Origin of the sequence: Modestobacter sp. VKM Ac-2977 (assembly GCF_026968045.1) — a bacterium.
In the GTDB taxonomy this organism is placed as follows: Bacteria; Actinomycetota; Actinomycetes; order Mycobacteriales; family Geodermatophilaceae; genus Modestobacter.
Genome location: NZ_JAPVBQ010000002.1, coordinates 728068 through 785392 on the forward strand (window position 1 = coordinate 728068; position 57325 = coordinate 785392).

Genomic DNA, 57325 nt, shown 5'->3' on the forward strand with positions numbered 1-57325 from the left:
ATCCCGACGAGCCGCTGGAGGCCGGGGACGAGCTGCTGTTCGTCGCCCACGGCGACATCGAGGAACAGCTGCAGACGATCATGTGCCCCGACGGGAGCTGTTGAGCGACCCACCCCCGCAGCGGGGGCCGTCAGGTGGTGGGGCGGTCCTCTGGCTCCGCCGGGTCCTCGACGAGCGGCGGCTCGGAGCGGTGTCGGTGCAGCCGGGCCACCACCCACAGGGTCACCACGAGCTGGGCCGCGGTCAGCGGCAGGCCCAGCACGAGCGAGGACGTCGCCAGCAGCTCGACCTCGTCGCGCAGGTAGAAGAACCCCTGCACGGCGGCCCGCAGCAGGAACACCGCCGCCCACAGCACGGTCAGCCAGCTGTAGGCCCGCAGCATCCGCGGGTCCTCGCGCCAGTGCCGCTCCGGCTCGGGGTCCGGAGCCCGGGGGCCGGACGCCACCGGCACGGTGGCGCCGCCCTCCACCGGGACGGGCGTCGCGGCCGGGTCCCGGCGCGCGCGCCCGCGGAGCGACGGCAGCCGGTGGGCGGACATCGCCCCCAGGTGGCTGGGCGCCAGGAACTCGGCGATCACCCCCACCAGCGGACGGCGGAAGAGGATCGAGCCGAGCAGGACCACCGCGATCGCGGCGCCGCGCACGATGCCCAGCACGAAGAAGTCCCGGGCCTGCCCGGAGTACGCGGTGATCGCGACGGCGACGGCGACGGCGAACAGCCCGCTGACGGCCTGCTGGATGCCCTCCCGGCGGACCAACCGCAGCAGGAAGACCAGCACCGCGGCGACCAGGGCAGCCCAGATGCCGACGGTCAGGCCGCCCACGGAGTTGGCCACGATGAACGCGATCGTGGGCAGCGAGGCGTCGAGCATGCCGCGCCAGCCACCCAGCTGGTCGAGCACCAGGTGCCGGTCGAACGTCACTCCCCCGCGGTCGGGCTCGCTCACCGCGGGGTCCCGCCGGGCCGTCCGGTCATGCCCGCACCGACGACCGGGTCACCCGGCGCTCAGCTCGTACCAGGGGTTGTAGATGACCTGCCGGCCCTCGAAGGCCGCGAAGCGCCCGCGTGCGGTGAGCCGGCGACCGGGCTCGATGCCCGGGATCCGGCGGCGGCCCAGCCAGACCAGCGTGACCGACCCGGAACCGTCGAAGAGCTCGGCCTCCAGGGTGGGCACCGTCTCGCGCGGGGTGTAGACGACCGACTTCAGCCGACCGGTGACCGTCACGACCTCGCCCTTGCGGCAGGCGCTGACCGCCGAGCAGCCGGCGGACGCCACCCCGGAGCGGAGCTCCTGGGCGTCCACGGTCCGGTCGTCGGCGGTGAGCTTCTGGAGCTTGCGGGACAGCCAGCCCCGCGCGCCGGGCTCCGTGGAGGCACCGGTCCTGGTCTCGGTCACGATCCCAGGGTAGTGCGGCCGACGGCCGCTGTCCGACGGTCGGCCAGCCAGTCCACGGTGCGTCGCCAGGCCGTACCGGAGACGTCGATCACGGCCATGTGGTCACCGGGGACGACCGCCACCTCGACGGTGTCCCCGACCGCGGCCGCGGCGGCGGCGAACCGCCGGCTCTGGTCCAGCGGCACGGACGTGTCCTCCTCCCCGTGCACGCAGAGGACCGGCACCCCGGTCGGCAGCAGCCGCACCGGGTCGGCCGCGGCGTACCGGTCGGGCAGCTCCGCCGGCGTGCCGCCGAGGAAGGCGACCGTGGCCCCGTCCCCGAGGTCGGCGGCGACCGCCGCACCCAGGTCCAGCACGCCGGCCTGGGCGACGACTGCGCTGACCGGCACCCGCGGGTCCGCCCCCGGCGCCCCGGCGGGCAACCGGCCGCGGCCGGCGGTCCACGCCGCGAGGTGCCCGCCCGCGGAGTGGCCCAGGACGGTGACGTCACCGAGGTCCAGGCGCGCCGCGGACGGCACGTCGGGGAGGGCGTCCACCGCAGCGGCGACGTCCTGGAGCGTGGTGGGCCAGCCGCCACCGGCACCGACCCGGCGGTACTCGACGGCCACCGCGGCCCACCCGCGTGCGGCGAGGTCGGCGGCCAGGGGACGGGCCAGCTCGATGCCGTAGCGGGCCCGCCAGAAGCCGCCGTGCACCACGACCACGACGGGCGCCGGGCCGTCGCCGGCCGGCAGGGAGACCTCCACGAACTGGTCGGGCCCGGGGCCGTAGTCGTGCCGGACGGGCTCGGTCACCCGACGGTCCCCGGCTCGGCGGGCGGCGTGACCGGGGACGCGGCCGGCGGCGGCGTCGGAGGCGCGGTCGGAGGCGCGGCCGGCGGCCCGCTGGGCGGTGCGGCGGGCCGGCGGGCGGGCGGTCGTGCGGCCTGGCCCGCGGCCTGCCGGCGGGCGACCTGCTGGGCTGCCTGCGGGGGCAGCGTCAGGGGGAGCTGTTCGCGCACGGGCATCGGCTCCGGCCCGCGGACGACGACGACGGACCGGAACGCCGCCTCCAGCGGCGCAGCCGTCTCCGGCTCCGCGGCCGCGGAGCCACTGATCATCCCGCGGAGGAACCACCGCGGGCCGTCGACGCCCAGGAAGCGGGTGGGACGGCGCACCGGCTTCGGCGCCCCGGTCTCCCCGGCCTGCGGGGGCGCCGCGACCAGGATCGACCCGACCAGCTCACGGCCGAACGGCCCGTCCACCTCGGTGAGCCGGCCGCCCTGCCCGCTCGCCCCGCGGGCGAGCTCGGCGCGCACGTCGTCCCACAGGCCGCCGGCACGCGGGGCGGCGAAGACCGACAGCTGCAACAGGGAGTCGCCGGCACGGAGGCTGGCTCCGACCACCTTCTGCTGGGCGTTGACGTCCACCCGCAGCTCCATGCCGGGGAGGGCCGGCAGCCGGAGGGACCCGAGGTCGACGCGCGGCCGACCGTCCTCCGGGGCGTCGGCCTCGTCCCACGGCCCGCTGGTCGCTGTCTCCTCCCGCTCCCGCACCTGCGGTTCCGGGGGCACGCCCCGCTCCCGCAGGCTGCGGTCGATCCGGTTGCGTCGACGTCCGAACGGCATCGTCAGGCCCGTCCTTCCAGAGATGAGGGGGTCAGGTCGGCGGCCAGCACAGCTGCGCCGCCGGTGGAGCCGTGCCCGCCGCTGCCGCGCTCGCTGCCGGGCAGCTCGGGGACCGGCACGAAACGGGCCCGCACCACCGGCTGCACCACCAGCTGGGCCACCCGGTCGCCGCGGGAGAGCCGCAGCGTGGTGGTGGGGTCGAGGTTGACCAGGTTGACCTTGATCTCGCCCCGGTAGCCCGCGTCGATCGTGCCCGGCGCGTTCACCAGGCTGAGCCCGAGTCGGTGTGCCAGTCCCGAGCGTGGGTGCACGAAGCCGGCGAACCCCTCGGGGATCGCGACGGAGACCCCCGTGCCCACCAGCGCGCGCTGGTGCGGCGCGAGCACCACGTCCTCGGCCACGCACAGGTCGGCGCCGGCGTCACCGGGCAGGGCGTAGGCCGGGAGAACGGCGGCGGCGCCGAGGACGACGGGCACGTCGACCGCAGCGGCCACGCCGGCCGGGGGCTGCTCGGGCGAGGGAACGGGCACGGCGGCGAGGCTAGCCGCGCCGACCGGTGCCCGTGCGGGCCGACCCGGCGGTCAGGCGCCGGGAGCGGACGGCGGCAGCCCGAGGTCGGCGCGCAGCCGGTCGGCCAGCGCACCCGTCGCCTTGCGGTTGCCGCGGGCGGCCAGGGTCGCACCGACCAGCAGAGGTGCCACCGACGTCGTGCTCCGGGCCAGGCGGCGGGTGATCCGACGCCGCAGCGCAGCCGTCCCGGCCGTGCTCAGCGCGGCGAACAGCCCGCCGGAGGAGGTGCTCCCGACGGCCCGCTGGGTGCTCCAGCTGGCCAGGTAGGCACCGGCCCGGGCCCGGGCGTCGCCCGGCGCCGGCCGGCCGGCCAGCTCGTGCAGCTCCCCGACCAGCACCACCTCGACGGCGGCCACCAGCACGGTCTGCGCACCGAGCTCCAGCGGGACGGCGACCAGGGACGGTGGCGCGAACCACTGCGCCGCCGCCAGACCGCCGGTCGCGGCGCCGACCCCACCGGTGAGCCGGGCCGCCCGGGCGACGAGGGCATCGGCGATCTCCCCGTCGGAGGCGCCGGGATGAGCCCGTCGCAGCCGGGCCCCGTCCCGGATCGGCAGCCGGGGAGCGGCCGCGTCCAGGAGGTCACCCAGCAGGCCGGAGGGGGCCGACCCCCCGCGGGTCGTCCTCCCGCGGGGGGTCCCCCCGCGGTCGTCCGTGCCCGCGGTGCTCTCGCGCCCGGAGCCGGCCCGGGCGTCCCGGGCCGCGGCGGTCACCGCGGAGACGACGTCGGCGAGCACACCGGTCGCCGCCCGCGCTCCCGCGGCCGTCCGGCCCGGTCCGCTGCCGTCCCGCCCGCGGGTGCCCACGCCGGGTTCGTCGCGGCCGAGCAGCCCGGCCACGGCGTCGGCGAGGGCACGCGCAGCTGCACCGAGGCCGTCGGCGCCGACGACCTCCCCCTCCACCGGCGTCCCGCCCACGGGACGCGGCGGCGGGACGTCACGCGGCTGCTGGCTCATCGGTTCCCCCTCGACAGTGACGTGCTCGAACGGCCCCCTCGCCGGGCACCGCCGCGAGCAGGTGACGTGCTGGAACGGCCCCGCTGCAGGGTCCCGCGCCGAGCTTGCGAGGTGTCGGGGCAGCGGGGTCCTTGCTCAGGCCGCGCAGTCCCGGCAGACCGGCTGCCCGTTGCGGGTGGCCGCCAACCGGCTGCGGTGGTGCACCAGGAAGCAGCGCGAGCAGGTGAACTCGTCCTCCTGCTTGGGCAGCACGCGGACAGTGAGCTCCTCGTTCGACAGGTCCGCTCCGGGGAGCTCGAGAGCCTCGTTGAAGTCGGTCTCGTCGACGTCCACCGAGGAGGACTGCGCCTCGGCCCGACGGGCCTTCAGCTCCTCCAGGGAGTCCTCGCCGAGCTCGTCGGCCTCGTTGCGCCGGGGGGCGTCGTAGTCCTGGGCCATGGTGTGCCCCTCACTCTCTCTTCGTCGCGGGCGCACGGCCCGCTCGTCTGCCGTCGGCGGCGGGCGCCGACGGCGGTGGTGCCGGCCGCCAGGAGCGGCCGGGGGTGTCGCGCCGGTCCGGGAGCCACATGGCCCCTGTCCCGGGTCGCTCGGTGGTGCACCCGACTGGTCCGGGTCGACCGGTGGGCGAGCACGCCTCCTGGTCGTCCCGGCGTCCTGCACCCAGCCAGCCGCCCAACGCCGTCCGGCCCCGGTTTGTGCCCGCCTGTCGGAGACCGACACATCGGGACCTCCGGGAGGCCGGCCGAGCCGAGGAGCGGCAGAGGCTACCCTGCCGCCGTGGGGACTCCAGTGGGTGCTGATCCGGGGGTCGTCGGCCCCTATCTGGCGACTGCTCTCGGGCACGAGAAGTGGCGATCGGTCCGGGTCGAGCTGATCGCCGCGGGCATGTCGAACCTCACGTACGTGGTGACGCCGGAGGGCGGCCCGGAGGACGACGCGGTGATCCTGCGCCGGCCGCCGACGGGTGCGGTGCTGGCCACCGCCCACGACATGGTGCGCGAGCACCGGGTCATCTCCGCGCTGGCCGGCACCCCGGTGCCGGTGCCCCGCACGTTGCACCTGGCCACCGACACCTCCGTGCTGGGCGCCCCGTTCTACGTGATGGAACGCGTGGTGGGCGTGCACGTGGCCAGCGAGCTGCCGCCCGGGTACGCCGACGAGCCGGCCCAGCGCGGAGCGGTCGCCGACGGCCTGATGGACACCCTCGCCGCCCTGCACGCCGTCGACCCCACCGCGGTCGGGCTGAGCGACTTCGGCCGGCCCGAGGGCTTCCTGGAGCGACAGGTGCGCCGCTGGACCAAGCAGTGGGACGCCACTCGCGACACCGACCGGCCGGCGCTGGACGCACTGGCCGCCCGGCTGGCCGAGACGGTGCCCGCCACCCGGCGCACGGGCATCACGCACGGCGACTACCGACTGGACAACTGCCTGCTGGACCCCCAGGCACCCGGCCGGGTGCGCGCCGTCCTGGACTGGGAGATGTCCACGCTGGGCGACCCGCTCACCGACCTGGGGATGCTCTTCGTCTACTGGCCGCAGGCCGGCGAGGAGCGGGCCGTCTCGGTCTCGCAGGTCACCACGCTGCCCGGTTTCCCGACCCGGCTGGAGCTGGCCGAGCGGTACGCCGCGAGCAGCGGCGCCGACCTGTCGGACCTGAACTGGTACGTGGGCTTCGCCTACTTCAAGTTCGCCGCGATCGTCGCCGGCATCGTGGCCCGGTCGGCGGCCGGCGCGATGGCCGGCAAGGACACCACCGGCTATGCCGACAAGATCGACCCCTGCGTGGAGCTGGGACGCGCCGCACTCGAGGACGGTGCGCTGTAGCCGCTCCGGACGCCGCTAGGGTCGACCGCGTGTACGTGCCGGCCGCCGTGAGGACCCAGTGACCGAGCTCGCCGACGACACCGCCGAGCGCGGACCCGACGCCCCGCGCCGCAACCGCCGGCCGGTGCCCGCCCTGGTGTTCCTGCTGGTGCTCGCCCTGGCCGCCATGGGCGTGTGGTGGAACGTGCTCAGTGACGAGCGGGCCCGGGAGCAGGCCGAGGAAGCGGTCTGCAGCAGCGCCAGCAACGTGCCGACCGAGCTGGACCCGGCCACGGTGTCGCTCCGGGTCTACAACGCCACGGACACCCCGGGACTGGCCGGTGAGGTCACCACGACCCTGGAGAGCCGCGGGTTCGTCGTCACCGAGACCGCCAACGACCCCAGCACCGCCGACGTGACCGGGGTCGGGGAGCTGCGGTTCGCCGGCCCGGGACGGGACGCCGCCAACTTCGTGCGGCTGTACCTGCCCGGCGCCACCAACCGCGTCGACACCCGCTCCACCGGCGTCGTCGACCTCGTGATCGGGCCGGACTTCGCCGCCTTGGCCAGCGAGGAGGAGGTCGCCGCCGCACTGCTCGAGGCGGCGAGCGCCGAAGCGGACTGCTGACCCGCCGCGGGTCCCCGGTCAGCCGGCGGCGTGCAGCCGGTCCAGCAGCGCGAGCAGGGGCTCGGCGACCGACTCAGCCACCGCGACCGCCATCGGCTCGGCGAACGGGCGGCCACCCGTCCCGGTGACGACCAGCCCCGCCTCCGCGGCGATGAGCGCGCCGGCCGCGTGGTCCCAGGGCTTGAGGTCCAGCTCGTAGTACGCGTCCACCCGGCCTGCCGCTGCCGCGCACAGGTCCAGCGAGGCGCACCCCCAGCGGCGGATGTCCCGCACCTCGGGGAGCAGCTGCGCGACGACCGCACCCTGGGCCCGGCGCTGCTCCACCCGGTACCCGAAGCCGGTCGCCACCAGGGTCTGCTCCAGCGAGGCCGGTGAGCTGCCGTGCAGCTGCATCGCCGCCGCCCCCGGGGCGGTGAGCCAGGCGCCCCGACCGCGGACCGCGGTGAACAGCTCGCCGGTGCCGACGTTGAGCACCACGCCGACCTCCGTGCGGCCGTCGACCTCGCCGGCGATGGAGACGGCGTAGGCGGGCAGGCCGTAGAGGAAGTTCACGGTGCCGTCGATCGGGTCGACCACCCACCGGACGCCGCTGGTGCCCGTACGGGACGCGCCCTCCTCCCCCTGCACCCCGTCGTCCGGCCGGGCCTCGAGCAGCCGGCGGACGATGAGCTCCTCGCTGGCGGTGTCGACGGCGGTCACGACGTCGACCGGGCTGGACTTGGTGTCGACCTGCTCCGCCGCGCGGCTGCGCCCCGCCCCGACGAGGACCGCCGCCTCCTCGGCGGTGGCCCGGGCCAGCTCCAGCAGCTCGGTGGACAGGTCGGGCACGGGGGTGCCGGAGGTCATCACGGAGAGCGATCCTGCCCGACCTGTGCGCCGTCCGCGGCAGGGGTCGCTAGCCTGCCTCCGTGCAGGGCTTCGGAGTGGACATCGGTGGCAGCGGCATCAAGGGCTGTGTGGTCGACCTGGACAGGGGCGAGCTGGTCGGGGATCGGGTGCGCATCCCGACCCCGCAGCCGGCCCTGCCCGACCCGGTCTACGGCGTCGTGGCCGACATCGTCGGGCAGTTCGGGTGGGAGGGACGCATCGGCGTCACCTACCCGGGGGTGATGAAGCACGGGGAGGCCTTCACCGCCGCCAACATGGACAAGAGCTGGATCGGCACCGACATGGCCGCCGGGCTCGAGGCGGTCATCCCCGGCACCGTCCAGACGCTCAACGACGCCGACGCCGCCGGCATCGCGGAGATGGCCTACGGCGCCGGCCGGGGTGAGCGCGGTCTGGTGCTGATGCTCACCTTCGGCACCGGCATCGGCAGCGCGCTGTTCATCGACGGCACCCTCGTGCCCAACACCGAGTTCGGCCACATCGAGGTCGACGGCCAGGACGGCGAGAAGCGTGCGTCGGCGTCGGCCCGGGAGCGCGAGGAGCTCAGCTACCCGCAGTGGGCCAAGCGCGTGGACCGGTACCTCGACACCCTGGAGGCCAGCCTCTGGCCCGACCTGATCATCGTCGGCGGCGGGGTGAGCAAGAAGGCGGAGAAGTGGGTGCCGCTGCTGTCCACCCGCACCCGGGTGGTCGCCGCCGAGCTGCTCAACGACGCCGGGATCGTCGGGGCGGCACTCGCGGCCGAGCAGCACATCGGTCAGTGACGACGGACTGACGTCGGCCGCTCCCCTCTCCGCGCGGGGAGGGGAGGGCGGACCGGTCACCGGGTCGTGTGTACAGAACCTGTGGACCGCCGCGTGCCCGTCGTTACAATGGGAACGCCCCACTGCGACGCTCCCCCAGCCAGCAGGTCATCCCCACTCCCAGCCCGGTCGAAACCCCGCACGGCGTGTGTCTCGTCCGGTCCGTCGGTGGGCCCTGTGACCGTCCGAGCATCGTCCGGGCCGCTGCCCGCGGGCCACCACGGCCCTCCAGGAACGCACTGCAGTAGCACGGGAAGGAACCCGAGTGCCCGCCGACCAGCCAGGACCGGACGCGACCACGGTGAGCAGCCAGAGTCGCAGCAGGACGGTCGCCGCCCGTGCCACCGCCTCGTCGACCACCGCACCGGTGACCGCGGCGGGCAAGAAGGCCCCGGCCAAGAGGGCCCCGGCGAAGAAGGCCGCCTCCCGCAAGCCGACGATCAGCCCCTCGCCGGGCGCCGGTGAGGGCACCGTCCTCACCACCGTCGCCTCCGACGGGTCGGCCGTCGCCGTGGTCGACGCCGGCACCGAGGGCCTCAAGCTCGACGAGACCGTCGTGACCGGCAAGGACGGCGTCGCCGTCGCCGAGACCGAGGAGAAGGACGCCGAGACCAGCGGCGACTTCGAGTGGGACGACGAGGAGGAGTCCGAGGCGCTGCGGCAGGCCCGCAAGGACGCCGAACTCACCGCCTCGGCCGACTCCGTCCGCGCCTACCTCAAGCAGATCGGCAAGGTCGCCCTGCTCACCGCCGAGGAGGAGGTCGACCTCGCCAAGCGGATCGAGGCCGGCCTCTACGGCGCCGAGCGGCTCCGCCAGGTGGAGGAGGACGGCCAGAAGCTGTCCCCGCAGATGCGCCGTGACCTCAACTGGATCGTCCGGGACGGCGAGCGCGCGAAGAACCACCTGCTGGAGGCGAACCTCCGCCTGGTCGTCTCGCTGGCCAAGCGCTACACCGGCCGCGGCATGGCGTTCCTGGACCTGATCCAGGAGGGCAACCTCGGGTTGATCCGCGCGGTGGAGAAGTTCGACTACACCAAGGGCTACAAGTTCTCCACCTACGCCACCTGGTGGATCCGGCAGGCGATCACCCGCGCGATGGCCGACCAGGCCCGCACCATCCGCATCCCGGTGCACATGGTCGAGGTCATCAACAAGCTCGGCCGCATCCAGCGCGAGCTGCTCCAGGACCTGGGCCGCGAGCCCACCCCGGAGGAGCTGGCCAAGGAGATGGACATCACCCCGGAGAAGGTGCTGGAGATCCAGCAGTACGCCCGGGAGCCGATCAGCCTGGACCAGACCATCGGCGACGAGGGCGACAGCCAGCTCGGTGACTTCATCGAGGACTCCGAGGCCGTCGTGGCCGTCGACGCGGTCAGCTTCACCCTGATGCAGGACCAGCTGACCAGCGTGCTGCAGACGCTGTCGGAGCGGGAGGCCGGCGTCGTCCGGCTGCGGTTCGGGCTCACCGACGGCCAGCCGCGCACCCTGGACGAGATCGGCCAGGTCTACGGGGTCACCCGCGAGCGGATCCGGCAGATCGAGTCCAAGACGATGTCCAAGCTGCGCCACCCCAGCCGCTCCCAGGTCCTGCGCGACTACCTGGACTGACGAGGCGCCCCTCCTCCCCACCCTTCGCACGCTCAGGGCGGGCCCCTGGAGGGGGCCGGGCGAAGCCCTCTCGTCCTGCGGGGGCCGTTCCAGCACGTCGGCTGCGGCCGGTGACCCGAGGGGTCACCGGCCGCTGGTGCGTCCGGCGCGCGAGCGGGTCGACCGCTCCCAACGGGTGACGGGACGGTGTACGGCGGCACGCATCGGGTAGACGGCGTAGCGTGGGGGACGTCAGAACAGCAGCGGACCCACACACCGCCAGCCGGTGACAGCACCACCCAGCACGTGCACCATCCGGACCCAGTTCCGAACCAGTGACGTCCCCTGCTGACCCGCTCCACCCGCACCTCGAGTGTCACGGCCGGATCTCATTCGGCGAGTTCGTGCACGACAGGCGCAGGAACGGGAACACGAGGGGCCATCCTGGCGCTGTGCAGGAGGCCGATCCGCAGCCGCGGGTCCGTGCGGTAGAGAGCGAGTGATGAGCCAGATGACCCAGACGCTGACGACGACCCCGCCCACCGAAGAACTCGTCGTTCCCTTCCACTGCGACCGTTGCGGTGCTCTGGCCAAGGTGCGAGTGGTCCTCCCGAGTGGGAGCGACCTCGTCTTCTGTGGACACCACGCACGTGAGTACGAGGACAAGCTCCGCGACATCGCGGCCGACATCATCGAGACCGACGGCGAGGCGCGCCTCTCCAACTGAGTGGGCCAACTATCGTCGCGCCAGCGATGAAGCCCTCACCCGACGAAGCCGCCGACAGCCCGGACCCGCACCGCGGGACCGGGGGGTCGGCGGCTTCGTCGTCGTCGGGACCGGCCACCGGTCCCCCGCGATCCGGAGATCGACCGATGCCGCAGGAATCCCGCGGGGTCTCGGACACCGTGCGCCTGCAGCCCGACGGCACCGTCGGCAGCAGCCGCCCGGCGCCGCCCGCACCGCCGGCCCCGACCAAGGCCGGGCCCGCCGATGCCGGACCCTCGGCTGCGGCCGAGCCACTGGCACCCGCCGACACCGCCGACGGTGCCGACCCCCGACACTCCACGGACGCCGAGCTGCCCGTGGACCCGCCGCGACCCCCGGACCTCGAGCAGCCCGTGGACCCGCAGCGACCCGCAGACACCCAGCGACCCGCGGACAGCGATCAGTCGGACAGCGATCAGTCAGGGGACACCCCGCAGCCCGGGGACACCCAGGTGATCGGCCCTCCCGTCGAGGCAGACGGTTCCGCGCCGCCGGCCGCACCGGACCAGCCCCCGGTCCCCGGGGCACTCACACCAGCGCTCGAGACGACCTCGCCGGCCGACTCCCCCACGGTCGCGGGCGCCCCGGCGGTCGGGTCCGCGGTCGAGGACACCGCCGTGGTCACCCGCGTCGACACCCCGGCCCCCACGCCCGCGGACAACGGCAACGGAAGCGCGGCTCGCCCGATGGCCCCGACCGGCTCCTCGTCCGTCGCCGCTCCGAGCGGGCCTGGCGGGCCGCCGCCGGTGGGCCCCGCCGGTGGCGGGGACGGCAGCGACGACGGCGACGGGGGCAGCGCGCCCGCGTGGCGCCGACGCAGGGTGCTGGTGCCTGCGGCCGTCCTGCTCACCCTGGGCGTCCTCTACGGCGCCGACCTGGCCCTCGCCGGAGGCGACGTGCCCCGCGGGACCGTCGTCGGCGGCGTCGACGTGGGTGGGCTCTCCCCCGCTGCTGCCGCACAGCGGCTGGAGGGCGACCTGGCGCCGAAGGTCGCCGCCGACCACCCGGTGGTGGCCGACGACGTGACGGGCGTGCTGCACCCGGCGACGGCAGGGATCACCCTGGACGTGCCGGCCACCGTGGACGCCGTCGACGACCAGCCCCTCAACCCGTGGACCCGGCTCACCTCGCTGTTCACCGATCGCGACGTCGACGCCGTCCTCACCGCCGACGAGACGGCGCTGGCCGCACAACTCGACCAGCTCGCCGCCACCGTCGACCGTGCACCGGTCGACGCCACCATCACCCTCGACGGCACCGAACCGTCCCTCGTGGAGCCGGTCGACGGCCGCGCCCTGGACCGGGCCGGCGCCGCCGAGGCGATCACCGCCACGCTGGCCGCGGGTGGCGCGGTCGACGACCCGATCGAGCTCCCGGTCGACGTGACCGAGGTGCAGGTGGCGGCCGAGGAGGCAGCCCGGGTGCTGGAGGAGACGGTCGCCCCGGCGCTCTCGGCGCCGGTCACCGTGGTCGGCCCCGAGTCCGAGTCCGTGGAGATCCCGGTCACCGCGATCGCCGCGTCGCTGACCTTCACCCCCCAGGACGACGGGACCCTCGCCGTCGCCGTCGACCCGGCGACGCTGCAGGCGCAGATGGGCGAGGCCTTCGGCGTCTTCGGCTCCCCCGCCCAGGACGCCCGGTTCGAGGTCTCCGGTGACACGATCGCCGTCGTCCCGTCGGTCGACGGCCAGGGCATCAACCCGGCCCAGCTGGCCGACCAACTGCTCCCGGTGCTCACCGAACCCGCTCCGCGCACGGTCACCGGCGAGCTCGGCCCGGTGCCGGCCTCCCTCACGACCGAGCAGGCGCAGGCGCTGGGCATCACCGAGAAGGTCAGCTCCTTCACCACCGAGTTCACCAACCAGGCCAGTGGCACGAACATCCGCGTGGTGGCCGAGGAGGTCGACGGCGCCCTGGTCCGGCCGGGCGAGACCTTCAGCCTCAACGGGTACACCGGCCCACGCGGCACGGCGCAGGGCTACGTCCCGGCGGCGGTGATCAGCGGCGGTGAACTGTCGCAGGCGGTGGGCGGTGGGATCAGCCAGTTCGCGACCACCATGTTCAACGCGGTGTTCTTCGCCGGACTGGAGGACGTCCACCACAAGCCGCACAGCTTCTACATCAGCCGCTACCCGGCGGGACGTGAGGCCACGGTCTACGAGGGTCAGATCGACCTCAAGTGGCGCAACGACACCGACACCGGCATCTACGTGCAGACCGAGTGGACGCCCGGCTCCCTCACGGTCACCTTCTGGGGCACGAAGTACTACGACATCGAGTCGATCAGCAGCGAGCGCCGCAACATCCGGGAACCCGCCGTCCAGGAGAAGGTGGACGAGGGGAACTGCACGCCCCAGTCGGGGTCGCGTGGCTTCGACATCACCGTGACCCGGGTGTTCCGCGACCTCGACAGCCAGGCCGAGCTGCGTCGGGAGGACTTCGACACCCGCTACGCGGCCGAGGCGATCATCCACTGCGTGCCCCCGCCCGAGCCGCCGGTCGACCCGGCTGCCGGGGACCCGGCAGCCGGCGGTACGACGCCGGCTGGCCCACCGGCCACCACGCCGACCACCCAGCCGCCCGCCCCGGCCGGCTGACGGCGGGGGCGGACACCGAGGCACTCCGGGCAGCCCGGCCGTGCACACTGGACCCGTGGCCTCCGTCGTCCCCCGCAGCTCACCGGCGCGCGCCGATGACCTGGACGGCGACACCACCGAGGCCCCGCCGGTGACCGACCAGCCCGCCGAGCAGGCGTCCGGACGCGCCGAGGAGCCACCCCGGCGGGGGCTGGTCGGCCGGCTGCCGACGCCGCTGCGGGTGCCGCTGCAGGTGCTCGGCCGCACGCTGGCCAAGGCCTGGAACGACCGCATCCTGGGGCTGTCCGCGGAGGCGGCCTTCTGGCAGATCCTCTCGGTCCCCCCGCTGCTCATCGGGCTGCTGGGCTCGCTGGGCTACCTCAGCTCGTGGATCGGCAAGGACGCGGTGGACCAGATCCGGGAGGAGCTGATCAGCGCCTCTTCGGAGGCGCTGACCCCCACCGTGGTGAGCGACCTGGTCCAGCCGACGCTGGACGACATCCTCAACTCCGGCCGGCTGGAGATCGTGAGCATCGGCTTCGTGATCTCGCTGTGGGCCGGGTCCTCGGCCACGGCGACGTTCCTCAACACCGTCGTCATCGCCTACGACCAGCGGGACGTACGGGGCCCGATCAGGACCCGGCTCATGGCGCTGTGGCTGTTCATCGTCGGGCTGGTGCTGGCCGTGCTGACGCTGCCACTGCTGGTGCTCGGCCGCGGGACGCTGGTCGAGCTCATGCCCACCGACTGGCAGGGCACCGCCACGCTGCTGGTCAACGCCGTGTACTGGCCGCTGGTGGTCATCGCCCTGGTCCTGGGGCTGACCAGCTTCTACCACGTGATCCTGCCGCGGCGGCTCCCGTGGCACCGGCACCTGTTCGGCGGGCTGTTCGCCGTCGTCTTCTTCATCGGCGCGGCGGTGGTGCTGCGCAGCTACGTGGCCGACATCCTCACCGTGGCCCTGCCCTACGGTGCGCTGGCCGCGCCGATCGCCGCGCTGCTGTTCTGCTTCCTGCTCGGCATGTCCCTGCTCCTGGGCGCCGAGCTGAACGCCACCATCGAGGCGTGGTGGCCGGCCCCGCGCCCCCGGCACGATCGGCGCCGGCAGCGCCGGCGGGCGGCGAAGATCGAGCTCGAGGCGCAGAAGCTCGGCCTGAGGTAGCGGGTCGGTCCGCGCAGCACGGACTGGACCGGCCCCCGTGCAGCGTCCCGGCCCGAGCGGAGCGGGGTCCGGGGCACGGGGGCCTCCTGCTACTTCTTGAGCTGGTTGTAGACCTCCTTGCAGGCCGGGCAGACCGGGCTGCCGGGCTTGGGGGTCTTGGTCACCGGGAAGACCTCGCCGCACAGCGCCTCGACCATCGTCCCCATGACCGCACTCTCGGCGATCTTGTTCTTCTTGACGTAGTGGAAGACCTCGTTGGCGTTGCCGGTGTCGGACTCGCGGACGTCCGGGCGCTCGAGGATGTCGCTGCTGCTCACGGTCTGCTCCCTCGGTTCGGGGTCCGGACCGGGGTCCGGTCCGTACGGGGTGCCCCCATGATGGCAGGGTGCCGTCGACCCCCCGCTCCCCCAGCCCGTCCACCTCCGTGCTCTCCCCGGAGGTCGCCGACGCGCTCGACGAGGGCCGGCCGGTGGTGGCGCTGGAGAGCACGCTGCTCGCGCACGGTCTCCCCCGCCCGGAGAACCGCAGGGCAGCCGACCAGGTCGAGGACGCCGTCCGGGCCGGGGGTGCGGTGCCGGCCACCATCGCCGTCCTGGACGGCGTGCCCCACGTGGGGCTGACCGCGGCGGAGGTCGACCGGGTCTGCGCCGACCCGGAGCTCGCCAAGCTCGGGGTCCGCGACCTGCCGATCGCCGTGGCGCTGGGGCGCAGCGGAGCCACCACGGTCTCCAGCACGGCGCTGCTCGCCGCCCGGGCCGGCATCGGCGTCTTCGCCACCGGCGGGCTGGGCGGGGTGCACCGGCACGCCGCCGACACCTTCGACGAGTCCGCGGACCTGGTGGCGCTGGCGCGCACCTCGCTGGTCGTGGTGTGCGCCGGGGTGAAGTCGATCCTCGACGTCCCGGCCACGCTCGAGCGCCTGGAGTCCCTGTCGGTCAGCGTCGTCGGCTACCGGACGCACCGGTTCCCGGGCTTCTACGTCGCCGACTCGGGTTCCCCGGTCGACTGGTCGGTGGCCTCCGCCGCTGAGGCGGCCCGGGTGTTCGCCGCCCGGCGTGAGCTCGCCCCCGGCGCGGTGGTCGTGGCCAACCCGCTCCCGGTCGACCAGCAGCTGGACCCGGCGCTGCACGACCGGGTCATCGCCGACGCGCTGGCTGCGGCCGATGCCGCCGGGGCGCGCGGCAAGGACGTCACGCCGTTCGTCCTCGGGCACCTGCACGCGGCCAGTGGCGGCGCCAGCCTGGAGGTCAACGTGCGGCTGGTGCTGCGCAACGCCGAGCTGGCCGGGCAGATCGCGGCCGAGCTCGCCGCGCTCCCCCGCTGATCCCGGCCGTGCCCACGCCCCCGGTCGTCGTCGTGGGCGACGTCTGCACCGATGTCGTCGTCCTGCTGGCGGGTGCACCGGCGCCGGGTTCGGACCGGCCGGCGTCGATCACCACGCGGGGCGGCGGCGCCGCGGCCAACGTGGCGGCACACCTGGCGGCGCTCGGCACCCCGGTGCAGCTCGTCGGCTGCGTGGGCGCGGACGTCGCCGGCGAGGCACTGCGCCGTGAGCTCGCGGCCGCGGGGGTGGCCCTGGCGGTGCGCGTGGTCGACTCGGCGTCGACCGGGACGATCGTCAGCCTGGTCGAACCCGGCGGGGAGCGGAGCATGCTGGCCGACCGCGGCGCCAACCTGGCGTTGCGGCCCGCCGACGTACCGTCACCCGTGGCCGGCGGGCACCTGCACCTGTCGGGCTACACACTGCTGGGTGCCGGTCCGCGCGCCGCCGGGCTGGCTGCCCTGGCGGCGGCGCAGCAGGCCGGCTGCACCATCTCGGTCGACCCGGCGTCGACCGGCCCGCTGAGCGACCACGGGATCGACCGGTGGCTCACCGACACCGCGGCGGCGACGCTGCTGTTGCCGAATGCGGAGGAGGCCCGCCTGCTCAGCGGTCGCGCCGACCTGGACTCGGCCGCGCGGGAGCTGGCGGCCCGGCACCCGGTGGTCGTCGTCAGCCTGGGCGCCGACGGCGCGCTGTGGGCGGCCGGCGACGTCCTGGTGCACCGGCCGGCGCACCCGGCCACGGCGGTGGACACCACCGGCGCCGGTGACGCCTTCACCGCGGGGGTCCTGGCGGCGTGGAGGGCGGCGGGCGGGGACCCCGACCCGACGACCGTCCTGGAGGCTGGTCTGGCCCGGGCCGCCACCGTGGTGGGACGGCCCGGCGCCCGCTGACTCACATGTCGATGACGCGGGCCCTGCTGCTGCCGGACTCCAGGATCCGGTCCGGCGCCGGCGGCCGGTAGCGGTTCATGTCGATCTTCTTCCGCGGCGGCCGGTCGTTGGCCATGACGACGGCGACCCACGGCAGCACGGTGCCGAGGACGGCGAAGACCGCCATCAACCAGATGGAGTAGGTGTAGGTCATCGCCGCGAGGACGAGGCTGACGCCACGGATCGCCATGGTGATCGCGTAGCGCTTCTTGCGAGCAGCGTGCTGGTCGACCTGGCTGGGCTCGGCCTCGGTGATGAGGACCGGCTCGGTGCGGCTGCTGGACTGGCTGGAGGCCACGGACGCCCTTCCCTGGACCGGCCGGGGGAAGGGCGGCGGTGGTCGGCTGGATCGCGTCTGGGTCTTGCGACCGGCCCCCGGAGCCCCCGGCTCCTGTGCTCCATGGTGCCACTGGATCGTGCGCGATGCAGCGGTCCGGCGAGGCCGTCCGTGCTGCACCTCAGTCGGTGCCGGCCTTCGTGGCACGGGCCTCCTTGGCCGCCTGCTTGGCGGCCTGCTTGAAGCTGCGCACCTCGGCCAGGGACGCCGGGTCGGTGATGTCGGCGACCGACCGGCGCGCTCCCTCCTGGCCGTAGTCGCCGGCGGCCTCGCGCCAGCCGGGCGGGGTGACGCCGCACTGCTTGCCCAGCAGGGCCAGGAAGATCGCCGCCTTCTGGGCGCCGAACCCGGGCAGCTCCCGCAGCCGGCGGAGCAGCGTGGCGCCGTCCGGGGCGTCGGCCCAGACCGCATCGGCGCGGCCGTCGTACCGCTCGACCAGCGCCCGGGCGAGTTCCTGGGTACGGCCGGCCATCGACCCGGGATAGCGGTGCACCGCCGGCGGCCCGGCGAAGTGCCGCTGCAGCACCTCGGGGTCGCACTCGGCGAGCTGCGCCGCCGCCAACGCCTCCACGCCCAGCCGGTCGGCCAGCAGCCGGGGCCCGGCGAAGGCCCGCTCCATCGGGAACTGCTGGTCCAGCAGCATGCCGATCAGCAGCGCCAGCGGGTCCCGGCTGAGCAGCTCGTCGGCCGCGGGGTCCTGGGCGATGCGGAGGGTCGGCACGCCGGGCAGTGTGCCGCACGGCGGCTCCGCCACGACGATCGATCCGTCGCAGCGCCCGACCGGCAGGGGCGGGGCCGCTCGTCCACCGCCCCTGCGGTCCGCTGCGTCAGTCGTCGTCGTTCTCGACCGCGGTGACGGTGAAGTCCCCGTCGAGGGTGACCTCGACGAACGTCCCGTCGTCCAGTCGGACCTCGACCTCGTAGCCCGTGGCCTCGTCCGCGATCTCCACCTCGGTGGCGGTCCCGCCACCGGCGGCCTCCGTCGCGGCGGCCGCGGCAAGGTCACGGTCCGGTCCGGCGACCTGCTCGTCGGCGTCGTCGGACTCCTCGCCGGCTCCGTCGTCGTCACGCTCGTCGCCGAGCACGGTGAAGTCCTCGTCGAGGTGGACGTCGACCTCGGTGCCGTCCTCGAGGGTGACCTCGACCTCGTACTGGCCCTCCTCGTCGCCGACCTCGGTGTCGGTGACCTGCCCCCCGTCGAGGTGGGCGAGCGCGGCCTCGCTGGCCTGCTCGAGGACGTCGCCGGTGAGGGCGACGTCGGGGCGGTCGTCCCCGTTGTCGGCGTTGACGGCCAGGGCCACGCCGCCGCCGCCGGCCAGCAGTGCGACGGTCGCGCCGCCACCGATGATCCACCGGGTGCTGTTCTTCATGAGTCCTCCTGGGATCGTGGCAACCCCCTGGTCGGGGGCATGTCCCGAGTGTCGGCCGGACCACCTGAGGCGATGCTGAGAGCGGACGGGCGCTTCTCAGCTCGTTCTCAGCCGCGACCTGGCAGACACGGACCTGGCAGACACGGACCTGGCGACGGAGGAGGTGGGCATGCGGGTACTGGTGGTCGAGGACGAGGCGAACCTCGCAGCTGCGGTGGCCCGGGGACTCCGAGCCGAGGGGTTCGACGTCGACGTCGCCGGCGACGGGGTGACCGGCCTGCAGCGGGCGCTGAGCGGCGGCCACGCCGCGATCGTCCTGGACATCATGCTGCCGGGACGTTCCGGGTACGACGTGTTGCGCGAGCTGCGGGCACGCGAGGTCTGGACACCGGTGCTGATGCTCACGGCGAAGGACGGCGAGTACGACATCGCCGACGCGCTCGACCTGGGCGCCGACGACTACCTGACCAAGCCCTTCCCGTTCGTCGTGCTGGTCGCCCGGTTGCGCGCGTTGGCCCGTCGTGGCGCCCCGGAGCGCCCGGCGCGGTTGACCGTGGCCGACCTGGTCCTCGACCCCGCGGCCCACAAGGCCTGGCGGGGGGACACCGAGGTTGCGTTGACCGCCCGCGAGTTCGCGCTGCTGGCGCACCTGATGCAGCGGGCCGGCGACGCCGTGCCGAAGTCCGAGCTGCTCACCAACGTCTGGGACGAGAACTTCGCCGGGGACCCGAACATCGTCGAGGTCTACATCGGCTACCTCCGGCGCAAGATCGACGTCCCCTTCGGGCGCAAGAGCATCGAGACCGTGCGCGGCGTCGGCTACCGCATCGACGCCGCCGGCGGGTGAGCGCCCACCGACCACGCGGCCTGGCCGGGTGGGTGCACCGCCGTTCCCTGCGCGCACGGCTGACCGCAGCCGCGGTCGCGGGCATCGCCGCCGCGATCTCGCTGTCGGCCGTGCTGCTCGTCGTCCGACTGGAGTCGGCGTTGGTGACCGGGGTCGACGAGGCCGCGCTCGACCGGGCCGAACGCGTCGCCGCGGCGATCAGCTCCGGCCGGTCGGCGGAGTCGTCGCTCACCGTCACCGACGACGACGAGGTGGTCCAGGTCCTGGACGAGGACCGGACCGTGCTCGCCTCGTCCGCCGGGCTGCCGGGCGGCCGGCCGCTGCTGCCGGCACCGCGGGGCGCCGGCCCGGAGGTGGTCACCCAGGACGGGCTCCTCGTCCCCGGCGAGCAGGACGAGGCCTACCGCGTGGCCAGCCTCCCGATCCGTGCACCGGACGGGCAGCGGGTCCTCGTCCAGGTCGCGCTGCCGCTGGACGACGCCGAGGAGAGCGTGGAGGAGCTGACCTCCGCCCTCGCCGTCGGTGCACCGGCGGTGGTCGTCGTCCTCGCCGTCCTGACCTGGCTGCTGGCGGGCCGGGCGCTGCGCCCGGTCGAGGCACTGCGCCGGCAGGCCGCGGACATCCCCGGCGATGCCCTCGACCGGCGGCTCGCGGTGCCCGACAGCGGCGACGAGCTCGCCCGGCTGGCCGTCACCTTCAACGCGCTGCTCGGCCGGGCGGAGGGCGCCACCCGACGGCAGCGGGAGTTCGTCGCCGACGCCGCCCACGAGATCCGCAGCCCGCTGGCCTCCCTGCGCACCCAACTGGAGGTCGCCGCACTCCACGACGACCCGTCGTGGCGCGACCAGCTCCCCGCGTTGACCGAGGACGCCCAGCGGCTGTCCCGGCTGGTCGACGACCTCCTCCGGCTGGCCAGGATCGACGCCCGGGTGCCCATCGCCCGGGAGGAGGTCGACCTCGACGACATCGTGCTGGAGACGGCGGGCCGCGTCCGCCGACACACCGCGCTGCACGTCGACACCTCCGCGGTGTCCGCTGCCCGGGTCACCGGGGACCGGGACGCGTTCGCGCGTGTCGTGCAGAACCTGCTCGACAACGCGCTGCGGCATGCCCGCACGACCGTGGCCGTCGGGCTGAGCGCCACCGACCGGGCGGTGCTCACCGTCACCGACGACGGCCCGGGCATCCCTCCGGACCAGCGGGAGCGGGTGTTCGACCGCTTCACCCGACTCGACGACGCCCGCAGCCGCGACGCCGGCGGGACCGGACTGGGGCTGGCGATCGTCCGCGACGTCGTCCGGCAGCACGGCGGTGAGGTCGGCGTCGAGGACGCCGATCCGGGTGCCCGGTTCGTCATCCGACTCCCGCTCGCCGACTGACCACAACGGCCAGATGTCCGGGCCGGCCTCTTTCTTGACTGCTTCAAGGGAGCGGGCCACGATGACCCCGTGCCCGACCCGGCGGAGCTGGAGCGCGACCTGCGGACCGCGGGCCTGCGCGTCACGCGCCCCCGCCTGGCGGTCCTGGACGCCGTCCACACGCATCCGCACCTCGACACCGAGGCCCTCATCGGCGCCGCCCGCACCCGCCTGGCCTCGATCTCCCACCAGGCCGTCTACGACGTCCTGCGGGTGCTCACCGACACCGGTCTCGTCCGGCGCATCCAGCCGCAGGGCTCGGTCGCCCGGTACGAGGCGCGGGTCGGCGACAACCACCACCACCTGGTCTGCCGCGGCTGCGGCGCCATCGTCGACGTCGACTGCACCGTCGGGGCGGCCTCCTGCCTGACCCCCTCCGACGACGTCGGCTTCGCCGTCGACGAGGCCGAGGTCGTCTTCTGGGGCCGCTGCCCGAACTGCGCGGCCGACCACCCCACCGCCACTCCCCCGTCCCCGCCCGACGTCCAGAGAGGTCGACCGTGACCGACGAGTCCGACAAGATCAACACCGAGAGCACCAGCGAGAGCGAGAACCCGGCGATCTCCTCGCCGACCGCCAAGACCGACCAGCGGCCGCACACCAACCAGGACTGGTGGCCGAACCAGGTCGACCTGTCGGTGCTGAACAAGCCGTCGAGGGACTCCGACCCGCTCGGTGCGGAGTTCGACTACAGGACGGAGTTCGCCAAGCTGGACGTCGAGGAGCTCAAGCGCGACGTCGTCCAGGTGATGCGCACCTCGCAGGACTGGTGGCCGGCGGACTGGGGTCACTACGGCCCGCTGTTCATCCGCATGTCCTGGCACGCGGCCGGCACCTACCGCAGCGCCGACGGCCGCGGGGGCGGCGGCAGCGGCGAGCAGCGCTTCGCCCCGCTGAACAGCTGGCCGGACAACGCCAACCTGGACAAGGCGCGGCGCCTGCTGCTGCCGATCAAGCAGAAGTACGGCCGCAAGCTCTCCTGGGCCGACCTGCTCGTCCTCGCCGGCAACGTCGCGCACGACGACATGGGCCTGAAGACCTTCGGGTTCGGCTTCGGCCGGGAGGACGTCTGGCAGCCCGAGGAGGTCTTCTGGGGTCCGGAGGACACCTGGCTCGGCGACGAGCGCTACGGCGGCGACGACCCGCTCGACCTCGAGGAGGGCCCGCTCGCCAACGTCACCATGGGCCTCATCTACGTCAACCCCGAGGGGCCGCAGGGCCGGCCCGACCCGGTCGCGTCCGCGCACGACATCCGGGTGACGTTCAGCCGCATGGGGATGACCGATGAGGAGACCGTCGCCCTGATCGCCGGCGGCCACACGTTCGGCAAGACGCACGGCGCCGGTAACCCCGAGCTGGTCGGCACGGAGCCGGAGGGGTGCCCGGTGCACGGCAACGGCCTCGGCTGGATCAGCCAACACGGCACCGGCAAGGGCGCCGACACCATCACCAGTGGTCTGGAGGGCGCCTGGACCCCGACGCCCACGACGTGGGACAACACGTACTACGAGATGCTGTTCAGCTACGAGTGGGAGCTCACCGAGAGCCCCGCCGGCGCCAAGCAGTGGAAGCCGAAGGACGCCGAGGCGCAGGAGCTCGTCCCCGACGCCCACATCGAGGGCAAGAAGAACGCGCCGATGATGGCGACCACCGACATGGCCCTGATCATGGACCCCGGTTTCCGCGAGATCTCCGAGCGCTTCTACGCCGATCCGGAGCACTTCGCCGACTCCTACGCCCGGGCCTGGTTCAAGCTGCTGCACCGCGACATGGGCCCGAAGGCCCGCTACCTCGGGCCGGACGTGCCGACCGAGGAGCTGGTCTGGCAGGACCCGGTCCCCGCGGTCGACCACGAACTGGTCGACGAGCCCCAGGTCGCCGACCTGAAGCAGCGCCTGCTCTCCTCCGGGCTGACCGTCCCCCAGCTCGTGCACACCGCCTGGTCGGCGGCCGCGTCCTACCGCGGCACCGACAAGCGCGGGGGTGCCAACGGCGCCCGGCTCCGGCTGGAGCCGCAGATCAGCTGGGCGGTCAACGAGGGCGTCCGCGACGTGCTGCCGGTGCTGGAGCGGGTGAAGGCCGAGTTCGAGTCGCAGAGCGGCGCGAAGGTCTCCCTCGCCGACCTCATCGTCCTCGGCGGCGGCGCCGCGGTGGAGAAGGCCGCGGCCGACGCCGGTGTCCAGGTGACCGTGCCGTTCACCCCCGGCCGCACCGACGCCTCGCAGGAGCAGACGGACGTCGACAACTTCCGCTGGCTCGAGCTGCGGGCCGACGGCTTCCGCAACTGGCTCAAGCCGGGCAGCAAGCTGGGGCCGGAGACGCTGCTCGTCGACCGGGCCTACATGCTGGAGCTGACGCCCAAGGAGATGACCCTGCTGGTCGGTGGGCTGCGCGTGCTGGGCGCGACCACCGGCGGGGTGCAGCACGGGGTGTTCACCGACCGGCCGGGCGTGCTGTCGCAGGACTTCTTCCGCAACCTGCTCGACCTCGGCATCTCCTGGCGCACCTCGGTCGACACCGACGGCGTCTACGAGGGCCTGGACGCCGAGGGCACCGTCGTGCGGACGGCCACCGCAGCCGACCTCGTGTTCAACTCGAACTCGATCCTGCGCGGCATCGTCGAGGTCTACTCGGCCGACGACGCCCACGAGCAGTTCGCGCGCGACTTCGTCGCGGCCTGGGTCAAGGTGATGGAGCTCGACCGGTACGACGTGCGGTAGGCGTCTCCTGCCGGGCGCCCCGGGCCTGCCTCGTGCGGGCCGGGGCGCCCGGGCGCCCCACCCCCGCACGGTGAGCCGACAGGGCACCTCCCGCGTCGTTTATCCGCACGACCGTACGGGAATGCGGCTCGGGAGTGGGTCGACGCAGCGTCGCCACGACGCGGCCGTCTGACGGTGCGGCCGACGTCCGTGGACCCCCTCCACCGACGACGACAGAACGGAGATCCGGACATGGCGACGAAGAAGGACGTCGAGGGCACCGAGCAGGAGCACGGCGGGCAGGAGCACGGCGGACAGGAGCACGGCGAGCAGGAGCACGGCGGCGGGATGTCGCACCAGACGAAGATGTACCTGCGCTTCGCGGCCATGATCCTGACGGCCATGGTCGTCATGTACTGGACCATGTTCGCCAGCACGTGGGAGTGGAGCCACGTCCAGTTCAGCGAGAGCCGGGTGCTCATGGCGCTCACCATGGGCGGCACCATGGGGCTGATCATGCTCGCCTGGATGCTCAACATGTACAAGGACCTGAAGGGCAACATCGCCATCGTGGTGGCGAGCCTGCTGCTGCTGGGCGGCGGCATCGCCCTCGACCGCAGCCAGGTCACCGTGGACGACCGCAACTGGATGAGCGCGATGATCCCGCACCACTCCCTGGCCATCACCCGCTCCGAGCGCGCCGACATCGACGACATCCGCGTGTGCCAGCTCGCCGTCGACATCATCGTCGCCCAGGAGAAGGAGATCGCCGAGATGGAGTGGCTGATCGAGGACATCGAGGAGAACGGCGAGGCCGAGACGCTGGAGGAGGCGCTGGCCCGGCCCGTCCCGGAGTTCGACGGCTCCGCCCTGCGCGACTGCCCCGACCTCCCCACGTCGGGGTCCGACCAGCCCTGATCGAGCCCCGGAGTCCGACCCGGGATCGGGCTAGAGGGCCAGCAGCAAGGCCGTGAAGGCGATGCACGCGCCGCCGAGCACGGGGAGGTGCGCGCGTCCCGACCCGGGCAGCTGCTGCTTCAGGCTGGTGAGGACGATCGAGCCGACCAGCAGCGCGGAGAAGACGCGCACGGCTGCGTCGCCGAGGTCCACCGCGGCGCCGATCCCCCAGCCGACGAGGACAGCCGCGGCCAGGACCCACCGCCCCAACCGGTCGTAGGTGCGCGGGTCCTGGTCGCGCAGCGCGATCTCGCCGACGAGGTACCGGGCGGACAGGGCGACCGTGTAGAGAGCCAGCTCGGTCGGCCCCGGGCGCACCTGGTGCACGAGCAGGTAGCCGACGAAGAGGTTGAACACCAGGTACAGCGCGCCGCTCGCCCAGAACGGCCACGGGGTCGGGACGCCGCCTCGCTGCTGCTCCTCCCGGGCATCTCGGTCCTGGGCCCAGTCGAGCACCGCGTAGTACAGCAGCAGGCCGGCCAGCGCGACGAGGAACGGGCGTTCCGCCAGCAGCCCGAGCAGCCCCTGGACCGGACCGACCGGAGCCGCGGAGACGGGCTGCCCCAGGTCGGGGAGCAGGCGGACGAAGACGTAGGCGATCGCCAGTCCGCCGGCGAGCGACTGGAACCGAGCGGACCGGGGCGACACCTCCTGGCACAGCCTCGGCACGAGCACCTGCACGAACATCAACGCGCCGGCGGCCGCGAGGGCGCCGAGCGGCACGCCGCTCGCGCTCACCTGGGCAGCAGTCAGCATCGGGTGCGGCTCGCTCCGACGTGAGGACGGGCCCCGACCGGTAGGGACGCCGGGACGGATGAAGCCGGGACGGCACGGGGCTCTGGCATCCCGGCAGTCTCCCGCACGAGCACGCGTGCGGATCGTCCTGCCCGGCGACGGCCGGCCGCCGCCGGGTCCGAGGGCTGGCTCAGCCGGCGGGGATCGTCAGCTGCTGACCGACCTGGATGAGATCCGGGTTCGGGCCGATGGTGGCGCGGTTGGCCTGGTAGATCTCCCGCCACGTCGCGCTGTACCCCGATGCGATCGAGCCCAGGGTGTCCCCCGACTGCACGACGTAGGTCGTCGTCCCGCCGTCGGGCGGCGCCGGCGTACCGCCACCGCCGCCGGAGCTGCCGCCGGCACCGGGGATGGTCAGCCGCTGACCGACCTGGATGAGATCCGGGTTCGGGCCGATGGTGGCGCGGTTGGCCTGGTAGATCTCCCGCCACGTCGCGCTGTACCCCGACGCGATCGAGCCCAGGGTGTCACCCGACTGCACGACGTAGGTCGTCGTCCCGCCGTCGGGCGGCGCCGGCGTACCGCCACCGCCGCCGCCACCGCCACCGGAGCTGCCGCCGGCACCGGGGATGGTCAGCCGCTGACCGACCTGGATGAGATCCGGGTTCGGGCCGATGGTGGCGCGGTTGGCCTGGTAGATCTCCCGCCACGTCGCGCTGTACCCCGACGCGATCGAGCCCAGGGTGTCACCGGGCTGCACCACGTAGGTGCCGCCCTGGCCCGACCCCGACGGGAACGCGCGGCCCGCCGGATCGGTGAAGGTGTAGCCGCGGGAGGCGTAGTAGGAGATGACGTCGTCCAGCGCGGCCACGGTGTTCTGCCGGTATCCGCCGCCGTCGTGCATGAGCACGATCGGGTGCGCGCTGCGCGGCGACGTGGCGCGGTCGATGATCTGCTGCTGGAACGACGAGCTCCAGCTCGCCGGGGTCGACCAGTCCCGGGTGTCCAGCGACCAGTCGACGACGGTCATCCCCCGGTCCCAGGCCAGGCCGGCGATCGCGGGATCGCGGTGGATGCCGAACGGGCCGCGGAAGAAGCACGGGGTCGTTCCGCTGGCGTTCTCGATCGTCTGCGTCGCCCGCTCGATCTGGGCCACCCGGGCCGCCGGGGCGAGTTGGCTGAGGTCGGGGTGCGACCAGGTGTGGTTCCCGATGGCGTGCCCCTCGGCGACGATCCGCTGCACCAGGTCCGGGTGGGCGGCGGCCTGGTCCCCGCGCACGAAGAACGTGGCCTTGACGCCGGCGGACCGCAGCACGTCCAGCACATCCGGGGTGTTCTGCGGCAGCGGGCCGTCGTCGAACGTCAGTGCGACGGTGCGGTCGGCCGTGGCCGGCGTGGTGTCCAGCACGGTGCGGATCGGTGCCGGGCACTCGGCCGCCTGCGCGGCGTGGCCGCCGAGCACCTGCCCGGTGCAGAGCAGGGCCGCTGCGGCGACCACCCCCGCCAGCCGGGCTCCCCGTCGCCGTCCGTCGGTCCTCGTCGCCCCCATGGCGTCCACGTCGTCGTCCCCCTCGTGATCAACGTCCTCCCAGGCTCGCACGGACGTCTCACAGGTCAAGGGCAGCGGATCGACACCGGACGGATCGTCACGAGACCGTCATCGCGCCAGGTCGCCGGACGCCGGACGCCGCCGGCCCACCGGTGCAGGCGGGCACCCGCTAGTGCGTCCCGCGCTCGCTCGCCGACTCTGCCTTCCGGCGGTGCAGCGTGAGGGTCAGGACGGCCACCACCACGGCCCCGACGGCGAGCCCGAGGACGGCGCTGCCGAGGGTGTTGACCAGCCACCCCACGACCGACCCGAGGGCCCCGGTCGCCTCCGCGGCGGCCTCCTCCAGGTGGTGCACGACGTCGTAGAGGAAGGTCAGACCCAGCTCGTCGGTGCCGACGAGCAGGATGTGCCCACCCACCCACAGCATCGCGGCGGTCCCGACCACGGTGAGCGCGCTGAGCAGCTTCGGCATCCCCTTGACCAGCCCGCGACCGAACCGGGCGACGCCCTTGCCGGGACGCTGGGAGAGGTGCAGGCCGACGTCGTCCATCTTCACGATGAGGCCGACGACGCCGTACACCAGCACGGTGATCCCCACGGCGACGACGGCGAGGATGACCGCGCGGGACCAGAAGCCCTGGTCGACCACCTCGTTCAGCGAGATGACCATGATCTCGGCCGACAGGATGAAGTCGGTGCGCACGGCCCCGGACACGATGGTCTTCTCGTCCGGCAGCGCGTCCTCCACCGTGGCGTGGGTCTCCTCGTGCGGCCGCAGCCGGTGCCAGATCTTCTCCGCCCCCTCGTAGCAGAGGTAGGCGCCGCCGACCATGAGGATCGGGGTGAGGAGGAAGGGCAGGAACTCGCTGAGTAGCAGCACCGCGGGCAGGATGATCAGCAGCTTGTTGCGCAGCGACCCGAGGGCGATCTTCCGGATGATCGGCAGCTCGCGCTCGGCGTTCAGCCCGTGCACGTACTGCGGCGTCACCGCGGTGTCGTCGACGACGACACCGGCGGCCTTCATGCTCGCCCGCCCGGCCGCCGCCCCGATGTCGTCGATCGAGGCCGCGGCGGCACGCGCCAGCACGGCCACGTCGTCGAGGAGAGCTACGAGTCCACCCGCCACGGGAGGTCCTTCCGGTCGGTCGGCACGCGCGTGCCGTCTGGGTGGTCATGGTGACTGGTGCGGCCGGACGGCGCACCACGCGACGTCCCGCGCCGAGAGCAGTGTGGAGCACCCGCTCGGCCCAGCGGGCGCACCCGGCCGCGACCGGCGCGGACCGTCGGTCGAGGATCATGCCGTGCGTGCGGTGGTGAGCCGGGTCAGCCGGGCATCGGTGACGGTGGCCGACGAGGTGGTCGGCAGGATCGGCCCGGGCCTGCTGGCCCTGGTGGGGGTCGGCCGGGACGACGACGCCGACCGGGCACGCGCCATGGCCCGGAAGCTGCACGAACTCCGGGTGTTCCCCACCGACGACGGTGCCCGCTCGGTCGGCGACCTCGGGCTGCCGGTGCTCGTGGTCAGCCAGTTCACCCTCTACGCCGACACCCGCAAGGGTCGCCGCCCGTCCTGGGCGGACGCCGCCCCGGGCGAGCTGGCCGAGCCGCTGGTCGAGGAGGTGGTGGCCGACCTCCGCCGACGCGGCACCGAGGTCGCCACCCGGCGGTTCGGGGCGCGGATGGCGGTCGCCTCGGTGAACGAGGGCCCGATGACCTTGCAGTTGGAGGTCTAGCCCCGGCGTCGCCGGGTACCCCTCCGTCGTCCCCCGCGTGCTCGGCACCCGCCCGCGGAGCGCCACACCTGGACGTTCCCTGTGAGTTGAGCCGCTCCGGAACACCGACCCACCCGGGTCCGTTGCACACGATGTACCACACGGACAGAAACGGCTGGAGAGCCACCCGGTGACGCCGGGCCGACGCTCTGACCTCCACCGGGGTGTACCGCACATCGACGACGCGGCGCATCCGGACCCCGAAGCAAGGACGAAGACTCATCGTGACCGTGCTGCAGTCCTCCCCCACCGACACCCTCGAGGTGCGCTCCCCGCGCCGTGCCCCGGACACCAGTGGCCTGGTGTCGACGGACCTGGTGCGCGTCTACCTCAACACCATCGGCAAGACCGCGCTGCTGACCGCCGAGCAGGAGGTCGAGCTGGCCAAGCGGATCGAGGCCGGGCTCTACGCCGACCGCCTGCTGGGCGAGCGGCAGCTGACCCCCGCCGTGAAGCGGGACTACAAGCTGCTGGCCGCTGACGGCAAGGCGGCCAAGGCCCACCTGCTGGAGGCCAACCTGCGCCTGGTCGTCTCGGTGGCCAAGCGCTACACCGGCCACGGCATGACGTTCCTGGACCTGATCCAGGAGGGCAACGTCGGGCTGATCCGGGCCGTCGAGAAGTTCGACTACACCAAGGGCTTCAAGTTCTCGACCTACGCGACGTGGTGGATCCGTCAGGCCATCACCCGCGCCATGGCCGACTCCGGCCGGACGATCCGGCTGCCCGTCCACCTGGCCGAGCAGGTCAACAAGGTGGTGCGCACCCGCCGCCGGATCCACCAGGAGCTGGAGCGCGAGCCCACCGCCGAGGAGCTGGGTCTCGAGCTCGACCTGACGCCCGAGCGGATCACCGAGCTGCTGGAGTACTCCCGCGACCTGGTCTCCCTCGACCAGACCGTCGGTGCCGACGAGGAGTCCCGGCTCGGTGACTTCATCGAGGACGCCGACGCCGCGGTCGCCGAGGACGCCGTCGCGTTCCAGATGATGAAGGGCGACGTGCGCAACGTCCTGAAGACCCTGGAGGACCGCGAGCGGGACGTCGTCATCATGCGGTTCGGCCTGGACGGCGAGCAGCCGCGGACGCTCGAGCAGATCGGCAAGCGCTTCGGGCTCTCCCGCGAGCGGGTGCGCCAGATCGAGCGCGAGACGATGACCAAGCTGCGGGCCCCGCAGCGCGCCGACGCCCTCCGGGACTACCTGGGCTGAGCAGTGCGCAGCGTCGTCGCCCCGCGATGACACCGACGCGGAGAGCCGGGTCGCCTCACGGCGGCCCGGCTCTCCGCGTCTCGACGGTCGGGTGGCCGGAGGATCACGGGGTGGCCGGGCGGAACATCCGGCGTGGGCCGGTGTCCACCCGCGCCGTCGGCTGGCCGATCCGGACGGTCGCACCGGCGACCACGAGCGACCGGCCACCGTGCCAGGCGTCCGCGGGGCCGACGATCACCGGCTCCAGGGTGAGCGACAGCACCTCGGGCAGGTCGTCGCCGAGCCGGGCGACCCGCAGCAGCAGCTCCTCCAACGCGGCGGTGTCGACCGGCGTGCTCCCGCGGTAGCCGTTCAGCAGCGGCCAGGCCCGCGGCTCGCGGACCAGCTCGGCGGCGTCCAGGTCGGTCAGCGGCAGCGTGCGGTAGGCCCGGTCGCCGAGCAGGTCGGTGGCGACCCCGCCCACCCCGAAGCTCACCAGCGCACCGAAGGACGGGTCGTCGACGATGTCGACGACGGTGGCCACCCCCGGAGCCGACTGCTCCTGCACGATGACCGGGTCACCGGCTGGGATGGCGGCGAACGCACTGCGCACGTCCTCGGCATCGGCCAGGTCGAACCGCATGCCGCCGAGGTCGCGGCGGTCCCGCAGCCACGGCGCCGTCGACTTCAGCACCACCGGGTAGCCGATCTCCTCGGCGGCCGCGACGGCCGCCTCGACGTCCTCGACCCGGCGCGTGCCCAGCATCGGCACCCCGTAGGCACCCAGCAGCGCCATCGTCTCCTCGTCGGAGAGAGCGCGGCCCTCCGGTGCCGCGCCGAGCGCGGACTCGACCACCTCCCGGGCGGCTGCCTCGTCGATGCCCCCGAGCTCGGGGACGACGCCGAGGGGGCGCCGACGCCAGCGGGCGTACTCGCTGATCTTCGCCAGCGCCATGACGGCCCGCTCGGGAGTGGAGAACGACGGCACCGAGCCACGGCCCGGCATGCCGTGCTCGTCCCGGACGACCAGCTCGGCGGGGATGCCCTCGGTGGACAGGAAGTTGGCCACCAGCGGCTTCTCCGCCGTGCGGGAGACCTCGCGGAGGACCCGGCCGAAGGGCTGCTCGCCCTGCAGCAGCGGCGGCAGGAAGACCGCCACCACCGAGTCGACGCCCTCGTCGTCCAGCGCGGCCTGCAGTGCGGCCCGGAAGTCCTCCGGCGCGGCCTGGGTGCCGATGTCGACGGGCCGCTCGTGGGCCAGCTCCAGCCCCTGCTCCAGGACGGCGTCGGCGACGAGCACCCCCATGGCGGTGGAGTTGCCGACGATGGCGACCCGGTCGCCGGCCGGCAGCGGCTGATGGGCCAGCAGCGTGCCCACGTCGAAGAGCTGGGCGAGCGTCTCGACCCGGATGACGCCGGCGGAGGCGAACAGCGCGGCCACCGACTGCTCGGGAACGGCGACGCTGGTGCCGGCCAGCCCGGCGGTCATGCCCACGTGCCGGCCGCTCTTGACCGCCACCACCGGCTTGGTGCGGCCGACCCCGCGCGCGAGCCGGGCGAACTTGCGCGGGTTGCCGAAGCTCTCCAGGTGCAGCAGCACGACCTCGGTGCCGGGGTCGCTCGCCCAGTACTGGAGCATGTCGTTGCCGCTGACGTCGGCCCGGTTGCCCGCGGAGACGAAGCTGGACAGCCCGATCCCCCGGGCGCGGGCGCGCTCCAGCAGCGCGACGCCCAGCGCACCGGACTGGGCGAAGAAGCCCACCCGCCCGCGGCCGGGCACGTCGGGGGCCAGGCTGGCGTTCAGCCGGACGTCCGGGTCGGTGTTCACGATCCCCAGGCAGTTGGGGCCGACCACCCGCATCCCGGACGCCCGGGCCGAGGCGACCAGGGCGCGCTCGGCAGCCCGGCCCTCGGGCCCGGTCTCCCCGAAGCCACCGGAGATGACCACCAGCCCGTGCACGTTCTTGCGCCGGCAGGCCTCGACCACCGCGGCCACCTCGTCGGCCGGCACGGCCAGGACGGCGAGGTCCACGTCGTCGGGGATGGCCTCGATGGACGCGTGCGCGGGCACCCCGCGGACGTGCCGCACCGCCGGGTTCACCGGGTAGATCGGCCCGGCGAACCCGTACTCGAGCAGGTTGTGCAGCACCGCGTGGCCGACCTTGGCCGGGTCGTTGCTGGCGCCCACGACGGCCACGGAGCCGGGGTTTAGCAGCCGGCCGATGGAGCGGGACTCGCTGCGCTGCTCGCGTTCGTGCGCCACCGCGAGGGACTGCTCGGTGGGGGCGATCGGGAAGGTCAGGTGCACCACGCCGTCCTCGTAGGACCGCTTGGCCGAGTACCCGGCGTCGAGGAAGACCCGCACCATCTGGCTGTTCTGGCTGAGCACCTCGGCGACGAACCGCTTGATCCCCCGCTCCCGGGCGGCCGCGGCCAGGTGTTCCAGCAGCACCGACCCGAGCCCGCGCCGCTGGTGGGTGTCCTCGATCAGGAAGGCGACCTCGGCGTCGTCGGTGCCCGGGTAGCGGTCGTACCGGCCGACGCCGACCAGCCGGTCGCCCAGCAGCACCACGAACGCCACCCGGGCGTCGTGGTCGACGTGGGTGAAGCGGTGCAGGTCCTTGTCCGACAGCCGCCGCATCGGCCCGAAGAACCGGTAGTAGCGGGTCTGGTCGGAGCTGCGGTCCATCAGCCCGACGATCCCGTCGGCGTCGTCGGGGGTGATCGGGCGCAGGTGCACGGTGCCACCGTCGGCGGCCACCACGTCGGCCTCCCAGTGCGGAGGCGGAGGAGGCGGCGGCGGCGCGGTCAGTTCCTCAGTCACGGGGGTCATCCGGGTCGAGTCCGAAGTAGGGGAAGGAGGCGGTGCGGGTGCGCAGGACGGCGCGGTCGACCCGGTTCTCGGTGAACGGGTCCCAGCGGTGGAAGCCGACGTAGCCGCCCTCGGTCATCGAGCCCGGCGGCGGGGTGCGCAGACCCCGGCGCCGGACGTCGTCCTGCCAGCTCTGCGGGATCTCGGTGTCCGGCGCCAACCGGTCACCGCCGGCCTCGGCGAGGAGGTGGGTCCAGGCCCGCGGCACGCAGCGGACCAGGCCGTAGCCGCCGCCGCCCAGGGCGATCCACCGGCCGTCGCACACCTCGTGCGCCAGGTCGTGCACGGCGCGGTAGGAGGCCCGCTGCCCGTCGACGGTCAGCCCGAGGTCGGCCAGCGGGTCCTCGTGGTGGGCGTCGCAGCCGCACTGGGTGATGAGGATCTGCGGGTCGAACGCGCGCACCACGCTGGGCACCACGGCGGTGAACGCCCGCAGCCAGCCGGAGTCGTCGGTGCCGTTGGGCAGCGCCAGGTTGACCGCGCTGCCCAGCGCCTTCCCCGGGCCGCCGGTCTCCTCGGGGAAGCCGGTGCCGGGGAAGATGGTGAGCGGGGTCTGGTGGATGCTGACGGTGAGCACCCGGGGGTCGTCGTAGAACGCGGCCTGGACGCCGTCGCCGTGGTGCACGTCGAGGTCGACGTAGGCGATCCGCTCCCAGCCCTGACCCAGCAGCCAGGCGATGGCCACCGCGGCGTCGTTGAAGACGCAGAAGCCCGAGGCCTGGTCGCGCATGGCGTGGTGGAGACCCCCGGCGATGTTGACCGCGTGCTGGGCCCGACCGCTGGAGACCAGCTCGGCGGCGAGCACGCTGCCCCCGGTGATCAGGGCCGCCGCCTCGTACATGCCCGGGAACACCGGGTTGTCCGGGGTGCCCAGGCCGTGGCCGACGCCGTACGGGTCGTCCGGGGCGCGGCGCACGGCCTCCAGGTAGGCCGGGTCGTGCGCGAGCGTGAGCAGCTCCGGGCCCGCCGGCTCGGGCGTGACCACCTCGATCCGCGAGGAGTCCAGGACGCCGAGGGAGTCGGCCAGCCGCATGGTCAGGTCCAACCGCACCGGGTGCATGGGGTGGTCACCGCCCATGGTGTAGCCGAGCAGGGCGTCGTCCCAGACCACGGTCACGGCGTCGCTCACGGGCGCTCCCCTCGCCGGGGCGGGCCGGGGCGCGGCGCTGCGGTGCTCCTCGTCGAGCGGGCGAGCTCCATCACCTGCCCGACGCTACCGCTGCGGCCCTGGCAGCGCGCCCGCCGACCCGAACGCATGAGATCCGCCCGTCCAGTGGCCCGACCCTCGTAGGATCGGGGCGAACCTGACGGAGGAGTGTGGACGTGAACGACCTCATCGACACCACGGAGATGTACCTCCGGACCATCTTCGAGCTCGAGGAAGAGGGGATCGTCCCGCTGCGGGCCCGGATCGCCGAGCGCCTGCACCAGAGCGGCCCGACCGTGAGCCAGACGGTGGCCCGGATGGAGCGGGACGGCCTGCTCTCGGTCCAGGGCGACCGGCACCTCCAGCTCTCCGACGAGGGCCGCGAGCTCGCCACGGCCGTGATGCGCAAGCACCGGCTGGCCGAGTGCCTGCTGGTCGACGTCATCGGGCTCGACTACGCCGACGTGCACGAAGAGGCCTGCCGCTGGGAGCACGTGATGAGCGAGGCGGTGGAGCGCAAGCTGCTCAGCCTGCTCGGCAACCCGACGGTCTCGCCGTTCGGCAACCCGATCCCCGGCCTGGACGCCCTGGGCGGCGACACCTCGGCGGTGCTCGACGCGCTGACCCTGCTGTCAGCGACCGCGACCCCCGAGGGCCGGCAGGTCGTCGTCCGGCGGATCAGCGAGCAGCTGCAGGAGGACGCCCCGCTGCTGCGCTCGCTGGCCGACCACGGCGTGCGGCCGGGCTCGACGGTCACCGCCACGCTGACCGACGGTGCGGTGCTGGTCGACGGCGTCGCCCTGCAGCCCGGGGTCGCCCAGCACGTCTTCGTCAGCGCGGTCGACGAGGAGCTGTCCCCGGTCGAGGCGGCCGAGGCGACCGCCGGGGTCGGCTGACCGCAGGGAGGTCGTTCGCTGGGCTCACGACCTCGCGCCCTTCTCACTAGGCTCCGGTGCGACCTGTCCGGACGCGCAGAGAGAAGGCCCCGGTGAGCGACACCGCAGCTCCGCTCGAGCAGAGCGACGACACCCCGCCCAGCCCGTTCCACCGGATCGCGGACTTCGTCGCTCTCCCCCGGCTCGGCGGCCTGGCCCTCTCTCCCGACGGCAGCCGGCTGGTCACCTCGGTGGCCACGCTGGACGCCGAGAGCAAGAAGTGGCAGTCCGCGCTCTGGGAGGTCGACCCGGCCGGGCAGCGGGACGCCCGGCGGCTGACCCGCGGGGCGAGCGGTGAGTCCTCGCCGGTGTTCGCCCCCGCCGGCGACCTGCTGTTCACCTCGACCCGGCCCGATCCCACCGCGGCCAAGGACGGCGGCGACCCGAAGCCGGCCCTGTGGGCGCTGCCTGCCGACGGCGGTGAGGCCCGGCTGGTGCTGCAGCGGAGCGCCGGCGTGACCGGTGTCGCGGTCGCCGCCGACACCGGTGACGTGGTCGTCGTCGCCAGCACGATGCCCGGCGCCCCGGATGCCGAGGCCGACGAGGAGCTCCGCACCCGGCGCAAGGACGCGGGCGTCAGCGCACTGCTGCACGAGAGCTACCCGGTGCGCTACTGGGACCACGACCTGGGCCCTGCGGTGCCGCACGTGTACTGGATCGGCCAGCTGCCGGCGGAGACCGTCCCGGGCACGCCGGCGGCCACGCCGCAGTGGCGGGACCTGACCCCGGAGGCGGGCCCGCCGCTGGGCTCGGGCACCGACCTGGCCGTCTCGCCCGACGGCCGGTGGGTGGCGCGCAGCGAGGAGCTGCCCGACGGCCCGGCCGGACGACGATCCCGGCTGGTGCTCATCGAGGTGGCGACCGGGGAGACCCGGGTCCTCGTCGACGACCCGCTGGCCGACATCTCCGCCGCCCACTTCTCCCCCGACTCCCGGCGGGTGGTGTGCGACCGGGAGTCCGCCTCCACCTACGCCGAGCCGCCGGACCACACGCTGCTGCTGGTCGACGTCACCACCGCCGAGACCCGGGAGCTGACCCCCGGGTTCGACCGCTGGCCCAGCGCGCCGCAGTTCTCCGCCGACGGCACGGCCGTGTACTTCCTGGCCGACGACGACGGCCGGCACGCGGTCTTCCGGGCCGCGCTGGACGGCAGCCCACCGGTGCGGCTGAGCGACCAGGGCGCCTACAGCGACCTGCAGGTCGCCCGGGACGGCAGTGCGCTCTACGCCCTGCGTTCCGGCTACGACACCCCGCCGGTGCCGGTGCGGCTGGACCCGCACGCCCCGGGGCAGGACCCGGCCGCGCTGCCGAACCCGGGCACGATCAGCAGCTTCCCCGGGACGCTGCGCGAGCTGGACGCCACCGCGGCCGACGGCACCCGGGTCCAGTCGTGGCTGGTGCTCCCCGAGGGCGCCGACGCGACCAACCCGGCGCCGCTGGTGCTGTGGGTGCACGGCGGCCCGCTGATGAGCTGGAACTCCTGGTCCTGGCGCTGGACGCCGTGGGTGCTCGCCGCCCGGGGGTACGCCGTGCTGCTGCCCAACCCGGCGCTGTCGCAGGGGTTCGGTCAGGACTTCGTGCGTCGCGGCTGGGGTGAGTGGGGCGACGCGCCGTACACCGACCTGATGGCGGCGGTGGACGCCGCGGAGGCGCTCCCGGAGATCGACCAGACCCGGACAGCGGCCATGGGCGGCTCGTTCGGCGGGTACATGGCCAACTGGATCGCCACCCAGACCGACCGCTTCCGGGCGATCGTCACCCACGCCAGCCTGTGGCACCTGGACGGGTTCATCGGGGCGACCGACGCTGCGTACTACTGGGAGAAGGAGTTCGGCGACCCGCTGACCGAGCCGAAGCGGTACGAGCAGAACTCCCCGCACCGCTACGCCGACGCGATCCGGACGCCGATGCTGGTCATCCACGGCGACAAGGACTACCGCGTGCCGATCGGCGAGGGCCTGCGGCTCTGGTACGACCTGCAGAAGCGTGGGGTGCCGTCGAAGTTCCTGTACTTCCCGGACGAGAACCACTGGGTGCTCACCCCGGGGAACGCGGCGGTCTGGTACGAGACCGTGCTGGCCTTCCTCGCCGAGCACGTGCTCGGCGAGGAGTGGCGGCGTCCGGAGCTGCTCTGAGGGCACCGTGGCCGCTCACCACCGGGTGTCGAGCGGCGCGCTGGCCTGCCGGATGAGCCGGCGCATCTCGGCCGGGGCGAGGCAGGCGTCCAGCGCCGAACGCAGCAACCCGGCGAAGGTGTAGCTGGGCTCGCTGCGCAGGGCTCGCTCCAGCGCGACGTTGGCCAGCGCCCCGCCGCCGCGCACCCATGCGCTGACCGCCAGCAGGGTCGCCGGCGCCGCGTCCAGCGGCGCCGGCGACCGACGGGTCAGCTCGGTCCACAGCGCCTCGGCGGCCGCCGCGGACTCCCCCAGCGCGAGGGTGAGGGCCCGGTCCCGCAGGTCGTGGTCACGCAGTCCCCAGGCCAGCCGGGCCACCTCGTGGTCCGACAGCCGCGCGCCCGCACCCCCGTGCTCGCCGGGGCCGGCTGCCTCGACCGCCGCCAGCACGGCCGCCCAGCCCTCCTCCACGAGGACGTCCCAGCCCAGCTCGGCCGTCCGCTGCGCCAGCGCGTCGCCCACCTCGTCGCAGGCCCGGGCCATCGCCTCCGCCGCCAGGAAGCCGACCGGTGCGATCCGCCGGACCAGCGCTGCCCGCTCCTCCTCCACCACCTGCCCGTCGACCACGCTGGCCACGGCGAGCTCGCTGGTGCCGGTGGGCAGCGGGGTGCCCGCCTCCGGCGCGCAGCACGCCGCCGGGCAGTCGTAGGACCACCAGCGCTCCCGCCGGACCAGGAGGGCCTGACGGAGCGGGACGCCCACGGCGTCCAGCGCCAGCACGACCTCGTGGACGAGCTCCCGGTGCGCGAGGTCCTCGGCCGGGGCCGGCTGGAGGGCGTCAGGCCAGCCGCCCGGGGTCGCCGGCTCGTCGGCGGCCTCGGAGACGACCACCAGGAGCGCTGCCGTCGGCCCGTCGGTGAGCAGCGAGCGCACCAGGCCGGAGACGACCTGGCTGCGGTGCTCGGGCGGCGGCAGGTCGACCCGGGCGGTGAGCCCCACCCGCTGGCCCGGCGACTCGCGCAGGCTCAACAGCACCAGCGACTCGCGCGGCCGGAAGCCGAGCAGGTGCGGCAGCGCCGAGACCACCTCCCCGGGGTCGGAGAGACGGATGGTCAGGGGCTCCTGCGGATCGGTCATGGGCTCGACCCTGGTTCGCCCGGTGCCGATCCGGGCCCGCCGGAGCGACGTTGTGGACAGCGGCGCCGGCTGTGGACGGCGGCCGGCAGAGCGGTCACCGCCTGGCGCACCCTCCCGGCGTGCACCCCACCCGAGTGGCCGGTCTCCCGGCCTCAGACCTCGTACTGGACCGCCGACCGGCTCGCCAGGTGCGGCTTCACGTGCTCGGCGATCACCGCCAGGTGCCGGGGGTCGGCGGCGTAGGCACGGAACGCCTCGACGTCGGGGAAGTCGGCCACCAGTGCGGTGTGCGCGTTCCCGTCCACGAGCCCGGCGTCGGGACCGACCGCGAAGGAGGTCATCCCACCGACCTCCTCGGGCAGCCGGCCGAGCGCGGCGACCGTGGCCTCGCGCGTCTGCGGGGAGGTGTCCTCGGTCCAGGTGAACAGCACGACGTGGCGCAGCATGAGCGCACCCTGCCAGGCCGGTCCGGGCACCGGCCAACCGGAGCGCCCTCGTTACAGTCCGGTCATGGGACGGTCGTTGCGGGTCGCACTGCTGTCCTACCGCAGCAAGCCGCACAGTGGCGGGCAGGGCGTGTACGTCCGGGCGCTGTCACGGGAGCTGCGCGAGCTCGGGCACCGGGTCGAGGTGTTCAGCGGCCAGCCCTACCCGGAGCTGGCCGACGGCGTGCCGCTCACCCGGGTGCCCAGCCTGGACCTGTACCGCGAGCCCGACCCGTTCCGCACTCCTCGGCCCAGCGAGTTCACCAGCCCGATCGACGTGGCCGAGTGGCTGGCCATGTGCACGGCCGGCTTCCCCGAGCCGATGACCTTCAGCCTGCGTGCCGCCCGGCTCCTGGGCCGCCGCACCGCGGACTTCGACCTGGTGCACGACAACCAGTCGCTGGGCTACGGGTTGCTGCAGCTGCGTCGCCGAGGGCTGCCCACCGTCGCCACGGTGCACCACCCGGTCGCCATCGACCGCGACCTCGACCTCGCCGCGGCGCCCGGCCTGCGCCGGCGGCTGACGCTGCACCGCTGGTACGGCTTCACCACCATGCAGGGCCGGGTGGCCCAGCGGCTCAACGGCCTCACCACCGTCTCGGAGAGCTCCCGCCGGGACATCACCCGGCACATGGGCGTCCCGGCCGCCGACGTCGAGGTCATCCCCGTGGGCATCGACCCCGACGTGTTCCGGCCCCCGGCCGAGCCCGCCGTCCGGGAGGCCGCCCGGATCGTGGTGACCACCAGCGCCGACGTCCCGCTCAAGGGCCTGGTCCACCTGCTGGAGGCACTGGCCAAGCTGCGCACCGAGCAGGACGTGCGGCTCACCGTGGTCGGCACTGCCCGGCCCGGCGGGCCCGCGGCCGCCGCGCTGGACCGGCTGTGCCTGACCGATGCGGTCCACTTCACCGGGTCGATCCCGACCGAGGAGCTGGTACGGCTGTTGCAGACCGCCACCGTGGTGGCCATCCCGTCGCTGTACGAGGGCTTCTCCCTCCCGGCGATCGAGGCGATGGCCTGCGGCACGCCACTGGTGACGACCGACGCAGGTGCCCTCCCGGAGGTCGTCGGGTCGCACGCCGGGGTGCAGGTGCCGGCGGGTGACGTCGGCCGGCTCGCCGAGGCGTTGCGGCTGGTCCTGGACCACCCGTCGCTGTGCGACCAGCTGGGCCGCGCGGGGCGGTCCCGGGTGCTGAGCTCCTACACCTGGCGGCGTACCGCCGAGCGCACGGCCGAGTGGTACGGCGAGGTGCTCGACCGCCGGGCGGTCTCGACCACCCGGGGAGGCCGTCCGTGCTGACCGTCGACTACGACCTGCTCGACGTCCGGCCGGGCATGCGGGTGCTGGACCTTGGCTGCGGCGAGGGCCGGCACGCGTTCGAGGCCTACCGGCGCGGGGCGAGCGTCCTCGCCGTCGACTGGGGGCAGCAGGAGGTGGCCACCACCGCGGAGTGGCTGGGTGCGATCGCCGCCGCCGGCGAGGCCCCGGCGGGCGCGTCCGCGGGGGTGGCGCGCGGCGACCTCCGCTGCCTGCCGGTCCCCGACGCCAGCGTCGACCGGGTGATCGCCTCCGAGGTGCTCGAGCACATCGTCGACGACCGCACGGCCCTGGCCGAGATCGCCCGGGTGCTCAGGCCCGGTGGCCGGGTCGCGGTGAGCGTGCCCCGGTACGGCCCCGAGCGGATCTGTTGGGCACTGTCGGACGGCTATCACGCCAACGAGGGCGGGCACATCCGCATCTACCGGGGCGACCAGCTGTGGGAACGGCTCGCCGGGGCCGGGCTGCGGCCGACCGACACCCACCACGCCCACGCGCTGCACGCCCCGTACTGGTGGCTCAAGTGCGCGGTCGGGGTCGACCGGGACACCGCACTCGTCCGCGGCTACCACCGCCTGCTGGTCTGGGACCTGGTGCGCCGCCCCTGGCTGACGCGGACCGCCGAACGGCTCCTGGACCCGCTGATCGGCAAGAGCCTCGTCCTCTACGCCGACAAGCCGGCAGTCGCCGCAGCGAGGCCGACCGCGGGAGAGGCCGCCGCCACCGGCGAGGCCCTCGCGAGTGCCTGAGGGCACGCCGGCGCTGCCCGAGGTCCCCGGCGTGCTCACCGCCGACCAGGTGCGCCGGACCGTGGCGGCGATCGCCGCCGAGCAGTCCGCCGACGGCGCCCTGCCGTGGTTCCGCGGTGGGCAGCTGGACGCCTGGGACTCCGTCGAGGCGGCGATGGCGCTCGACGTCGGCGGGGAGCACGACCGGGCACGCGCCGCCTACGACTGGCTGGCCGGGCGGCAGCGCGCCGACGGCTCCTGGGCCGCCGAGTACCGGGACGGCGCCGTCGTCGCCCCGGCGATGGAGAGCAACCACGCGGGCTACCTCGCCGTCGGGGCGTGGCACTCCTGGCTGTGCACCGGCGACGCCGAGGTGGTCGACCGGTTGTGGCCCACCGTGCGCCGGGCGCTGGACCTCGTCACGACGATGCAGCTGGCCACCGGGGCGATCAGCTGGGCGCTGCGCCCGGACGGGACGCCGGACGACACGGCCCTGCTCACCGGGAACGCGAGCCTGTTCCAGGCGCTGCGCGCCGGGATCGCCCTGGCCGACCTGGTCGGCGCGGCCCGGCCGGACTGGGAGCTGGCCGCCGCCGACCTCGGCCGGGCACTGCGGCACCAGCCCGCTGCGTTCGCCGACCGGTCGCGGTACTCGATGGACTGGTACTACCCGGTGCTGGCCGGCGCGCTCACCGGTCCGGCGGCCGAGGCGCGGCTGTCCGCCGGGTGGGACACCTTCGTCGTCCCCGGGCTCGGCGTGCGGTGCGTCGCCGACCGGCCCTGGGTGACCGGCGCAGAGACCTGCGAGCTGGCGCTGGCGCTCGCCGCCGCCGGCCGGCCGGCCGACGCGACGGAGCAGCTGGCCGCGATGCAGCACCTGCGGGCCGAGGACGGCTCGTACTGGACCGGCCTGGTCTACGCCGACGACGCCCGCTGGCCGGTCGAGCGCACCACCTGGACGGCGGCCGCCGTGGTGCTGGCCGCGGACGCCATCGCCGGCACCGGCCCGGCCGCCGCACTGTTCGCCGACCCGACTGCGCTGGACGGCGCCGCGGTGACGGAGGTCCTGGGTTGACGCTCCGACCGGTCGGGCACGATCACCCGGTGCGCACAGAGCCCAGGACCTCGGCGGTGACCTGCGTGGTGGCCAGCCGCAACCGCCGCGACGACCTCCTGGCCAGCCTGCCCCGGCACGAGGCCCCGGTGGTGCTGGTCGACAACGCCTCGACCGACGACACGGTGGCCGCGGTGCGGGCCGCGCACCCGGAGGTGACCGTCGTCCCGCTGGACCGCAACACCGGCGCCGTCGCCCGCACGCTCGGCGTCGCCCGCGCCGGTACGCCCTTCGTCGCCTTCACCGACGACGACTCCTGGTGGGCGCCCGGCGACCTGGCGCGCGGGGTGGAGATCATGCGCGCGCACCCGCGCCTGGGGTTGCTGGCCGCCCGGATCCTGGTGGGCGACGCCGAGGAGCTCGACCCGGTCTGCACCGAGATGGCCGACAGTCCGCTGGGCAGCGAGCCCGACCTGCCCGGCCCGTCGCTGCTCGGCTTCGTCGCCTGCGCCGCGCTGGTGCGGACCGAGGCGTTCACCGCGGTCGGCGGGTTCGACCGGGTCGTCCGCTTCCCCGGCGAGGAGGAGCGGCTGGCGCTGGACCTCGCAGCGGCCGGCTGGGGCCTGGCCTACGTCGACGAGGTCACCGTGCACCACCACCCCTCCACCCACCGGGAGACCAGCACCGCCCGGCAGGCGGGCATCTGGCGCAGCCGCGTGCTCACCGCACTCATGCGCTACCCGCTGCGCGACGTCGCCGGCCAGCTGGTCCGGACCGCGCGCGCCGGCCGTCCGGGCTGGCGGGGACTCGCCGGGGCGGTCCCCCGGGTCCCGGCCGCCCTGCGCAACCGGCGGGTGCTCCCCCGGCACGTGATGGCCGGGGTCCGGGAGCTCGCGGCATGATGAGCGAGCCGACCGGACCGGTGGCCGCGGACAGCGGCCGGGACCTCCGCGTCGCCGTCGTCGTCATCACCCACGACCGCCGGGACGAGCTGTTGCTGGCGCTGTCCCGGCTGCACGAACTGCCCGAGCAGCCGCACGTGGTCGTCGTGGACAACGGCTCGACCGACGGCACCGCCGACGCGGTGCGCACCCAGCACGCCTGGGTCGAGCTGATCGCCAGCCCGGAGAACCTGGGTGCGGTCGGCCGCAACCTGGGCGTGGCCCGGCTGGACACCCCGTACGTCGCCTTCTGCGACGACGACACGTGGTGGGACCCGGGCTCGCTGCGCACCGCGGCCGACGCGCTGGACGCCCACCCGCGGCTGGCCGTGGTCACCGCCCGGATCCTGGTCGAGCCTGGCGGTGTCGAGGACCCGATCGTCGCCGAGCTGCGCGACTCCCCCGTGGTCGGCGCCGACTGGCTGCCCGGACCTGCGTTGGGCAGTTTCCTGGCCGGTGCCAGCGTGCTGCGCCGGGAGGCCTTCACCGAGGTCGGCGGCTTCTCCGAGCGCCTGTGGCTCGGGGGTGAGGAGGAGCTGATGGCCGGGGACCTGGCCGCGGCCGGCTGGGAGCTCTGCTACCTGTCCACGATCGCGATCCACCACCAGGCCAGCACCGCCCGCGACCCGCACAAACGGCGGCAGGACGGCATCCGCAACACGCTGTGGACGACGTGGCTGCGCCGCCCGTTCCGGCCCGCACTGCGACGGACCGTGCACCTGCTGCGCACCGTCCCCCGCGACCGGGTCACCGCCCGGGGGCTGCTCGCTGCGGCCCGCGGCCTGCCCTGGGTGTTGCGCGAGCGGCGGGTGCTGCCCCCGCACGCGGAGGCCCGGTTCGCTGCCCTGGAACACGCCCAGCGCGGTTCCTCCGCCCGCCGTTACGTGAGCTGAGCCCGGCCGGGGTCGCCACTCAGCCCTGCTGCGCTCGGGCGGGACCGGACTCCCGGTTCGCCGGGGAGCTGCGACGGGAGACGAGGTAGAGCGCGGTCAGCACGCCGGTCAGGACGACCACGACCACCGCCGTCCTCGCCCCCGACCACGACGGCATGGCCGGGTCGACGACGTCGGTGGACTGCAGCCCGTCGGCCAGCGCCACCACCGCGCCGGACCAGTCCTCGTCCACGACGGCGGGCTCGACGTCCTCGTCGATCAGGGCCTCGACGGCGCCCGGCTGCAGGGTGGACTCGTCCCCGATCCACCACTCGTACGCGGCCTCGTCCGTCGCGACGGTCAGCAGGACCTCCTCGGGGCCGAGCTCGGACCGCATCGCGGTCAGCTCGGCCCAGTCGGCGTCGTCGGTCTCGCCGTCGAAGGAGGGCACGAAGACCGCGGACAGGGCGATGCCGGCTTCGCGGCGGAGCTCGGCCACGGCGCGTTCGGCTGCTCCCACATCCGCGCCGAGCACGCCGGCCTCGTCCGTGATCGCTGCGTCGATCACCATCGGCTGCTCGGCCATCGCGATCCCTGCGGGCAACGACCCGGTGATCAGGACGACCAACAACGCGATACGCGTGCGCACACACACTTCCTCTGGATCGATGGAACGGACAACCGGGTGGACGACGGCTCTCTGGTGACTGCGGCCGGAGTGGTCGTTCTCCTGTCGGCGAGCATGATCGACTGCGGAGTGCCCCGCAGCGAATGGTCGTCCATTCCGCGAACACGCGGAGGGTCCCGACAATTGCGTCAGTGATCGGTGACGACCAGTGAGCGAGAAGTTCCGGGAATGTGTTCGCGCTCACTCAGCGCCGGATTGACCCTTTCCGGTTCACCGCGGCCAGATCGGTGGATGAACGGACCACGGGGACGCCCGCCCCCGCGACGGCCACCAACGCCCGTCGCGCCGGGTCGCACCAGTCGACCAGGCGCAGGCCGTGGTACCGACTCACCGACCGTCCGGCCCGGTCGTGGCGCTCGACCACCCGGGAGAGGTCGATCCGGTGCGCCCCGTCCAGCGTCGCCGCTCCGGCCTTCACCAGACACTCCTTGCGGACCCAGTGGCGGAGGGCCAGCAGGGACGGGTCCGCCGCAGACCGCAACTGCCACTGCTCGGCCGGGGCGAGCCCGGGGAACCCGCCGGCCCCGGACCCGTTCGGCGGCAGCGTCTCGACGTCCACCCCGACCGGGTGCCACGACGCAGCCGCGACGACGGCACCACGACTGTGCGCCCAGCTGACGTGGACGTCCGGGGAGCCCGCGATCGAGGGGCGCCCGTGCCCCACCGCCCCACAGTCGGCGCACCACTGGTGCACGGCCAGGTCGGCCACCGGCCGTCCGCTGAGCGCAGCAGCGCACCGGCGGACCAGCAGGTGCGCGGCGACGTAGGCAGCCCGGTCCGCCGGGTCTCGCAGGGACGCGCTGCGCTGTCGTTCGGTGGCGCCGAGCAGGCCGACGTCGGTGTCGGCGAGGACCTCGGCGGGGGTGGCCACCGCGACCAGGGGTCGCCGGGCAGGCGCCCAGCGCATGCGTGCGAACACCGGGCCCTCCTTCCGGCACCTCGTCGACGCGACGGCGCGTGCGGTGACTGTCCGAACACGATCCATTGCAGAAAGAATTGATCATTGAGTTAGTGTTTGGCGCATGTGAACGCTCGGAAATTAACTGCGCACAGTGAGTCATGAACGCCAAAACAAATGTGAGTTCACCCGGAATTAGTGGCAGGACCCTGTGCTTCTCCCTAGCGTCGGACAAGATCCTTGATTGTCAACTTTGAGAGCGAGTCGATGGCGACGGAGAGCGACAGCCGGGAGTTCATCCCAGGCTTCACCACCCCCGGGGACCCCGGACTCGACACCGCGGACCGACGATTCTCCTTCTCGGAGAACGTCGCCGGGGCTCCGTCCCGACCGCAGCACGACACGACCCGGCTGTCGCAGTACTTCGAGCGGACCTCCGACGAGCGGCCCTCGGCGACCGCGCTGGAGTGCGACGGCGAGCGCCTGAGCTACACCGATCTCGACCAGCGGGCCAACCGGCTGGCGAACCACCTGCTCGGCCTCGGTGTCCGGTCCGGCGTCCGGGTCGGCATCCTGCTGGACCGCTCGGTCAACACCTACGTCGCCCTGCTCGCGGTGACGAAGACCGAGGCGACGTTCGTCCCGATCGACCCGGCGGCGCCGGCGGACCGGGTGCAGTTCATCGCCGAGGACTCCGACCTCGGCCTGGTGGTCACGACCTCCTCCTTCACCGCGACCTGCAGCGGGCTGCCCTGCCCGCCGTTGTTCCTGGACGAGCTGGGCGGCGACCTCGCGGCCGCCCCGAGCTGGCGCCCCGAACTGGAGACCGGCGGCGACCCGGTCGCCTACATCATCTACACCTCGGGCTCCAGCGGCCGCCCCAAGGGCGTCGAGATCGCCCAGTCGAGCATCTGCAACTTCATCGGCATCGTGCCGGTCCTGTACGGCGTCGAGCCGACCGACCGGGTCTACCAGGGCATGACGATCGCGTTCGACTTCTCCATCGAGGAGATCTGGCCGACCTGGGCGGTGGGCGCGACCCTGGTCGCCGGGCCCACCGACGGGCGCCGGGTGGGCTCGGGGCTGGCCGACTTCCTGGCCGAGCAGGAGATCACGATGATCTACTGCGTCCCCACCGTGCTGGCCACCCTCGACCGCACCCTCCCGCTGATCCGCACGGTGAACGTCGGCGGCGAGGCCTGCCCGCGGGAGCTCGTCGACCGCTGGGGTCCGGGCCGCCGCATCCTGAACACCTACGGCCCGACGGAGACCACGGTCACCTGCACGATGGCCGAGCTGTACCCCGGCAAGCCGGTGACGATCGGGCGCCCGCTGCCGACCTACCGCGTCACCCTGCTGGACGACGAGCGCCGGCCGGTGGCCAACGGCGAGGTCGGCGAGATCTGCGTCGGCGGCCCCGGGGTGGCCCTCGGGTACGTCAACCGTCCCGACCTGACCGCCGACCGCTTCCTCCCCGACCCGAACGGCTTCCCCGGTGAGCGGCTGTACCGCACCGGCGACCTGGGGCGTTTCCTGCCCGACGGCGAGCTGGAGTACCTCGGCCGCGCCGACAGCGAGGTCAAGGTCCGTGGCCACCGCGTCGACCTCCAGGAGATCGAGGGGATGCTGCTGCAGCACGACCGGGTCACCGCCGCGGTCGTCACGCTGCTGGAGGCGCCGGAGACCGGCGGAGAGCTCGCCGCCTACGTGATCCCCCGCCCTGGGGACGATGCCGAGGGCCTCGTCGTCGAGCTGCACGACCTGGTCCTGGAGCAGCTGCCGCCCTACATGGTCCCGGCGTTCCTCGACGTCGTCTCGACCATCCCGATGCTGCCGAGCGGCAAGGCCGACCGGAAGGCGCTGCCGGAGCCGCAGGGCCCGCGCCTGATGCGGGACACCGGGGCCCACGTGCCCCCGGACTCCCCCACCGAGGCGTGGGTGGCCGGGATCTGGGAAGAAGCGTTCGGTCTGCCTGGCGGATCGGTGTCGGTGGAGGCCAACTTCTTCGACGCGCTCGGTGGCCACTCGCTGCTCGCCGCGCGGATCATCTCCACGATGCGCTCCAGCGACCTGGGCGCCGGGCTGTCCATCCTCGAGCTCTACCGGCACCCGACGGTCCGTTCGCTCGCCGCGCACCTGGAGGAGGACGCCCGGGCCGGTGAGGCCATCGCCGAGCCGCACCTGCGCCGCCCCGTGCAGTCCTCCCGCCGCCGGGTCGCCGCCTTCGGCTCGGCCCAGCTCGCCACCTTCTACGCCATCGTCCTGCTCTTCCTGTTCCCGGCTGCGGTGGTCTACGCGCTGAACGACGGCGAGCCCTCGGTCACCCTCGTCCTCCAGCTGGCCCTCGCGCTGCCGGCGTTCTTCCTCGTCGTCCGCTGGGTGCTGCCGGTCGTCGGCTCCCGGCTGCTGTCCCGGGGCCTGCAACCCGGTGACCACCCGCTGTGGAGCTGGACCCACCTGCGGGTCTGGACGATCCAGAAGCTGATGGTGATCTCCCCGCTCACGGTCCTGAGCGGATCACCGTGGGCAGCCACCTACCTGCGCCTCGCCGGAGCACGGATCGACGACGACTGCCACATCGGGACGTCGGAGATCAGCCTCCCCGCGATGCTGGACGTGGGCCCCGGGGCGACCCTCGGCTACGGCACCCAGTTGCACGGCCACCGCATCGCCGACGGCGTCCTCTCCCTCGGGGTCGTCTCCGTGGGTGCCGGTGCGACCCTCGGCTCGCAGTCCCTGCTGGAGGCCGGCTCGGCGGTCGAGGACCGCGGCGTGCTGCGTGAGCAGTCGCTGCTGCCCGCCGGCCAGGTCGTCCCCGCCGGGGCTACCTGGGCCGGGTCACCGGCCCAGGCCTCGACCGAGCCGACCGACCCGGTGCTCGCGCTGATGACCGGCTGCACCGCGGCACCGACCACCTGGTCGCGTCAGCTGCGGACCGGTTTCGCCGCCGGCATCGGGCTCCTGGAGCTGCTGCCCTTCCTCGTGCTGCTGCCGGTGGTGGCGCTGGTCTGGTGGGTGCTGCTCACCTTCGGCCTCGGCGCCGCCGTCCTCGCCACCGCGCTGTCGGGGCCGGTCTTCGTGGCAGCCTCCTGCGCGCTCATCCTGGGCTCCCGTCGGCTCGCCCTGACGGAGACGCCGCCGGGGGTGCACCACGTGCGCTCCAAGCTCGGGCTGGAGAAGTGGCTGGGCGACAAGCTCCTCGAGATGAGCCTGATGCTCAACAACAGCATGTACGCGACGCTGTACACCTCCATCTGGCTGCGGGCCATGGGCACCAAGGTCGGTCGTGGCGCCGAGGTCTCCACGATCGCCAACATCGACCCCGACCTGCTCACCCTCGGCGAGGGCAGCTTCGTCGCCGACATGGCCAGCGTCGGCAGCGCCACCTACGCCAACGGGCACGTGGCCTTCCAGGTCACCGAGGTCGGCGCGCGCGCCTTCGTCGGCAACGCCGCCTTCATCCCCTCCGGTTCACACCTGGGCGAGGGCTCGCTGATCGGCGTGCGCAGCGTGCCGCCGACCACCGGCGTCGAGGCGAACAGCTCCTGGCTGGGCTCCCCGCCGATCAACCTGCCGCGCCGGGAGATGTTCGAGGAGTACACCGAGGCGGAGACCTTCACGCCCAGCCGCCGCCGGGTCCGCGCTCGGTACGCCATCGAGTTCCTGCGGATCGTGCTGCCCAGCTCGATCCTCGCGTTGGCGATGTTCGCCACGCTGTACGGGGTCTCCCTGCTCGCGGCGAACCAGAACGCGTTCGTCACCGTGGTGGTGGCACCGCTGATCGCGCTGCTGTCCAGCCTCACCGTCGTGGTGGCGGTGGCCCTGCTCAAGTGGGCCATGGTCGGCCGGTACAAGCCGCGGGTCCGTCCCCTGTGGAGCGGGTTCGTGCGCCGCACCGAGTTCGTCACCGGCATCTACGAGGCGGCCGCCGTCCCGGCGCTGCTGACCTGGCTGACCGGCACCCCGTTGCTCGGCCCGCTGCTGCGGCTCTACGGGGCGAAGATCGGCCGGCGGACGCTGATCGACACCACCTACCTCACCGAGTTCGACCTGGTGACACTGGGCGACGACGTCTCCGTGGGCACCAACGCCTCGCTGCAGACCCACCTGTTCGAGGACCGGGTGATGAAGATGGACCACGTCATCATCCGGGACCGGGCCAGCGTCGGGGACAAGTCCGTGGTCCTCTACGGCTCCACCGTCGAGGAGGACGCCACGATCGCCGACCTCTCCCTGGTGATGAAGGGCGAGGTGCTGCCCGCCGGCACCGCGTGGAGCGGCATCCCCGCCCAGAAGGTCGGCCGCGCGCCGGCCAGCACGCTGCCGGTGCGGGACGACCCGTCCCTCGACAGCCCGGCGGTCGACAACCCGACCACCGAGAGCCGTCAGCTCAGCACCGCGTCGAACAGCCGGGAGGTGTGACCGTGTCGCAGACCAGCGCGCACCAGAACATCGTGGCCCCGCTGCCGCCGGAGCTCCCGACCGCGACGGCAGCGGCCCTGCCGCACAGCTGTGCCCCCACGCAGCCGGGTGACGTCGCCGGCACCCCGGCCGAGGGCACCCCCGCGGGTCCGTCGGCCGCGGCGCCCCGGCGCCCGAAGGCGCGCCTGGTCGGGATCGACGCCGCCCGCGGCGTCGCCCTGGTGGGCATGATGTCGGTCCACCTGATCCCCGCGGCCACCACCGACGGGGACGTGTCGTGGGCCTGGCTGCTGTCCAACGGCAAGGCCTCGGCGTTGTTCGCCCTGCTCGCCGGCGTCGGCATCGCCTTCTCCACCGGTGGGCGCCGGCCGCCGAGTGGCCTGGCCTGGCGGGCCGGCGCACTGTCGCTGCTGACCCGGGCCGTGATCATCGCGGCGATCGGCCTCGCCCTCGGCTACGTCGTCGGCACCGGCGACGCCGCGGTGATCCTCACCTACTACGGCGTGCTGTTCGCCCTGGCCATCCCGTTCCTGCGGCTGTCCACCCGCGGCCTGGTGGTGGCGGCCTCCGTTGCGGCGCTCGTCATGCCGCTGGTCAGCTACGGGCTGCGCAGTGAGATGGCGCCAGTCGCCTGGGCCAACCCGACGCTGACCGACCTGGTCACCGACCCGCTGGGGCTGCTGTCGCGGCTGACCCTCACCGGGGTGTTCCCCGCCCTGGTCTGGATCGCCTACCTGCTGGCCGGCATGGCAGTGGGTCGGGCGGTGCTCGCCTCGCGGCGGGTCGTCGGCCAGCTCACCCTGATCGGACTGGGACTCGCGCTGGCGGCCAGCCTGCTGTCCATGCTGCTGCTGACCGTCGGCGGTCTGGGCAGCCGCCTGCGCGTGGACGCGCTGCAGACCATGGAGTTCGAGCTCTACCAGGACACCCTGACCTGGGGGCCTTCCGGGGCGACGCCGACCAACAGCCCGTGGTGGCTGGCGGCCATGGCACCGCACAGCGGCAGCCCGCTCGACCTGGCCTTCACCATCGGGGTGGCGCTGGCGGTGCTGGGCGCCTGCCTGCTGCTCGGCCGGGGTCTGCAGCCGCTGCTGCGCCCGTTGGCCGCCGCCGGCAGCATGACGCTGACCCTCTACAGCGTCCACCTGCTGCTGGTCGCCGCGCCGCTGCCCCGCGGCGTCCTCAACCTGGTCGTGCAGGTCGTCGTGCTGGTGGCCTTCGCCCTGGTCTGGAACCGGAGCCACCTGCGCGGGCCGCTGGAGGAGCTCGTCTGGCAGGTCACCGACGCCGTGCGACGGAAGGTGCTGGGGTCCTCGGGCGCCCACCGGGCGCCGGTCGCCACGACCGGCAGCTGATCGTGTTCGGGCGGGGCACGTTCGGGCGGGGCGGTGACCGGCGCCTGGCGCTGGTCTACCGGGGCCCGGCCTCCACGGCTGGGTGCCCCGAGGCGGTGGCCGGTGCGCTGGCGAGGAGCCGGTGGGACCTCGACGTCCGGTTCGTCGGGCCCAAGGAGCGCCTCGCGGTGGAGCCGGCGGTGCTCGCCTCCGCCGTCCTGTACGCCCAGCCCGGCGGCGGCGAGCTCGACAAGGCCTGGCGCAAACTCCGCCGCCAGGCCCCGGCGGTCCGTGACTACGTCGCCGGCGGGGGCCGCTACCTGGGCTTCTGCCTGGGCGGTTACCTCGCCGGGGAGACCCCCGGTTTCGGGCTCCTGCCCGGGGACACCGACCAGTTCATCACCTCCCCGGGGGCGTGGCCGACGCACACCGACGACACGGTGGCGACCGTGATCTGGGACGGCCGCCGCCGAGAGGTGTTCTTCCAGGACGGCGCCTGGTTCGACCTCGACCCCACCCGGGGGCCGGCCGAGGTGCTGGCCACCTACGAGAACGGGCTGCCCGCCGCGGTGGTCGCGCCCTTCGGAGCCGGTGCGGTCGGCGTCGTGGGGCCGCATCCGGAGGCGACGCCGGACTGGTTCACCGACTGCGGCCTGCCCGTACCGGCGGACCTGCGGGCCGACCTCACCCAGGACCTCGTCGACCGGGTGATGCAGCTCGGTCAGGTCGCCCCGGCTCACTGAGCACGCCCAGCACAGCACACAGGCCACCGCGGGGAGCCCGAGCTCCCTGCGGTGGCCTGTGTCGTGCGGCGTGGCCGGAGCTGCCGGCTCAGCCCTCGTCGAGGAAGGCGGCCACGATGGCGCCGAACTGCCCGTTCCGGCTGTGGCCGACCCCGGCGGGGGCGACCAGTCGGGTGTCGAGGCCCTGGGCCGCGTACCACCGCTCCCCGGCCTGCGCACCGTAGGGACCGGAGAGCGCGTTGAACCCGCCGTTGCCCCCGGTGTCGTTGGCCCCGGTGTCCCAGCGCAGGACGACCTTGCCCTTCACGTCGGCAGGGATGCTGACGCGACCCGCCGGTGCGCCACCGCCACCGATCGCGATGACACCACCGCCGCCGGACCACAGGCCCGGGTGGGCGGGGAAGACGAAGCGGGTCGCCGCCTGCGCACCCGAGGAGTAGCCAGAGAACCACAGCTCACCGGCGCCGTACTGGGCCTTCGTCTCGGCGATCAGCGCTGCGAGGTACTTCGCGTACCCGGCGGCGTCCCCCCGCTCCCAGCACTTGCAGGAGCGGTTCGGGCTGAACGGCGCCACGAGCACCATGTTGCGCGCCTTGGCCACGGCAGCCAGCCCGTTCGGCCCGCCGATCGCGTAGGACTGGGTCGGGTTCTCGACGCCGTACTCGCCGGTGCCGTCGGCGTACACCAGCAGGCCGATCGGCTTCGCCGGATTGATGCCCTCGGCGAAGACCCGGTAGTCGGCGGTGTACCCCGCGGCACTGAAGGACGTCGTCCGGTTGGTCAACGGCACGGTGGGAGCCGTGTTCGTCGGGGCGGTGACGGCCGGTGCCGGGGCGGGTGCCGGGGCGGGTGCCGGAGCGGGGGCGGGAGCCGGGGCGGGGGCGGGAGCCGGGGCCGGAGCCGGGGCCGGAGCCGGGGCCGGCGCCGGAGCCGGGGCGGGAGCCGGAGCCGGAGCCGGAGCGGTTGCCGTGGGCGCCGGCTTCTGGGTGCCCCGACGGGCCCGCTCGCTGTGCCGCGCGAGCTTCTCGGCCCGGGCGGCCTCGAGCTGGACCGCGGTCTCCGCCTGCGGCTGGACGTTGCTCACCGGTGACGCGACGGGCGAGGTGTCAGCGACGCTGGTGGCGCCGAACGTGGCGGTCACGCAGAGGAAGGCAGCGGCGATGCCCGTCCGCGCACGCCGGCCGCGGCGGGTGGAGAGGGCGGACAGGAAGCGGCGGCCATGGCCACTCCGGGTGTGACGTCTGGACAAGAAGAGACCCCTCCGAGCGTCCGTCACCGGGGTGCGGACGGTGTGCGGTGATTACGGAACTGATCGTTACACGCACTTTCTGCATCCGTAAGGTCACGCTCGGTCCACAGTTGACTCGTTCGTCACAGCAGTAACAGCCGCCTCGCGAGTGTGGTTTCCCGGCCCGCCGGGACTGCCGAGGACTCGTGGGTGGCCCGAGTTGCACACAACCGAGACAATGGGAGGCGACGGGACGATCCCGTCGTCCATCTCGAAGGGCAGTGATGCGCGCGGGTCGTCGTCGGGCCGCGGCCGCCGCGCTCACCGGAGCCGTGCTGCTCGGTGGCTGTTCCACGAGCGACTCCCCCGACCCCGCGCCCCAGCCCACGTCCGCCCCGGAGGCCGCAGGCTGGCCCGGACCCCGGGCCGACCGGCCGGTGGTCGACCTGCGCTTCGACGTCGCCGAGGACCTGGAGACGATCGCCGGTGCGGAACGGGTGGTCTTCACCCCTGACCTCGACACCTGCGTGCTGGTCTTCCGGTCCTGGCCCAACAAGCCGGCCACCGCACGGGCGGGCAGCGGGCTGACCGTGTCCGAGGTCCGGGTCGACGGCGAACCGGCCGAGGTGCGCGACGTGCCGGCCGGAGCCCCGGAGAGCGCGCCCGCCGGCACGCTGCAGGAGGTGCCGTTGACCACGTGCGCGGAGGCCGGCGAGGAGATCATCGTCGACCTCGAGTTCGAGGTCGAGCTCGGCCCCGACGTCAACGAGCGGGTGGGCACCGCCGACGACGTCGACGTCGCCTGGTTCGCCACCGCCTTCCCGTTGCTCGCCTGGGAGCGCGGGCGGGGGTGGGACCGCAGCCCCGCCGTCGCCGTCGCCGGCGAGATGACGGTGAGCGAGGACTTCGAGCTGGCCTCGCTGGAAGTGGTCGCGGACTCCCGGTACGAGGTGCTCGGCACCGGCCAGGCGGTCGGCACCTCCGACGGGCCCGGCGACACCACGGTCCACGAGTTCACCGCCCCGTCCGTCCGGGACGTCGCGGTGACCGTCGGGGAGCTCGACGTGCAGTCGGCGGAGGTCGGCGGCGTCCGGGTGCACGTGGGCCTGGACGAGGGCGTGGACAAGGCCACCCCGCAGGAGTGGCTGGCCCAGCTCGAGGAGTCGATGGACGCCCTCGTCGCGTTGCTCGGTCCCTTCCCCTATGACGACCTCTGGGTCTCGGTGCTGTCCAGCCAGACGAGCGGCATCGAGTTCCCCGGGGCGATCCAGTTCGGCGACGCCGACCCCGACTTCCGCCGGGCGCTGGTGACCCACGAACTGGCGCACATGTGGTTCTACGGCCTGGTCGGCAACAACCAGGCCGTGCACCCCTGGCTCGACGAGTCGTTCGCGACCTTCGTGCAGATGGTCGTCCACGGAGAGGGCTCGGCCAGCATGGCCGACCTGCCGGGGTCCCGCCGGCACGGCGTGGGCGAGCCGATCCAGTACTGGGAGCAGTTCCGCCGGCCGAGCGCCACGTACTACGACACCGTCTACACCGTCGGCGGGGCGACCCTGGTCGCCGCCCGGAACCGGGTGGGCGCCGAGGCATTCGACGCCGCGCTGCAGGACTACCTCCGCGCGAACGCCTGGTCGATCGCCACCCCGGACGACGTCCAGGAGGCCTTCGCCGAGCTGCCCGAGGTGCTCACCGAGCTGGAACGGGTCGGCGCGCTCCCCTGACCGGCGCCGTGGCTCAGTGGGCGCAGGCGATGCAGGTGCGGGCCTGCGGGCGGGCAGCCAGCCGCTCCGGGGCGATCGGCTGCCCGCAGTCGGCGCACCGGCCGTAGTCCCCGGTCTCCGCGCGGGCCAGGGCGTCGTCGACGTCGGCCAGCCGGCGGCGGGCCTGGTCCAGCAGCGCCGCGACCTGCTGGCGCTCGAAGGCGATGGTCGCACCCTCCGGGTCGTGCTCGTCGTCGGCATTGGACGACCGGGACGCGGCGACCACCTCGTCGAACTCCCGGGTCAGCGCGTCGATCTGCGCGAGCGTCTCGGCCCGGGCGCGGGTCAACTCGTCGGTCACCGTCATCGCGCCATCGTCGCGCACCGTGGCCCGTCGGGACGCGGCCCCGTCAGGACGACGTGCGCTGGAGCAGCCGCAGCGAGCCGGTGCCGGGCAGCTCGGTGAACTCCCCCGACCCCAGCACCCGCTGATAGACCCCGAACGGCGCCTGCCCGCCCTCGGCCGGGTCGGGGAAGACGTCGTGGATGGCCAGCGTGCCGCCGACGGCGAGCTTCGCCACCCAGGCGTCCTGGTCGCGGCGCGCGGACTCCTCGGTGTGGCTGCCGTCCAGGAACAGCAGGGCCAGCGGGGTCGACCACAGCGGTGCCAGCACCTCCGACCGGGTGACGACGGCGACCACGACGTCCTCTGCACCGGCGGCAGCGACGGTGCGCCGGAAGCCCGGGAGGGTGTCGATCCGCCCGACCAGCGGGTCGACCAGCGACGGGTCGTGGTACTCCCAGCCGGGCTGGTGCTCCTCGGAGCCGCGGTGGTGGTCGACGGTGACCACCTGCCGGCCGGTCTCCCGGGCGGCGGCGGCCAGGTACAGCGCCGACTTGCCCAGCCAGCTGCCGATCTCCAGCAGCGGCCCGGGCACCTGCACCGCCTGCGCCGCGGCGTAGAGCGCCCGGCCCTCCTCCGGTGGCATGAAGCCGGGTGCGGCGGCCGCGGCGGCCAGCAGGTCGGAGGTCATCGGGCGGCTCCCTCGGTGCGGTCGGCCGGCAGCTCGGCGGGTGCGGGGGTCGCCGACGTCGCCGCGGCCGCCACCAGTGCGCCGATCAGCGTGGTCACCGGGACGGCGAGCACGAGCGCGATCCCACCGACCAGCGTGCGGACGACCTCCTCGCCCACCACCGAGCCGGTCAGCGTCGTCCAGAACGGACGCTCGTAGATGTCGAAGAGCAGCAGCAGCGGCAGCGCGGCGCCGGCGTAGGCGAAGACGATCGTGTAGATCGTGGAGGCGATGTGGTCGCGCCCGATCGCCATGCCGCGCTGGAACAGCTGCACCCAGCCCATCTCCGGTGACACCTCGTGCAGCTGCCAGACCGCGGACGCCTGGGTGATGGTGACGTCGTTGAGGATGCCCAGCCCGGCGACGACGAGGGCGGCCAGCACCAGGCCGGAGAAGTCCAGGGTCGGGTCGAACTGGAGCAGTTGCACGGCCTCCTCGTTGGCCAGGCCGGTGAGGTGCGCGGCGGCGACGGCGATCGTCCCGAGCACCGCGCTGAGCGCGAGCCCGAACAGGGTGCCCAGCAGCGCCGTCGTCGTCCGGGCGTTGAAGCCGTGCGCCAGGTACAGGACGACGTACATGATCGCCGACGAGCCGACCAGGCTGACCCATATCGGCGAGGACCCGGCCAGCAGGCCGGGCAGCATGAACTGCAGCAGGACGAAGAACGCGAACACCAGGCCGAGCAGCGCGAGCAGCCCGCGCAGCCGGGCCACCGCGCCCACCACCAGCGTGAACGCGAGCGCGAGGGTGATGATCGGGGTGCTGCGCGGGAAGTCCTGGAACGAGTACGTGACCTGCCCGGTGTCGATGCCGGGGTCGCGGTTGAGCACCAGCTCGTCGCCCACCTCGATGCCCTCGGCCACCACCTCCGAGGACAGCTCGACCTGCACGTAGTCCCCGGAGCTGTCGCCCTCGGCGACGACCAGGACCGCCCGGGCACAGACCTGCGCGGGCGCATTGCCGGTCGCCGCGGCGCACTCGTAGGTCTCCAGCGAGACGATGGTCGCCTCCGGGTAGGTCGTGCCCGGCGGCTGGAACGACTCCGCCGCCCGCTGCGCCGCGGTCTGCTCGCTGCTGGGCCACAGCACCAGCAGGCCGACCAGCGTGGCGATGCCCACCGGCACCAGCACGAGCAGCATCAGCCGGACGGCGGTGCGGCGACGTGCGACCGCGGCCGGGTCGGGTGGGCGGACCTCGCCCTCGGGTCCGTGGACGTGGGAGTGGGCCGACACCCGGACAGGCTAGGTGGCCGGACGGCCGATCCACGGCCGGACGGCCGGACGGCGTCGCACCCGCCCCTCGCCTCCCGGGCGTCCCCCGCGGCGCCGCAGGTCAGCCGAGCCGGTAGGCCCGCTCGGCGTTGCCGGCGCCGATGAGACCGGCGATCCGGACGGCGTCGGCCGTCGTCCAGGCGTCCTCGGCGACCCCCTCGGTCAGGTACCGGCCCAGCCCACGGCGGAACAGCAGCGTGCCCAGCAGGTAGAGCTCGGCCAGGCCGAAGGCGTCGGAGGAGAACAGCACCTTCCCGAACGGCGCCAGCTCGAGCAGCTCGCGCAGCACCGCCCCCGACCGGTGCCCGACGTTGTGGGTGGCCAGCCCGACGTCGACGAAGACGTGGCCGAAGACCTGGGCGAGGAAGCCGGCGTGCCGGTGGAACGGGTAGTTGTGCAGCAGCATCACCGGCACCCCGGCTGGCTCGGTGGCCCGCAGCAGGTCGGTGAGCAGCAGCGGGTCGCAGCGGTGCAGGTCGACGTCGGCGTCGCC

General features: G+C 73.9%; 54 protein-coding genes (2 of these 54 running past the window's edge). 28 read left to right on the plus strand and 26 right to left on the minus strand.

Annotated elements, in window-relative coordinates; all coding sequences use genetic code 11:
• Positions 1 to 104, plus strand: partial view of a potassium channel family protein gene (locus O2V63_RS11115; RefSeq protein ID WP_036338825.1) — the 3' end only. The gene continues 565 nt to the left of window position 1, outside the view; 104 of the gene's 669 nt are visible here — the last part of the coding sequence; the start codon falls outside the window, past its left edge; the stop codon is at positions 102 to 104.
• A 26-nt stretch (positions 105 to 130) separates the two neighbouring features.
• On the opposite strand, the gene O2V63_RS11120 is transcribed toward O2V63_RS11115, so the two are convergent.
• The 7 genes from O2V63_RS11120 to O2V63_RS11150 all read right to left on the minus strand — a co-directional run bounded on the left by O2V63_RS11120 (position 131) and on the right by O2V63_RS11150 (position 4966).
• Complete coding sequence (locus tag O2V63_RS11120; RefSeq protein ID WP_269167586.1) at positions 131 to 946, minus strand: DUF3159 domain-containing protein; 816 nt, start codon at positions 944 to 946, stop codon at positions 131 to 133.
• A 48-nt stretch (positions 947 to 994) separates the two neighbouring features.
• Positions 995 to 1396, minus strand: coding sequence for an OB-fold nucleic acid binding domain-containing protein (locus O2V63_RS11125; RefSeq protein WP_052091504.1), 402 nt, complete (start codon positions 1394 to 1396; stop codon positions 995 to 997).
• Positions 1393 to 2190: an alpha/beta hydrolase family protein gene (locus tag O2V63_RS11130; protein WP_269167587.1), complete on the minus strand. Its 798-nt coding sequence runs from the start codon at positions 2188 to 2190 to the stop codon at positions 1393 to 1395. Before O2V63_RS11130 ends, O2V63_RS11125 begins: the two co-directional genes overlap by 4 nt.
• On the minus strand, positions 2187 to 3002 hold the full coding sequence (locus tag O2V63_RS11135; protein WP_269167588.1) for a DUF3710 domain-containing protein: 816 nt from the start codon (positions 3000 to 3002) through the stop codon (positions 2187 to 2189). Before O2V63_RS11135 ends, O2V63_RS11130 begins: the two co-directional genes overlap by 4 nt.
• A 2-nt stretch (positions 3003 to 3004) precedes the next feature.
• Entirely contained in the window at positions 3005 to 3532 is a 528-nt protein-coding gene (gene dut, locus O2V63_RS11140) for a dUTP diphosphatase (RefSeq protein ID WP_269167589.1), read from the minus strand.
• A gap of 51 nt (positions 3533 to 3583) precedes the next feature.
• Positions 3584 to 4528 carry a hypothetical protein gene (locus tag O2V63_RS11145; protein ID WP_269167590.1) on the minus strand — a complete coding sequence of 315 codons (945 nt, stop codon included), beginning with the start codon at positions 4526 to 4528 and terminating at the stop codon, positions 3584 to 3586.
• A 135-nt stretch (positions 4529 to 4663) separates the two neighbouring features.
• Complete coding sequence (locus tag O2V63_RS11150; RefSeq protein ID WP_036336978.1) at positions 4664 to 4966, minus strand: DUF4193 domain-containing protein; 303 nt, start codon at positions 4964 to 4966, stop codon at positions 4664 to 4666.
• A gap of 339 nt (positions 4967 to 5305) precedes the next feature.
• Between O2V63_RS11150 and O2V63_RS11155 the strand changes: the two genes are divergently transcribed.
• The gene (locus O2V63_RS11155; RefSeq protein ID WP_269167591.1) at positions 5306 to 6352 is read left to right on the plus strand and encodes a phosphotransferase family protein; all 1047 of its coding nucleotides are present in this window, start codon (positions 5306 to 5308) and stop codon (positions 6350 to 6352) included.
• A 58-nt stretch (positions 6353 to 6410) separates the two neighbouring features.
• On the plus strand, positions 6411 to 6959 hold the full coding sequence (locus tag O2V63_RS11160) for a LytR C-terminal domain-containing protein (RefSeq protein WP_269167592.1): 549 nt from the start codon (positions 6411 to 6413) through the stop codon (positions 6957 to 6959).
• 18 nt (positions 6960 to 6977) lie between these two features.
• On the opposite strand, the gene O2V63_RS11165 is transcribed toward O2V63_RS11160, so the two are convergent.
• Positions 6978 to 7805, minus strand: a complete 828-nt coding sequence (locus tag O2V63_RS11165) for an inositol monophosphatase family protein (protein ID WP_269167593.1) — start codon at positions 7803 to 7805, stop codon at positions 6978 to 6980.
• 62 nt (positions 7806 to 7867) lie between these two features.
• Between O2V63_RS11165 and ppgK the strand changes: the two genes are divergently transcribed.
• The 5 genes from ppgK (at position 7868) to O2V63_RS11190 (ending at position 14742) form a co-directional block, all read left to right on the plus strand.
• Entirely contained in the window at positions 7868 to 8611 is a 744-nt protein-coding gene (gene ppgK, locus O2V63_RS11170) for a polyphosphate--glucose phosphotransferase (protein WP_269167594.1), read from the plus strand.
• A gap of 304 nt (positions 8612 to 8915) precedes the next feature.
• Positions 8916 to 10259: an RNA polymerase sigma factor gene (locus O2V63_RS11175; protein WP_269167595.1), complete on the plus strand. Its 1344-nt coding sequence runs from the start codon at positions 8916 to 8918 to the stop codon at positions 10257 to 10259.
• A gap of 481 nt (positions 10260 to 10740) precedes the next feature.
• The gene (locus O2V63_RS11180) at positions 10741 to 10965 is read left to right on the plus strand and encodes a DUF7455 domain-containing protein (protein ID WP_231558401.1); all 225 of its coding nucleotides are present in this window, start codon (positions 10741 to 10743) and stop codon (positions 10963 to 10965) included.
• An 866-nt stretch (positions 10966 to 11831) separates the two neighbouring features.
• Complete coding sequence (locus O2V63_RS11185) at positions 11832 to 13601, plus strand: VanW family protein (RefSeq protein WP_269167596.1); 1770 nt, start codon at positions 11832 to 11834, stop codon at positions 13599 to 13601.
• Between the two features lie 55 nt (positions 13602 to 13656).
• Entirely contained in the window at positions 13657 to 14742 is a 1086-nt protein-coding gene (locus O2V63_RS11190) for a YihY/virulence factor BrkB family protein (RefSeq protein WP_269167597.1), read from the plus strand.
• An 89-nt stretch (positions 14743 to 14831) separates the two neighbouring features.
• Here the strand turns inward: O2V63_RS11190 and O2V63_RS11195 are convergent, their stop codons facing one another.
• Positions 14832 to 15059, minus strand: a complete 228-nt coding sequence (locus tag O2V63_RS11195) for a DUF3039 domain-containing protein (protein WP_036336993.1) — start codon at positions 15057 to 15059, stop codon at positions 14832 to 14834.
• 68 nt (positions 15060 to 15127) lie between these two features.
• On the opposite strand from O2V63_RS11195, the gene O2V63_RS11200 reads away from it, so the two are divergent.
• Positions 15128 to 16066 carry a pseudouridine-5'-phosphate glycosidase gene (locus O2V63_RS11200; protein WP_269167598.1) on the plus strand — a complete coding sequence of 313 codons (939 nt, stop codon included), beginning with the start codon at positions 15128 to 15130 and terminating at the stop codon, positions 16064 to 16066.
• Between the two features lie 8 nt (positions 16067 to 16074).
• Positions 16075 to 16959 carry a carbohydrate kinase family protein gene (locus O2V63_RS11205; RefSeq protein WP_269167599.1) on the plus strand — a complete coding sequence of 295 codons (885 nt, stop codon included), beginning with the start codon at positions 16075 to 16077 and terminating at the stop codon, positions 16957 to 16959.
• 1 nt (position 16960) lies between these two features.
• Here O2V63_RS11205 and O2V63_RS11210 read toward each other — a convergent pair whose 3' ends face one another.
• The 3 genes from O2V63_RS11210 to O2V63_RS11220 all read right to left on the minus strand — a co-directional run bounded on the left by O2V63_RS11210 (position 16961) and on the right by O2V63_RS11220 (position 18705).
• Positions 16961 to 17296, minus strand: coding sequence for a DUF3099 domain-containing protein (locus tag O2V63_RS11210; RefSeq protein WP_269167600.1), 336 nt, complete (start codon positions 17294 to 17296; stop codon positions 16961 to 16963).
• A gap of 160 nt (positions 17297 to 17456) precedes the next feature.
• Positions 17457 to 18056, minus strand: a complete 600-nt coding sequence (locus tag O2V63_RS11215) for an HhH-GPD-type base excision DNA repair protein (RefSeq protein ID WP_269167601.1) — start codon at positions 18054 to 18056, stop codon at positions 17457 to 17459.
• A gap of 106 nt (positions 18057 to 18162) precedes the next feature.
• On the minus strand, positions 18163 to 18705 hold the full coding sequence (locus tag O2V63_RS11220; RefSeq protein WP_269167603.1) for a PepSY domain-containing protein: 543 nt from the start codon (positions 18703 to 18705) through the stop codon (positions 18163 to 18165).
• Between the two features lie 169 nt (positions 18706 to 18874).
• Here O2V63_RS11220 and O2V63_RS11225 point away from each other — a divergent pair, with 169 nt between their 5' ends.
• The 5 genes from O2V63_RS11225 to O2V63_RS11245 all read left to right on the plus strand — a co-directional run bounded on the left by O2V63_RS11225 (position 18875) and on the right by O2V63_RS11245 (position 24587).
• Positions 18875 to 19552, plus strand: a complete 678-nt coding sequence (locus tag O2V63_RS11225) for a response regulator transcription factor (protein ID WP_269167604.1) — start codon at positions 18875 to 18877, stop codon at positions 19550 to 19552.
• Positions 19549 to 20931 (plus strand): sensor histidine kinase, encoded by a 1383-nt coding sequence (locus tag O2V63_RS11230; protein WP_269167605.1) that lies wholly within the window; start codon positions 19549 to 19551, stop codon positions 20929 to 20931. The genes O2V63_RS11225 and O2V63_RS11230 overlap by 4 nt, the downstream gene beginning before the upstream one ends.
• Positions 20932 to 21000: 69 nt before the next feature.
• Positions 21001 to 21474 (plus strand): Fur family transcriptional regulator, encoded by a 474-nt coding sequence (locus O2V63_RS11235; RefSeq protein ID WP_269167606.1) that lies wholly within the window; start codon positions 21001 to 21003, stop codon positions 21472 to 21474.
• Positions 21471 to 23690: a catalase/peroxidase HPI gene (gene katG, locus O2V63_RS11240; RefSeq protein WP_269167607.1), complete on the plus strand. Its 2220-nt coding sequence runs from the start codon at positions 21471 to 21473 to the stop codon at positions 23688 to 23690. Before O2V63_RS11235 ends, katG begins: the two co-directional genes overlap by 4 nt.
• A 231-nt stretch (positions 23691 to 23921) precedes the next feature.
• Entirely contained in the window at positions 23922 to 24587 is a 666-nt protein-coding gene (locus O2V63_RS11245; RefSeq protein WP_269167608.1) for a DUF305 domain-containing protein, read from the plus strand.
• 30 nt (positions 24588 to 24617) lie between these two features.
• On the opposite strand, the gene O2V63_RS11250 is transcribed toward O2V63_RS11245, so the two are convergent.
• From O2V63_RS11250 to O2V63_RS11260, 3 genes are all read right to left on the minus strand, one after another.
• Positions 24618 to 25382, minus strand: a complete 765-nt coding sequence (locus O2V63_RS11250) for a hypothetical protein (RefSeq protein WP_269167609.1) — start codon at positions 25380 to 25382, stop codon at positions 24618 to 24620.
• Positions 25383 to 25551: 169 nt separating this feature from the next.
• The gene (locus O2V63_RS11255) at positions 25552 to 26910 is read right to left on the minus strand and encodes a polysaccharide deacetylase family protein (protein WP_269167907.1); all 1359 of its coding nucleotides are present in this window, start codon (positions 26908 to 26910) and stop codon (positions 25552 to 25554) included.
• Between the two features lie 169 nt (positions 26911 to 27079).
• A complete protein-coding gene (locus O2V63_RS11260) occupies positions 27080 to 28036 on the minus strand; it encodes a DUF808 domain-containing protein (protein WP_269167610.1) in 957 nt (318 codons plus the stop codon).
• 175 nt (positions 28037 to 28211) lie between these two features.
• Between O2V63_RS11260 and dtd the strand changes: the two genes are divergently transcribed.
• Complete coding sequence (gene dtd, locus O2V63_RS11265) at positions 28212 to 28643, plus strand: D-aminoacyl-tRNA deacylase (RefSeq protein ID WP_269167612.1); 432 nt, start codon at positions 28212 to 28214, stop codon at positions 28641 to 28643.
• 263 nt (positions 28644 to 28906) lie between these two features.
• Positions 28907 to 29890 (plus strand): RNA polymerase sigma factor SigB, encoded by a 984-nt coding sequence (sigB, locus tag O2V63_RS11270; RefSeq protein WP_206330605.1) that lies wholly within the window; start codon positions 28907 to 28909, stop codon positions 29888 to 29890.
• 103 nt (positions 29891 to 29993) lie between these two features.
• On the opposite strand, the gene O2V63_RS11275 is transcribed toward sigB, so the two are convergent.
• A complete protein-coding gene (locus O2V63_RS11275) occupies positions 29994 to 32702 on the minus strand; it encodes a bifunctional acetate--CoA ligase family protein/GNAT family N-acetyltransferase (protein WP_442929018.1) in 2709 nt (902 codons plus the stop codon).
• Complete coding sequence (locus tag O2V63_RS11280; protein WP_269167614.1) at positions 32686 to 33870, minus strand: acetoin utilization protein AcuC; 1185 nt, start codon at positions 33868 to 33870, stop codon at positions 32686 to 32688. The genes O2V63_RS11275 and O2V63_RS11280 overlap by 17 nt, the downstream gene beginning before the upstream one ends.
• Before the next feature lie 194 nt (positions 33871 to 34064).
• Here O2V63_RS11280 and O2V63_RS11285 point away from each other — a divergent pair, with 194 nt between their 5' ends.
• The gene (locus O2V63_RS11285) at positions 34065 to 34784 is read left to right on the plus strand and encodes a metal-dependent transcriptional regulator (RefSeq protein ID WP_269167615.1); all 720 of its coding nucleotides are present in this window, start codon (positions 34065 to 34067) and stop codon (positions 34782 to 34784) included.
• Between the two features lie 92 nt (positions 34785 to 34876).
• Positions 34877 to 36958 (plus strand): S9 family peptidase, encoded by a 2082-nt coding sequence (locus O2V63_RS11290; RefSeq protein WP_269167616.1) that lies wholly within the window; start codon positions 34877 to 34879, stop codon positions 36956 to 36958.
• A gap of 15 nt (positions 36959 to 36973) precedes the next feature.
• On the opposite strand, the gene O2V63_RS11295 is transcribed toward O2V63_RS11290, so the two are convergent.
• Together O2V63_RS11295 and O2V63_RS11300 are read right to left on the minus strand one after the other, a co-directional pair.
• A complete protein-coding gene (locus O2V63_RS11295) occupies positions 36974 to 38074 on the minus strand; it encodes a DUF4192 domain-containing protein (protein ID WP_269167617.1) in 1101 nt (366 codons plus the stop codon).
• A 152-nt stretch (positions 38075 to 38226) separates the two neighbouring features.
• Positions 38227 to 38520, minus strand: coding sequence for a Dabb family protein (locus tag O2V63_RS11300; RefSeq protein WP_269163856.1), 294 nt, complete (start codon positions 38518 to 38520; stop codon positions 38227 to 38229).
• A 64-nt stretch (positions 38521 to 38584) separates the two neighbouring features.
• Between O2V63_RS11300 and O2V63_RS11305 the strand changes: the two genes are divergently transcribed.
• From O2V63_RS11305 to O2V63_RS11325, 5 genes are read left to right on the plus strand one after another with little or no spacing between them, the layout of a single operon-like run.
• Entirely contained in the window at positions 38585 to 39859 is a 1275-nt protein-coding gene (locus O2V63_RS11305; RefSeq protein ID WP_269167618.1) for a glycosyltransferase family 4 protein, read from the plus strand.
• Entirely contained in the window at positions 39853 to 40626 is a 774-nt protein-coding gene (locus O2V63_RS11310) for a class I SAM-dependent methyltransferase (RefSeq protein WP_269167619.1), read from the plus strand. The genes O2V63_RS11305 and O2V63_RS11310 overlap by 7 nt, the downstream gene beginning before the upstream one ends.
• The gene (locus O2V63_RS11315; protein WP_269167620.1) at positions 40619 to 41680 is read left to right on the plus strand and encodes a prenyltransferase; all 1062 of its coding nucleotides are present in this window, start codon (positions 40619 to 40621) and stop codon (positions 41678 to 41680) included. The genes O2V63_RS11310 and O2V63_RS11315 overlap by 8 nt, the downstream gene beginning before the upstream one ends.
• A gap of 29 nt (positions 41681 to 41709) precedes the next feature.
• Positions 41710 to 42561: a glycosyltransferase family 2 protein gene (locus tag O2V63_RS11320; protein WP_269167621.1), complete on the plus strand. Its 852-nt coding sequence runs from the start codon at positions 41710 to 41712 to the stop codon at positions 42559 to 42561.
• Entirely contained in the window at positions 42561 to 43493 is a 933-nt protein-coding gene (locus O2V63_RS11325; protein ID WP_269167622.1) for a glycosyltransferase family 2 protein, read from the plus strand. The genes O2V63_RS11320 and O2V63_RS11325 overlap by 1 nt, the downstream gene beginning before the upstream one ends.
• 19 nt (positions 43494 to 43512) lie before the next feature.
• Here the strand turns inward: O2V63_RS11325 and O2V63_RS11330 are convergent, their stop codons facing one another.
• Positions 43513 to 44121 (minus strand): TPM domain-containing protein, encoded by a 609-nt coding sequence (locus O2V63_RS11330; RefSeq protein WP_269167623.1) that lies wholly within the window; start codon positions 44119 to 44121, stop codon positions 43513 to 43515.
• A 223-nt stretch (positions 44122 to 44344) separates the two neighbouring features.
• Entirely contained in the window at positions 44345 to 45079 is a 735-nt protein-coding gene (locus O2V63_RS11335; RefSeq protein ID WP_269167624.1) for a 4'-phosphopantetheinyl transferase family protein, read from the minus strand.
• Positions 45080 to 45325: 246 nt separating this feature from the next.
• Between O2V63_RS11335 and O2V63_RS11340 the strand changes: the two genes are divergently transcribed.
• From O2V63_RS11340 to O2V63_RS11350, 3 genes are read left to right on the plus strand one after another with little or no spacing between them, the layout of a single operon-like run.
• Positions 45326 to 49480: a Pls/PosA family non-ribosomal peptide synthetase gene (locus O2V63_RS11340; protein WP_269167625.1), complete on the plus strand. Its 4155-nt coding sequence runs from the start codon at positions 45326 to 45328 to the stop codon at positions 49478 to 49480.
• Between the two features lie 2 nt (positions 49481 to 49482).
• On the plus strand, positions 49483 to 50835 hold the full coding sequence (locus tag O2V63_RS11345; protein ID WP_269167626.1) for a heparan-alpha-glucosaminide N-acetyltransferase domain-containing protein: 1353 nt from the start codon (positions 49483 to 49485) through the stop codon (positions 50833 to 50835).
• A gap of 2 nt (positions 50836 to 50837) precedes the next feature.
• On the plus strand, positions 50838 to 51557 hold the full coding sequence (locus tag O2V63_RS11350) for a BPL-N domain-containing protein (RefSeq protein WP_269167627.1): 720 nt from the start codon (positions 50838 to 50840) through the stop codon (positions 51555 to 51557).
• Positions 51558 to 51645: 88 nt separating this feature from the next.
• Here the strand turns inward: O2V63_RS11350 and O2V63_RS11355 are convergent, their stop codons facing one another.
• Positions 51646 to 52698 carry a hypothetical protein gene (locus O2V63_RS11355; protein ID WP_269167628.1) on the minus strand — a complete coding sequence of 351 codons (1053 nt, stop codon included), beginning with the start codon at positions 52696 to 52698 and terminating at the stop codon, positions 51646 to 51648.
• A gap of 371 nt (positions 52699 to 53069) precedes the next feature.
• Here O2V63_RS11355 and O2V63_RS11360 point away from each other — a divergent pair, with 371 nt between their 5' ends.
• Positions 53070 to 54509 carry a M1 family aminopeptidase gene (locus O2V63_RS11360; protein WP_269167629.1) on the plus strand — a complete coding sequence of 480 codons (1440 nt, stop codon included), beginning with the start codon at positions 53070 to 53072 and terminating at the stop codon, positions 54507 to 54509.
• Between the two features lie 13 nt (positions 54510 to 54522).
• Here the strand turns inward: O2V63_RS11360 and O2V63_RS11365 are convergent, their stop codons facing one another.
• The 4 genes from O2V63_RS11365 to O2V63_RS11380 all read right to left on the minus strand — a co-directional run.
• Positions 54523 to 54855, minus strand: a complete 333-nt coding sequence (locus O2V63_RS11365; protein ID WP_269167630.1) for a TraR/DksA family transcriptional regulator — start codon at positions 54853 to 54855, stop codon at positions 54523 to 54525.
• Positions 54856 to 54898: 43 nt separating this feature from the next.
• Complete coding sequence (locus tag O2V63_RS11370) at positions 54899 to 55522, minus strand: class I SAM-dependent methyltransferase (protein WP_269167631.1); 624 nt, start codon at positions 55520 to 55522, stop codon at positions 54899 to 54901.
• A complete protein-coding gene (locus O2V63_RS11375; protein ID WP_269167632.1) occupies positions 55519 to 56793 on the minus strand; it encodes a YibE/F family protein in 1275 nt (424 codons plus the stop codon). The genes O2V63_RS11370 and O2V63_RS11375 overlap by 4 nt, the downstream gene beginning before the upstream one ends.
• Before the next feature lie 100 nt (positions 56794 to 56893).
• Positions 56894 to 57325: the 3' portion of an amidohydrolase gene (locus tag O2V63_RS11380; protein WP_269167633.1), read on the minus strand. Its footprint extends 693 nt past the window's final position; 432 of the gene's 1125 nt are visible here — the last part of the coding sequence; its start codon lies beyond the right edge, outside the window; it ends in the stop codon at positions 56894 to 56896.

What these genes read in the sequence shown, in the direction of transcription:
- O2V63_RS11135 (WP_269167588.1), bottom strand. Translation starts at nt 3,002, where the DNA reads ATGCCGTTCGGACGTCGACGCAACCGGATCGACCGCAGCCTGCGGGAG.
- O2V63_RS11145 (WP_269167590.1), bottom strand. Translation starts at nt 4,528, where the DNA reads ATGAGCCAGCAGCCGCGTGACGTCCCGCCGCCGCGTCCCGTGGGCGGG.
- O2V63_RS11150 (WP_036336978.1), bottom strand. Translation starts at nt 4,966, where the DNA reads ATGGCCCAGGACTACGACGCCCCCCGGCGCAACGAGGCCGACGAGCTC.
- O2V63_RS11165 (WP_269167593.1), bottom strand. Translation starts at nt 7,805, where the DNA reads ATGACCTCCGGCACCCCCGTGCCCGACCTGTCCACCGAGCTGCTGGAG.
- O2V63_RS11180 (WP_231558401.1), top strand. Translation starts at nt 10,741, where the DNA reads ATGAGCCAGATGACCCAGACGCTGACGACGACCCCGCCCACCGAAGAA.
- O2V63_RS11220 (WP_269167603.1), bottom strand. Translation starts at nt 18,705, where the DNA reads ATGAAGAACAGCACCCGGTGGATCATCGGTGGCGGCGCGACCGTCGCA.
- O2V63_RS11225 (WP_269167604.1), top strand. Translation starts at nt 18,875, where the DNA reads ATGCGGGTACTGGTGGTCGAGGACGAGGCGAACCTCGCAGCTGCGGTG.
- O2V63_RS11245 (WP_269167608.1), top strand. Translation starts at nt 23,922, where the DNA reads ATGGCGACGAAGAAGGACGTCGAGGGCACCGAGCAGGAGCACGGCGGG.
- O2V63_RS11250 (WP_269167609.1), bottom strand. Translation starts at nt 25,382, where the DNA reads ATGCTGACTGCTGCCCAGGTGAGCGCGAGCGGCGTGCCGCTCGGCGCC.
- O2V63_RS11255 (WP_269167907.1), bottom strand. Translation starts at nt 26,910, where the DNA reads ATGGGGGCGACGAGGACCGACGGACGGCGACGGGGAGCCCGGCTGGCG.
- O2V63_RS11275 (WP_442929018.1), bottom strand. Translation starts at nt 32,702, where the DNA reads ATGACCCCCGTGACTGAGGAACTGACCGCGCCGCCGCCGCCTCCTCCG.
- O2V63_RS11295 (WP_269167617.1), bottom strand. Translation starts at nt 38,074, where the DNA reads ATGACCGATCCGCAGGAGCCCCTGACCATCCGTCTCTCCGACCCCGGG.
- O2V63_RS11300 (WP_269163856.1), bottom strand. Translation starts at nt 38,520, where the DNA reads ATGCTGCGCCACGTCGTGCTGTTCACCTGGACCGAGGACACCTCCCCG.
- O2V63_RS11305 (WP_269167618.1), top strand. Translation starts at nt 38,585, where the DNA reads ATGGGACGGTCGTTGCGGGTCGCACTGCTGTCCTACCGCAGCAAGCCG.
- O2V63_RS11325 (WP_269167622.1), top strand. Translation starts at nt 42,561, where the DNA reads ATGAGCGAGCCGACCGGACCGGTGGCCGCGGACAGCGGCCGGGACCTC.
- O2V63_RS11340 (WP_269167625.1), top strand. Translation starts at nt 45,326, where the DNA reads ATGGCGACGGAGAGCGACAGCCGGGAGTTCATCCCAGGCTTCACCACC.
- O2V63_RS11360 (WP_269167629.1), top strand. Translation starts at nt 53,070, where the DNA reads ATGCGCGCGGGTCGTCGTCGGGCCGCGGCCGCCGCGCTCACCGGAGCC.
- O2V63_RS11365 (WP_269167630.1), bottom strand. Translation starts at nt 54,855, where the DNA reads ATGACGGTGACCGACGAGTTGACCCGCGCCCGGGCCGAGACGCTCGCG.
- O2V63_RS11370 (WP_269167631.1), bottom strand. Translation starts at nt 55,522, where the DNA reads ATGACCTCCGACCTGCTGGCCGCCGCGGCCGCCGCACCCGGCTTCATG.